48 protein-coding genes, 3 tRNA genes and 1 pseudogene are annotated in these 57671 nt (G+C 49.5%); 34 read left to right on the plus strand and 18 right to left on the minus strand.

The features are described from left to right. Positions 1-203, plus strand: a pseudogene (locus tag ACKFKH_RS17835) (hypothetical protein); the annotation flags it as partial. 86 nt (positions 204-289) lie between these two features. Here the strand turns inward: ACKFKH_RS17835 and ACKFKH_RS17840 are convergent. Both ACKFKH_RS17840 and ACKFKH_RS17845 read right to left on the minus strand, forming a co-directional pair. Beyond that, positions 290-694 (minus strand): GFA family protein, encoded by a 405-nt coding sequence (locus ACKFKH_RS17840; RefSeq protein ID WP_446859674.1) that lies wholly within the window; start codon positions 692-694, stop codon positions 290-292. Between the two features lie 360 nt (positions 695-1054). Continuing rightward, entirely contained in the window at positions 1055-2413 is a 1359-nt protein-coding gene (locus ACKFKH_RS17845) for an NB-ARC domain-containing protein (RefSeq protein ID WP_446859675.1), read from the minus strand. A gap of 735 nt (positions 2414-3148) precedes the next feature. Between ACKFKH_RS17845 and ACKFKH_RS17850 the strand changes: the two genes are divergently transcribed. From ACKFKH_RS17850 to ACKFKH_RS17875, 6 genes are all read left to right on the plus strand, one after another. Next, positions 3149-4063 carry an EboA domain-containing protein gene (locus tag ACKFKH_RS17850; protein WP_446859676.1) on the plus strand — a complete coding sequence of 305 codons (915 nt, stop codon included), beginning with the start codon at positions 3149-3151 and terminating at the stop codon, positions 4061-4063. Positions 4064-4070: 7 nt separating this feature from the next. Continuing rightward, entirely contained in the window at positions 4071-5063 is a 993-nt protein-coding gene (locus ACKFKH_RS17855; protein ID WP_446859677.1) for a TatD family hydrolase, read from the plus strand. A gap of 53 nt (positions 5064-5116) precedes the next feature. Further along, positions 5117-6055 carry a UbiA-like protein EboC gene (eboC, locus tag ACKFKH_RS17860; protein WP_446859678.1) on the plus strand — a complete coding sequence of 313 codons (939 nt, stop codon included), beginning with the start codon at positions 5117-5119 and terminating at the stop codon, positions 6053-6055. Then, positions 6056-7282, plus strand: coding sequence for a 3-dehydroquinate synthase (locus ACKFKH_RS17865; protein ID WP_446859679.1), 1227 nt, complete (start codon positions 6056-6058; stop codon positions 7280-7282). A gap of 8 nt (positions 7283-7290) precedes the next feature. After that, positions 7291-8520: a metabolite traffic protein EboE gene (gene eboE, locus ACKFKH_RS17870; RefSeq protein WP_446859680.1), complete on the plus strand. Its 1230-nt coding sequence runs from the start codon at positions 7291-7293 to the stop codon at positions 8518-8520. Between the two features lie 62 nt (positions 8521-8582). Then, entirely contained in the window at positions 8583-9944 is a 1362-nt protein-coding gene (locus ACKFKH_RS17875) for an alkaline phosphatase family protein (protein WP_446859681.1), read from the plus strand. A 159-nt stretch (positions 9945-10103) separates the two neighbouring features. On the opposite strand, the gene ACKFKH_RS17880 is transcribed toward ACKFKH_RS17875, so the two are convergent. Then, on the minus strand, positions 10104-13256 hold the full coding sequence (locus ACKFKH_RS17880; protein ID WP_446859682.1) for an AAA family ATPase: 3153 nt from the start codon (positions 13254-13256) through the stop codon (positions 10104-10106). Between the two features lie 223 nt (positions 13257-13479). Here ACKFKH_RS17880 and ACKFKH_RS17885 point away from each other — a divergent pair, with 223 nt between their 5' ends. From ACKFKH_RS17885 to ybaK, 7 genes are all read left to right on the plus strand, one after another. Continuing rightward, positions 13480-13986, plus strand: coding sequence for a cyclic nucleotide-binding domain-containing protein (locus ACKFKH_RS17885; RefSeq protein ID WP_446859683.1), 507 nt, complete (start codon positions 13480-13482; stop codon positions 13984-13986). A gap of 432 nt (positions 13987-14418) precedes the next feature. Next, positions 14419-15111 carry a hypothetical protein gene (locus ACKFKH_RS17890; RefSeq protein ID WP_446859684.1) on the plus strand — a complete coding sequence of 231 codons (693 nt, stop codon included), beginning with the start codon at positions 14419-14421 and terminating at the stop codon, positions 15109-15111. A gap of 768 nt (positions 15112-15879) precedes the next feature. Next, entirely contained in the window at positions 15880-16896 is a 1017-nt protein-coding gene (locus ACKFKH_RS17895; RefSeq protein WP_446859685.1) for a cation diffusion facilitator family transporter, read from the plus strand. 61 nt (positions 16897-16957) lie between these two features. Then, positions 16958-17389: a hypothetical protein gene (locus tag ACKFKH_RS17900; RefSeq protein WP_446859686.1), complete on the plus strand. Its 432-nt coding sequence runs from the start codon at positions 16958-16960 to the stop codon at positions 17387-17389. Positions 17390-17453: 64 nt separating this feature from the next. Further along, on the plus strand, positions 17454-17693 hold the full coding sequence (locus ACKFKH_RS17905; RefSeq protein ID WP_446859687.1) for a hypothetical protein: 240 nt from the start codon (positions 17454-17456) through the stop codon (positions 17691-17693). Between the two features lie 263 nt (positions 17694-17956). After that, complete coding sequence (locus ACKFKH_RS17910; protein WP_446859688.1) at positions 17957-19924, plus strand: alkaline phosphatase; 1968 nt, start codon at positions 17957-17959, stop codon at positions 19922-19924. Between the two features lie 368 nt (positions 19925-20292). Beyond that, positions 20293-20769, plus strand: coding sequence for a Cys-tRNA(Pro) deacylase (gene ybaK / locus ACKFKH_RS17915; protein WP_446859689.1), 477 nt, complete (start codon positions 20293-20295; stop codon positions 20767-20769). Positions 20770-20857: 88 nt separating this feature from the next. On the opposite strand, the gene rdgB is transcribed toward ybaK, so the two are convergent. After that, positions 20858-21433: an RdgB/HAM1 family non-canonical purine NTP pyrophosphatase gene (rdgB, locus tag ACKFKH_RS17920; RefSeq protein WP_446859690.1), complete on the minus strand. Its 576-nt coding sequence runs from the start codon at positions 21431-21433 to the stop codon at positions 20858-20860. A 20-nt stretch (positions 21434-21453) separates the two neighbouring features. Next, positions 21454-22146, minus strand: a complete 693-nt coding sequence (locus ACKFKH_RS17925; protein ID WP_446859691.1) for a GDSL-type esterase/lipase family protein — start codon at positions 22144-22146, stop codon at positions 21454-21456. A gap of 728 nt (positions 22147-22874) precedes the next feature. Between ACKFKH_RS17925 and ACKFKH_RS17930 the strand changes: the two genes are divergently transcribed. From ACKFKH_RS17930 to ACKFKH_RS17945, 4 genes are all read left to right on the plus strand, one after another. Continuing rightward, the gene (locus ACKFKH_RS17930; RefSeq protein ID WP_446859692.1) at positions 22875-23120 is read left to right on the plus strand and encodes a DNA-directed RNA polymerase subunit omega; all 246 of its coding nucleotides are present in this window, start codon (positions 22875-22877) and stop codon (positions 23118-23120) included. Between the two features lie 125 nt (positions 23121-23245). Next, a complete protein-coding gene (locus ACKFKH_RS17935; RefSeq protein ID WP_446859693.1) occupies positions 23246-23836 on the plus strand; it encodes a hypothetical protein in 591 nt (196 codons plus the stop codon). After that, positions 23836-24201, plus strand: a complete 366-nt coding sequence (locus ACKFKH_RS17940) for a DUF1818 family protein (protein WP_446859694.1) — start codon at positions 23836-23838, stop codon at positions 24199-24201. The genes ACKFKH_RS17935 and ACKFKH_RS17940 overlap by 1 nt, the downstream gene beginning before the upstream one ends. A 47-nt stretch (positions 24202-24248) precedes the next feature. Further along, positions 24249-24322: transfer RNA gene (locus tag ACKFKH_RS17945), tRNA-Pro, on the plus strand. A gap of 157 nt (positions 24323-24479) precedes the next feature. On the opposite strand, the gene ACKFKH_RS17950 is transcribed toward ACKFKH_RS17945, so the two are convergent. The 8 genes from ACKFKH_RS17950 to rplU form a co-directional block, all read right to left on the minus strand. Continuing rightward, entirely contained in the window at positions 24480-27638 is a 3159-nt protein-coding gene (locus ACKFKH_RS17950; RefSeq protein ID WP_446859695.1) for a beta strand repeat-containing protein, read from the minus strand. After that, positions 27635-31198 (minus strand): TonB-dependent receptor, encoded by a 3564-nt coding sequence (locus ACKFKH_RS17955; RefSeq protein WP_446859696.1) that lies wholly within the window; start codon positions 31196-31198, stop codon positions 27635-27637. The genes ACKFKH_RS17950 and ACKFKH_RS17955 overlap by 4 nt, the downstream gene beginning before the upstream one ends. Beyond that, the gene (locus tag ACKFKH_RS17960; RefSeq protein ID WP_446859697.1) at positions 31195-32643 is read right to left on the minus strand and encodes a hypothetical protein; all 1449 of its coding nucleotides are present in this window, start codon (positions 32641-32643) and stop codon (positions 31195-31197) included. The genes ACKFKH_RS17955 and ACKFKH_RS17960 overlap by 4 nt, the downstream gene beginning before the upstream one ends. A gap of 178 nt (positions 32644-32821) precedes the next feature. Continuing rightward, positions 32822-33385, minus strand: a complete 564-nt coding sequence (locus tag ACKFKH_RS17965) for a hypothetical protein (RefSeq protein WP_446859698.1) — start codon at positions 33383-33385, stop codon at positions 32822-32824. A gap of 89 nt (positions 33386-33474) precedes the next feature. Then, positions 33475-35997 (minus strand): beta strand repeat-containing protein, encoded by a 2523-nt coding sequence (locus tag ACKFKH_RS17970; RefSeq protein WP_446859699.1) that lies wholly within the window; start codon positions 35995-35997, stop codon positions 33475-33477. A gap of 463 nt (positions 35998-36460) precedes the next feature. Next, complete coding sequence (locus tag ACKFKH_RS17975; RefSeq protein WP_446859700.1) at positions 36461-36610, minus strand: hypothetical protein; 150 nt, start codon at positions 36608-36610, stop codon at positions 36461-36463. Between the two features lie 630 nt (positions 36611-37240). After that, the gene (gene rpmA, locus ACKFKH_RS17980; RefSeq protein WP_446859701.1) at positions 37241-37525 is read right to left on the minus strand and encodes a 50S ribosomal protein L27; all 285 of its coding nucleotides are present in this window, start codon (positions 37523-37525) and stop codon (positions 37241-37243) included. Between the two features lie 39 nt (positions 37526-37564). Beyond that, positions 37565-37939, minus strand: coding sequence for a 50S ribosomal protein L21 (gene rplU, locus ACKFKH_RS17985; RefSeq protein ID WP_446859702.1), 375 nt, complete (start codon positions 37937-37939; stop codon positions 37565-37567). 233 nt (positions 37940-38172) lie between these two features. Here rplU and ACKFKH_RS17990 point away from each other — a divergent pair, with 233 nt between their 5' ends. After that, positions 38173-39186, plus strand: a complete 1014-nt coding sequence (locus tag ACKFKH_RS17990) for a hypothetical protein (RefSeq protein WP_446859703.1) — start codon at positions 38173-38175, stop codon at positions 39184-39186. A gap of 1 nt (position 39187) precedes the next feature. Here ACKFKH_RS17990 and ACKFKH_RS17995 read toward each other — a convergent pair whose 3' ends face one another. Then, on the minus strand, positions 39188-39625 hold the full coding sequence (locus tag ACKFKH_RS17995; protein ID WP_446859704.1) for an HHL1-like protein: 438 nt from the start codon (positions 39623-39625) through the stop codon (positions 39188-39190). Between the two features lie 147 nt (positions 39626-39772). Here ACKFKH_RS17995 and ACKFKH_RS18000 point away from each other — a divergent pair, with 147 nt between their 5' ends. The 3 genes from ACKFKH_RS18000 (at position 39773) to bchD (ending at position 43085) form a co-directional block, all read left to right on the plus strand. After that, positions 39773-40435 carry a GIY-YIG nuclease family protein gene (locus tag ACKFKH_RS18000; RefSeq protein WP_446859705.1) on the plus strand — a complete coding sequence of 221 codons (663 nt, stop codon included), beginning with the start codon at positions 39773-39775 and terminating at the stop codon, positions 40433-40435. Between the two features lie 3 nt (positions 40436-40438). Next, positions 40439-40939 (plus strand): MAPEG family protein, encoded by a 501-nt coding sequence (locus ACKFKH_RS18005; protein ID WP_446859706.1) that lies wholly within the window; start codon positions 40439-40441, stop codon positions 40937-40939. Positions 40940-41027: 88 nt separating this feature from the next. After that, entirely contained in the window at positions 41028-43085 is a 2058-nt protein-coding gene (gene bchD, locus ACKFKH_RS18010; RefSeq protein WP_446859707.1) for a magnesium chelatase ATPase subunit D, read from the plus strand. A gap of 108 nt (positions 43086-43193) precedes the next feature. On the opposite strand, the gene ACKFKH_RS18015 is transcribed toward bchD, so the two are convergent. Then, positions 43194-43994, minus strand: a complete 801-nt coding sequence (locus tag ACKFKH_RS18015) for an RNA polymerase sigma factor SigF (RefSeq protein WP_446859708.1) — start codon at positions 43992-43994, stop codon at positions 43194-43196. Positions 43995-44412: 418 nt separating this feature from the next. On the opposite strand from ACKFKH_RS18015, the gene ACKFKH_RS18020 reads away from it, so the two are divergent. From ACKFKH_RS18020 to ACKFKH_RS18040, 5 genes are all read left to right on the plus strand, one after another. Then, positions 44413-44871, plus strand: a complete 459-nt coding sequence (locus tag ACKFKH_RS18020) for a hypothetical protein (RefSeq protein WP_446859709.1) — start codon at positions 44413-44415, stop codon at positions 44869-44871. Positions 44872-45080: 209 nt separating this feature from the next. Continuing rightward, positions 45081-46194, plus strand: a protein-coding gene (prfB, locus tag ACKFKH_RS18025; protein WP_446859710.1) for a peptide chain release factor 2 whose coding sequence is annotated in 2 segments (ribosomal slippage) — positions 45081-45152 and positions 45154-46194 — 1113 coding nt in all. Because the reading frame shifts where the segments join, the coding sequence is not laid out codon by codon here. 421 nt (positions 46195-46615) lie between these two features. Next, a complete protein-coding gene (locus ACKFKH_RS18030; protein ID WP_446859711.1) occupies positions 46616-48874 on the plus strand; it encodes an ATP-binding protein in 2259 nt (752 codons plus the stop codon). 336 nt (positions 48875-49210) lie between these two features. Beyond that, entirely contained in the window at positions 49211-49957 is a 747-nt protein-coding gene (locus tag ACKFKH_RS18035) for a hypothetical protein (RefSeq protein ID WP_446859712.1), read from the plus strand. Between the two features lie 123 nt (positions 49958-50080). After that, positions 50081-50776, plus strand: a complete 696-nt coding sequence (locus ACKFKH_RS18040; RefSeq protein WP_446859713.1) for a DUF4231 domain-containing protein — start codon at positions 50081-50083, stop codon at positions 50774-50776. Between the two features lie 113 nt (positions 50777-50889). Here the strand turns inward: ACKFKH_RS18040 and ACKFKH_RS18045 are convergent, their stop codons facing one another. Continuing rightward, entirely contained in the window at positions 50890-51111 is a 222-nt protein-coding gene (locus ACKFKH_RS18045; RefSeq protein ID WP_446859714.1) for a hypothetical protein, read from the minus strand. A 38-nt stretch (positions 51112-51149) separates the two neighbouring features. On the opposite strand from ACKFKH_RS18045, the gene ACKFKH_RS18050 reads away from it, so the two are divergent. The 3 genes from ACKFKH_RS18050 (at position 51150) to ACKFKH_RS18060 (ending at position 52997) form a co-directional block, all read left to right on the plus strand. After that, positions 51150-52709 carry an NAD(P)H-hydrate dehydratase gene (locus tag ACKFKH_RS18050; RefSeq protein WP_446859715.1) on the plus strand — a complete coding sequence of 520 codons (1560 nt, stop codon included), beginning with the start codon at positions 51150-51152 and terminating at the stop codon, positions 52707-52709. Between the two features lie 65 nt (positions 52710-52774). After that, a tRNA-Tyr gene (locus ACKFKH_RS18055) sits at positions 52775-52856 on the plus strand. 69 nt (positions 52857-52925) lie between these two features. Further along, positions 52926-52997: transfer RNA gene (locus ACKFKH_RS18060), tRNA-Thr, on the plus strand. A 382-nt stretch (positions 52998-53379) separates the two neighbouring features. On the opposite strand, the gene ACKFKH_RS18065 is transcribed toward ACKFKH_RS18060, so the two are convergent. Next, positions 53380-54141, minus strand: a complete 762-nt coding sequence (locus ACKFKH_RS18065; protein ID WP_446859716.1) for a hypothetical protein — start codon at positions 54139-54141, stop codon at positions 53380-53382. Between the two features lie 359 nt (positions 54142-54500). Here ACKFKH_RS18065 and ACKFKH_RS18070 point away from each other — a divergent pair, with 359 nt between their 5' ends. After that, entirely contained in the window at positions 54501-54968 is a 468-nt protein-coding gene (locus tag ACKFKH_RS18070; RefSeq protein ID WP_446859717.1) for a hypothetical protein, read from the plus strand. Between the two features lie 37 nt (positions 54969-55005). Here the strand turns inward: ACKFKH_RS18070 and ACKFKH_RS18075 are convergent, their stop codons facing one another. Beyond that, positions 55006-55869: an EamA family transporter gene (locus ACKFKH_RS18075; protein ID WP_446859718.1), complete on the minus strand. Its 864-nt coding sequence runs from the start codon at positions 55867-55869 to the stop codon at positions 55006-55008. Here ACKFKH_RS18075 and miaE point away from each other — a divergent pair. The 3 genes from miaE to ACKFKH_RS18090 are packed head-to-tail and all read left to right on the plus strand — an operon-like array spanning position 55868 to position 57592. Beyond that, entirely contained in the window at positions 55868-56479 is a 612-nt protein-coding gene (gene miaE / locus ACKFKH_RS18080; RefSeq protein WP_446859719.1) for a tRNA isopentenyl-2-thiomethyl-A-37 hydroxylase MiaE, read from the plus strand. The two genes, ACKFKH_RS18075 and miaE, sit on opposite strands and share 2 nt — an antisense overlap. Beyond that, positions 56479-57093: a hypothetical protein gene (locus ACKFKH_RS18085; protein ID WP_446859720.1), complete on the plus strand. Its 615-nt coding sequence runs from the start codon at positions 56479-56481 to the stop codon at positions 57091-57093. Before miaE ends, ACKFKH_RS18085 begins: the two co-directional genes overlap by 1 nt. 13 nt (positions 57094-57106) lie before the next feature. Continuing rightward, entirely contained in the window at positions 57107-57592 is a 486-nt protein-coding gene (locus ACKFKH_RS18090) for a GNAT family N-acetyltransferase (protein ID WP_446859721.1), read from the plus strand. Positions 57593-57671 lie beyond the last annotated feature (79 nt).

Raw genomic sequence — 57671 nt, forward strand, 5'->3', positions numbered from 1 at the left:
TCATGGGTTCTGTGATCCGCTTAGGGTTGAGCAAATTGTTGCCCTTTGTCAGTCCCCCGATCGCGTTTTCGGTTCGCGATCCTCAATATTCGTACCGAGAGCTGTGGTTGAGCGAGCAGCGCACGTCCCGCATTCTCTCTGGAATGAGTTGGATGGGTTTCATTGGGATTTTGGGAATTGTAGTGCAGCTTCTACAGCGCTGATTTGAGACGGCTAATCGCGATCGCTTTCTACAAAGTAACTAAGATGGTGCATTATGCTGTCACACATCCTACGAGATCAGCGATCGCTATAAATGCCTTACCTCGGCTGGAAGTGCATCCCAGTTGTTGTTACGACCATCAGTGAATCGAACGAGTGCTTCAGCGAGTTCCGCTGGATCGGCATTGTCAAGGACAGACAATTGGACGGTAATGTAGTCTCCGCCAATCTGTTCAAGATGCCCGCGTGCAAATGAGCGCACGCCGCAGTGTTTGCAAAAAAGATGATGTCCAATCTTTGACCCGAACTGGTAGTTACTTAAGTCACTCTCACCGGATAGCAGTCGGAAAGCACTAGGCTTAATGAGGGCGTTCCAATTCCGCGTTTTCGTGCAAATCGAGCAGTTACATTTGTTTGTACCCAAACTCAGGTCGATGTCGGCTTCGAATCGAACCGCGCCGCAATGGCAGCTTCCGATAAAGGTTTTGATCATCACAAGCTCTCAAGAAGTTATCTCTGAAAAGTCTACAGGTTCTAACGGCGCTCTTGTGTAAAACAAGTCCGAATACCGACTCTCTCTGTAGCATCTAACGACAAGTTCAACGGCTGTAGATCAGACGAGAAGACCCTCAACTTTGGGTTCGGAATGCCATGACAAACCACTTCATTGACGCTAGTGCAAATGAAGCCTGTGAATAGGGGATAACTCGGAGGGGCATAACCCTGTTGTTACTGAAGCGCGAACATCTCTTGTTCTGACGCTACCCTTTACTCTAAAGACTGATAGATAAGTTATGGATTGCACCTTACCGATAACCTGAGCGGCATAACAGCAGGGACGTGTAGAACTGCATCATCTTTTTCCGTTTGCCTGCAATTTCAGCAAGGCATGATTTCTAAAATCAATCGTTTGGGCTTGCTCAGTCTCTTGCCAATTCTGTTCGATCGAGTGTCCACTCACATATTCCATGACGATCAGCGGCTGAAGGTATCTTGCTTCTGCCAGCACAGGCTTCGCCTTCTCGATGAGAGAGCGACGCTCCAGTGAAATTAACGCATCCTGTAGGGCAACTAGAGACACAGAGGGTAACAAATTACTTTGTAGCTGTTTTGCAGTCATAGGTTCACGATGGATTGCAAGCCAATACATCACCTGCCGTTCGAGCAAAGTCAAGCGATCGAACTGTGGTTTGAGTAATCGACTAATGTCGTTAAATAACAGCGTCTCTTGAGCGAGAAAAGCCTCAATGTCGCCCCCGAATAAGTCTTTGAGCGGCGTTGCGATCGCCTCTAGCATCAGTGGATTCCCATGATACCGCTCAATTAATTTCTGCATCGACTGTTCTAGACCCTCTAGCCCTTTCGCTGCCAAAATGGTTTGTCCTGCTTCAGCGCATAGCGGCTTTAATCGAAGTAATCGAATCGGGGCTGTAATCCCTTCATGCACGGCAATCTCGGTTGGAATTTCGCGACTGGTCAGCAGGACACAACTCTGATGCTGCACTTTTCCGAGCTGCCAAAACAACTCGCTGTACTCTTCGTACCCAGGTCGGTAAGTGCCTACGAATTCACTGCTTGCTAAGACGGTCTCAATGTTATCCAGGATCAGCAGACAGCGTGACGATCGCAGCTTTTCCAGCAAGGGTCGTAATGCTACATTAAGTCGAGTGGGTTGTTCGGGTACAAGAGTCTGGAGTAATTCGGTTAGAAAATCAGCGAGTGGTGGAGCATGACGCAGCGATCGCCACACCACAATCTCAAATTGATCGGCGAGTTGCTGTGCCAACTGCGTCACCAGCATTGTTTTGCCCATGCCGCCCATGCCTGCGATCGCAATTAATCGGCAACGTTCTTGCGTCACCCACTGTTCCAAAGTCGTGAGTTCACCCTGCCGTCCAAAAAATTGAGACACATCCACCGCTTCACCCCAATGTACTCGCCTAGCGTGTGGGATTTGTCTCTGTTGCAGAATCTGAGTCAGCGTTTCCTGCAAATTTAGCTTTGTGACTTTAGTCCCTAGCGTTTGCGAAAGTAGTTTCCATAGTTCTGCACCGACATCTTTAATATAGCTATGTTCATGATTTGATTCCCGCGCAATTTTTTGATACGACTGCTGATTCCAGGTTCTGCGGAAAATATCAATCTGTAATTCACTGAGAATTGCGGGGGATAACGCTAACTTAATCTTCTCTAAGGCTTCTTCCTGAGTCATATTACCTTCCTAGGAATAGAGCAGGGTTAAAGTACCCTATTAATCAGATGGGCGCGTTGTTAAGCAGGTTATGCAATGACTTTTGAAAAAGAATAAAAACTTTAATCTGGAGCATCAAAAAGGCTAAGAAGTCCTGCAGAATCAACGGTATAGCTCTGCACTTCGTACCCTCGAAGGAAGTATGAAAATCTGCTAACAATGTTCGTGTCTTCTTCGGACGAAGGTTCGGAAACTGTTTGGGAGCTTTATTGCTGCACTTCGTTGTTTGACAATAGACAAATTTAAGCGGCTATAGTATTGCAAGACACTAACCTCTCTTATCAAGAGAGAATTCAATCGAAGTAGCCTTCAACACTCTAATTAGGTAAGTTTCAATTACTACACCATGACTCGCTATGAATTTTGAGGCTGCATTCACAACTGAATAACGCCAAACTGAAACAATAAAGTCGGCTCATCGAATTGGGACTGAGACATTGGGACTGAGACATTGGGACTGAGACAATAACGTAAGTGCGATCGCAGATTCTTAAAGTTAAGATAAAGCACTTTTTGGGCGGTCAAGTCAGGTCAGTACGGACGTGAATTAGGCTGGAGACATAGCCTGACTGCTGATATTCAGGGCGATCAACCCCTTTATTCTCTATGAATTTTTCAACAGTTCTGTTCAAAAATTAGGGATTATTACGGTCATGCCACTAGATTAGCTGGTATCTGAATCAGTTAGGGAAACGTATGGTCGGTCTTTCTACCGAAGGTGCCAGCAAAACTCGAAATCTGCTGCATGGGTGGCTATCTCAGCGCCTAACTTCCGAAGCTTTTGAGGCGCTCAGTTCTACGATCGCACAGTCTCGCCAAAATTTTTCGGAACGCACTTTTTTGACGGCGTTTAGTACCCTTCCCCGTCGAGTTGGCAAACGGGATCTGCTGTTAAACGAGGCGGAACTGCAAACCGCAAGCTTGCTGTGTCCGGGCTGGTCTCCTGGGCAATGGAGTGTGGATCAGGCAGCCCGATCGCTGCTGTTGCTCAGTCTTCCCCAAGCAGAAGAGGGTTTGCTGAGTCCCCTATTAGAAAAGCTTTACCCCACGGCAGGCATTCCAGAAGCGGTCGCCCTTCATCAGACGTTGCCGCTGTTGCCCTATGGCGATCGCTATCAGTATTGGGCATTAGAAGGATTTCGCAGCCACATTACCGCAGTGTTTAATGCGATTGCGCTCTGGAATTCCTATCCGGCTCGACAGTTTGACGAAGCGACGTGGAATCAGTTAGTGCTGAAAGCCATCTTTGTCGGTAGTCCGCTCTATCCGATTTGGGAACTGGACGATCGAGCCAATGCTACCCTGTCGCGAATGTTGATGGACTATGTTCACGAGCGGTGGGCGGCTCATCGAAACGTGACTCCAGAATTGTGGCGGCTGGTTGTTCCCTTTGTGGATGGAACAATGGTTGCCGACTTAAAGCAGGCTCTCTGCACATCCAATCCGGTTCAACAACACGCGATCGGGTTAGCTTGCATTCAATCAGGGCACTCGATCGCGCTTGATCTACTAGCTCCCTACCCTGCACTGGAAGCGCTAGTTCGCTCAGGAACTTTGACCTGGAAAATTATCTACGAAAAGCAACTAGAACAGCAAGCCGCCCTTCGCTAATTTTTCAATGTTCACCCGTTCGTTTAACGGCTCGATCGCTTACCCTCAATCCGGTCATTCTATGTTAGATGCTTCTCAACCTGCGCGCTCTACCCCAATGTGGATTGATCCTCACATTCACATGACTGCCCGCACGACCTACGATTACCTTGTGATGAAGCAGTACGGAGTGGTCGCAGTCATCGAACCCTCGTTTTGGATGGGACAACCGCGCACCAGTGCTGGCACCTTTCAGGACTACTTCAGCAGTTTAGTGGGGTGGGAGCGCTTTCGAGCGGGACAGTTTGGCATCCGACACTATTGCACCATTTCTCTCAATCCCAAAGAAGCTAATAATCCAGCGATCGCCGATGAGGTGATGAACCTACTGCCCTTGTACCTCTGCAAAGAAGGCGTGGTTGCGATCGGGGAGATTGGCTATGACTCAATGACTGCGGCAGAAGATAAGTACTTTCGACTCCAACTAGAAATGGCGAAAGAGTTCGATAAGCTAGTTCTGATTCATACGCCTCATCGCAACAAGAAAGAAGGGACGTTGCAAAGCCTGGAAGTCTGTCTGGAGCATGGTATCAATCCACAGCGCGTCATTGTTGATCACGCTAACGAAGAGACGGTGCAAGACATTCTCGATCGCGGTTTCTGGGCAGCTTTTTCGATCTATCCACATACCAAAATGGGCAATGAGCGAATGACTGAAATTGTTCGCCAGTATGGGTCTGAAAAAATCATTGTAGACAGTGCCGCAGATTGGGGAATTAGTGATCCGTTAGCGGTGCCAAAGACGGCTCAACTGATGATCGAACGCGGAATTTCGGAAGCTCGTGTGCAGGCGGTTTGTTATGACAATGCGCTGGAAGCCTACAGTCAAAGCGGTGAGATGAGTGAAGCGGATTGGCTGAGTCCAGACCCTGTTGATCAACGACAGTTCTATGAGGACAACTCTGTGCTGCGAGGGCAAGAACCGATCGTCGAGGGAGCCGGGTCGATCGTGATTGTTTAAGTCTTTTGCGGTTTAAGTCTTTTGCACAGCATTCAATCAGAGGTGAAGTCGTGATGGCGCAAAACACAGTGAATCGAGTGGTGGCGTATCTTCAAATGATGCGTCCTGCTAATATTGTCACGGCATGGGCCGATATTTTGGCAGGCTATGCGGCAGCAGGTTTAGCGATTCTGTCGGCTGATTGGATGCTTGACCTCGCCACCCTTCAGCCTTTACTTTGGCTGCTACTAGCAACGACGGGATTGTATGGCGGTGGCGTTGTCTTTAACGATGTGTTTGATGCCAAATTGGATGCGGTAGAGCGCCCCGAACGTCCGATTCCCAGTGGTCGCAGTTCGGTGCAGGAGGGTATTGCGTTGGGTGTTGGTTTGTTGGCGATCGGCATCATTGCAGCGGCCCAGGTGTCAGCGTTGAGTGCAGGGATTGCGGGTGCGATCGCATTGGCGGCGTTACTCTACGACTCTGTGAGCAAACATTCCGCCTGGATGGGGTCGCTCAACATGGGATTGTGTCGCGGGGGCAATTTGCTGTTGGGTATCAGTGCAATGCCGACCATTTTACAAGAACGCTGGTTGTTGGCGATCGTTCCCGTTCTATACATTGCGGCGATTACGCTCATTAGTCGCGGTGAAGTTAATGGTGGCAATCGTACCGCTGGAAGTGTTTCTCTGGGTCTTCTAACCCTCGTGGGCGGTGGATTAGTTGGGTTAAATCTGGTGCCCAATTCTGTATTGCAAGGCCATACAGCTCACTTGTGGTCAATGTTGCCGTTCGCCGGATTTTGGGGTGCTTCAGTAGTTCCAGCATTTGTGAAAGCGGCTCGTAATCCTAGTTCAGACTTGATTCGGATTGCAGTGCGATCGGGCGTGATTTCTCTGATTGCCCTGGATAGTGCGATCGCTGCCAGTTTTAGCCACTGGATCTATGGATTTGCCATTTTGAGTCTACTTCCCATTTCTCGATTATTAGCCAAACAGTTCGCGGTGACCTAAATGAATCTCAGCCTGATTAATCCACCCCAATCTTTAGACGCTACTTTGCAGCCGCTACAACAATCTGTGACGGTGCAATTCAACTATGCGGTTCACTTTACGAGTGGGCTTTTTCGGTTACAAAATCCTCTATTTGCTGATGTGTTGCAGAGTGAAAAGCTTGATCACCCTGCGGCGACGATCGTCATTGTCGATAGTGGACTCCTCCCTTCACATCCCTATCTACTAGAACAGATCGTGGCGTATACCGATCGCTACCAGAACCAAGTTAGTCTCAAAGCTAACCCATTGGTGGTAGTTGGGGGAGAAGCGTCTAAGAATGATCCAGCATTAGTCGAACAGATTCAGCAATTGATCAGTGAGGTTGGGCTGTGTCGGCATTCTTATGTAGTGGCGATCGGCGGCGGTGCTGTTCTCGACCTAGTAGGATATGCAGCGGCAACTGCCCATCGCGGTGTGCGCCTGGTGCGGGTGCCAACCACGGTACTGGCTCAAGATGACTCTGGAGTTGGAGTCAAAAACAGCGTGAATGCCTTTGGCAAAAAGAACTTTCTTGGCACCTTCACACCACCTTATGCAGTGATTAACGACTCCGACTTTCTCCTGGCGTTGAGTCAGCGAGACTGGATCTCTGGGATTGTTGAAGCCGTTAAAGTTGCACTCATCAGAGATGTCCAATTTTTTAGATTCATTGAATCGAATGCTCGTGCGCTGGTTAACCGTGATCTGTCTGTAATGCAGCAAGTTATCTATCGATCGTGTCAGCATCACCTACAACACATCGGCGGCTATGGTGATCCGTTTGAGATGGGTTCCTCGCGTCCCCTTGACTTTGGGCATTGGGCAGCGCATCGACTGGAGTACTTGACGCACTATCGCCTGCGGCATGGAGAAGCCGTTGCGATCGGGATTGCGCTCGATAGTACCTATGCCTACTTTGCCGGACTGCTGCCAGCCACCGATTGGACACGAATTCTCAACACGCTGCTGTCGCTAGGATTTGACCTATCTGTTCCCGAACTGGGCGCATTCTCAAACGAGCCAGAACATCCCCAGTCTGTGTTTCGAGGGTTAACTGAATTTCGAGAACATCTGGGTGGAGAGTTGACATTGATGCTACTAACTAGCCTTGGGTCTGGTGTAGAAGTCCATCAAGTCGAGGTATCCGTCTACCAGCAAGCGATCGCTTATCTGACAACATTGAGTGAGAAGCAAGTCAGCCAATAGGAAAATTTATGCTAGTTGATCAGCAGTTCCATCTTACTTACTGTACCAACATTCATCCTGGTGAAACCTGGGCAGAAGTTTGGGCTAATCTTCAGGACTACTTGCCTCGACTCAAACAAGCGATCGCTCCAGATCAGCCGTTTGGTGTTGGTTTACGGTTGGCAGATGTCGCGAGTCGAGAATTGTTGCAGGGCGATCGCTTGTCCCAATTCAAGTCCTGGTTGGCAGCAGAAGATCTTTATGTCTTCACGCTAAATGGCTTTCCCTATGGCAGTTTCCATCATCAGGTCGTCAAAGATCAGGTCTATGCGCCTGACTGGACGGTGAGCGATCGACTAGAGTACACCCAGCGGCTAGTGCAGATTCTCGCGGAGTTGTTGCCACCTGGAATAGAAGGCAGCATTTCTACTTTGCCTCTCTCTTACAAACCCTGGTTCCTGGACAAGCCAGAGCAGAAGGAGCAGGCGTTTCGGTCAAGTACAATAGCGCTTTCGCGGCTAGTCGTTGATCTGTTCAAACTCTATGCTGAGACGGGTAAGCTAATTCATCTCGGACTAGAACCAGAGCCAGATGGACTATTGGAAAACACCCAAGAAGTGATTGATTTCTTTGATCGCTGGCTGCGTCCCCTCGGTAGTGCTGCCCTAAAGCAACAGTTGGGAATTGCCCGCGATGAAGCCGTTGAGCATCTTTGCAACCACATTCGGGTTTGCTATGACACCTGCCATTTTGCCGTGGAATATGAGGAACCTGCGATCGCTCTGTGTCAACTACAAACCGCTGGAATTAAAATCAGCAAAGTTCAACTGAGTTCAGCCGTGAGAATTCCCATTCCCGTTGAACTAACAGAACGTCAAGCGATCGCCCTACGGCTCTCCTCGTTTGTCGAATCAACCTACCTACATCAGGTGATTGCCCGCCAGCAGGATGGCACCCTCAAACAGTATCGCGACCTGGAGCAAGCCTTCCCGGACTTCCTGACCACCACTGCAACCGAATGGCGTACTCATTTCCATGTCCCAATCTTTCTGCAAGACTATCCACTATTGCGATCGACCCAACCCCACCTCACCGAAACATTAAACTATCTGCAAACCTCTCCCATCTGTTCACATCTCGAAATCGAAACCTACACCTGGGACGTGTTGCCCGCGGACATCAAGCTTGATCTATCTGTCTCGATCCAACGAGAATACAACTGGGTTTTACAGCAACTAAAGACTGCGATCGCCGCCTAGTAAAGTTCACTAGAAGTACATTAACCCTTTCCTCCCTCCTCCCTCCTCCCTCCTCCTCCCTCATGAAAAGAACCGCCGTCCTGAATGTCGTTGGACTAACTCCAACCTGCCTGGGTGCCAACATGCCGAAATTAACAGCCTGGGCAGACCGGGGACAGCGATCGTCCATCACGCCGATTTTGCCTGCTGTAACCTGTAGTGTTCAGGCGACTTATCTCACAGGCAAGCATCCCAGCGAACATGGCATCGTGGCAAATGGCTGGTACTTTCGAGACGAGTGTGAGGTCAAGTTTTGGCGGCAGTCTAATCAACTGGTGCAGGCTCCCAAAGTCTGGGACATGGCTAGAGAACTCGATCCGACTTTCACCTGCGCTAATTTGTTCTGGTGGTACAACATGTACTCCTCGGTTGATTATGCAGTCACGCCGCGCCCTATGTATCCCGCTGATGGACGCAAACTGCCTGACATTCACACTCATCCAGCCGCGCTTCGCCCCAAACTTCAGACTGAACTCGGACAATTTCCCTTGTTCAAATTTTGGGGCCCGGCGACCACGATCGACTCCTCCCAGTGGATTGCAAATTCAGCAAAATGGATTGAGACAAACTTTAGTCCCACACTTTCGCTCGTCTATCTGCCTCATCTGGATTACTGCGCTCAAAAAATGGGATCGAGTCCAGCCCAAGATCTGCAAGAAATCGATGCCGTTGTGGGTGATTTGATTGAATTTTACGAGGCACGAGACATCCAGCCGATCGTTCTCTCTGAGTATGGCATTACGCCCGTGTCTCAACCCGTACACCTCAATCGAGTGTTGCGATCGGCAGGACTGCTGCAAATTCGAGAAGAGTTGGGTCTAGAACTCCTCGATGCGGGTGCTAGTCAAGCGTTTGCGGTTGCAGATCATCAAATAGCTCATGTGTATGTCAACAATCCAGCAGTGCTATCTCAGGTCAAGACGCTACTAGAGCAAACACCCGGAGTCGAACGAGTCTTGGATGAAGCAGGCAAACGAGACGATCACCTTGACCATGCGCGATCGGGCGAGTTAGTGGTCATTGCGAAACCAGAGGCATGGTTTACCTATTACTATTGGCTGGACGACCATAAAGCGCCTGACTTTGCTCGCACCGTGGATATTCATCGCAAACCAGGCTATGACCCGGTAGAACTATTCATTGACCCACAGATTCGGTTCCCAAAACTCAAGGTTGCCAAAACGTTATTCCAGCGCAAATTGGGGATGCGATCGTTGATGGATCTGACACCGCTAGAGGCAGAATTAGTGCGCGGATCGCATGGGCATTTACCGAATTCTGTCAGCGATCGCCCCCTGGTGATGACACAAAGTAACCTACTACAAGACTCTTCAATATCATCTCTTGAGATTTGTGCCCTTATCTTAAACCACTTATTAGCTTGACTTGAAACACAACGCTTTCAGGAGAGCCGTTTCAACCGAATTCTCACCACTCAAATAGGATTGCTATATCAATGAGAACATAATGAGAACATAATGAGAACATAGAAAAAGATCCTAAATGAGTTCTATAGCGTGTCCATAGCTCTATTGTATTTCTATTTAAACGCACAACATAATTTGAGAGCCTTCTTGAGTTTTGGTGACTTCAATTCGAGCTTGAAAGGCTTCTTTGAAATAAGGCATGTGAGTCACGGTGAGAATGCAGGCAAAATCGGGCGCGATCGCATTAATGGCCGCCACCAAGCGATCGCAACCTTCCTGATCCTGAGTGCCAAACCCCTCATCTACAATTAGCATTTGTAACGCGGTGCCCGATCGCTGAGACAACAATCTCGCCAACGCCAATCGGATTGCAAAATTCACACGAAACGCTTCGCCACCGGAATACGTTTCATAAGCACGAGTCCCACGGGTATCGGCGATCAGAATATCTAGCGTCTCAGAGAGTTTTGAAGGTTGAGACTTGGTGGAATTGCGCCCGCGCTGAGTGACAAATTGGACATGAAGCTGATTGGCACTCAACCGAGAGAGAATTTGATTCGTCGTCGCTTCAAGCTGCGGCAGCACGTTCTCGATCATGAGTGCTTGAATTCCATTTTTGCCGAATGCTTGAGCTAACTCTTGATACACTCGCGTTTGTTGTCTGGAGATTTGTAATTGAGATTTGAGTTCTAAATTCTGTGTACTCAGTTGTTCTTGCTGCTGTTGTTGTTGTTGGAGACGACCCAATCGAGACAACTGACCATCCAGTTCTTGACGCTGTTGTAAAAGATGTTGTTCTAGCGTTTGGATTTGGATTGCACAGTCGGGCATCTGTTCTAGACAGTGAATCAATTCTCGCATTTGTTGACTGACGATTTGTAGCTCATTCAGCCGAGCCTGAAGGGTTTGATCTAGCTCATGGAGCCGTCGATCGACTTGAGGAAATTGCTGCTGTGCCTGACAGAGTTCTTGATAGCGGAGTTGCCAGGGTTGTGCCTGACGCAAGGCTTGACGCAAAGCATCGTGCTGTTCTAAGTGATAGCCGATCGCGGCAATCTGACGATCGTACTCGCTCAGTCCAAAAGCTGTCTCTTGATTGATCCGCTCCATCTGTTGCTCAAGGTCTGCAAGCTGTGATTTGAGTTCGGGTTGACGCGCCTCGATTTGAGCCTGTCGCCGCTTTGCCTGCTTGACTTCTGCCTGTTTGATTTCTGCCCAACGCCAGCGATCGATGGCTCCCCGCGCCAGGGCGTGATCTTTTTCGTCATAGTTGATTTGTTGAAGACTGCGATCGAGTAGCTGCAATTCTTCTTGAAACTCGGTGGCATAGTCACCTAATTTAAGTTTCGCTTCAAGCTGTGCGGCCTCAGCGTTGAGTTGTTCCCAACTTTTTTGCACATCGGCCGTCACTTGAAGCTGTTCCTGTAGCTGTCCACGTCGTTCTAAAATAGTGCCGTACTGCGTCAGCTTCTCTTCTAGCTCGCGATACTCTCCCCGCAAAACCTGAATCTCTCGCTCAGAGACGGCCAGTTGCTCTCGAATCACCCAAATTTGATCGAGAACTTCTTGCTGTTGCTGCTGATGTTTTTCTAAAACGAGATTCCAGTGATGCTCATCCAGGGGACGATCGCACAGCGGACAAGGGGGATAGGACTCTTGAATCTTAGGTCTGTTTTGAAGGGTGACTGAACTTTTTTCTAAGCCAGCCTTCTGATCTTCTCGAAGATTCAAGGCTGAAAACTCATAGCTCTCTCCGCCACACACGCCTTGCCTCAACATGCGAATCTTTTGATCGAGTTCGGCAAGTTGAGCTTCGTGATCGCGCTGGTGGGCCTGCAACCGTTCCATAAAGCTGCGTCGCTCTAATCCTTTCTCACGGACTTGTTCTTGATAAAGTCTGATTTTTTGCAGTTCTTCAATGCGAGTGGCGATCTCGACGGCCGCTTTCTGAAGTTTAGGCTGACGTTGTTGCTGAGTTTGGAGTTGATAGGCTGAAGAACGAACTTCATCCAAACGGGCACTCAAGCGAGTGGAAGCACGATCGACCTGACTTTGTAGCTGTTGTCTTCGCTGAATTAGAGGTGCTGCTTGCAGTTGCAGTTGATCTAATTGACTGAGATAAAGTCTTGCCTGGCGCAACTGTTCCATTCCCGCTTCGATATCGGCCGCCTTGCTCAACGTCCGCTGAATTTCTTGCGTTTGTTGAATGAGAGCAGCGTCTTGAGCCTGGATTTGCTGTTGACGATTGTGTAATTCGCTGAGTTTTTCAGTTTGCTGCTGCTGATATTTTTGGCGTTTGGCTTGAGCAATTTGATGAGACTGAAACTTGGCAGCTAGAATTTCCTCTTGCGATTGCAGCATTTGCCATTGCTGATACCCCAAAACAATCTGATTTTGTTGACCAAGAAGTGTCTCCAGCGTTTTTTTCTGGTGATCAGTCTGAGAAAATTCCTGTTGCAGACGTTGACAATCTTGGCTGAGATTGCGTTGTTGCTGTTGTTGCCAGGTTAGTTGTTGCTGCCAGGTTTGGCGTTGTTGTTGTCTTGCTTTTAGCGTTTGCAATTGGGCTGTTTTAGCAATCTGCTGCTGTTGCCTGTGAGCTAGATTGAGTTCTAACTCGGCGCATTCTTGAGCGATCGTTTCTCGTCGTTGTAGCTGTGATTCATTGGTTGCCAGATTTCTCTCTAGCAGTTCCATTTGTCCTTTGAACTGGCGCGATTTATCTTTGGCTTGCTCTGCCAACTGATCGTATCGCTGTAGCTTGAGCAAGTCAGCGAGAATCTGCTTGCGCTCTGCCGGACGACGCAACATAAACTCATCGGCGCGTCCCTGTCTTAAATAAGCAGAGTTGACAAAGGTTTCATAATCAAGCTTCAAATGCTCCAAAATTAGCTGCTGAGTGGCGCGGATGCCTTTTTCGGTGAGCGATCGAAAGCGCGTTTGTTCCAATTCTGACCGATTTTCTCCTTGAGCAATTTGAAACTCCAACACGACACCCTGTCCCCGTTGGCGCGTCCGAATCACTCGATAAGTCTGCTGGTGAATGCTAAAAATAAAATCAACTTGCGCTTCCTTAGTGCCGATATGAATCACATCATCTTCGAGCGCAACGCGACTTTCCCCCCAAATCACCCAAGAAATGGCTTCTAACAATGACGACTTGCCCGCCCCATTTGACCCACAAACGCAAGCCGTGTGCAGCCCTCTAAAATCAAGCGTGGCCGCACGATAGCTCAAAAAATTCTTGAGAGTTAGCTGTTGAGGAATCATGACAATGCGATCGCGGGCAGCCGTTAAATCTGTTGCTCAAATCAACACGTCAGCCATAAGGCGGAGCGTAATTCAGTACAAATGCACGAAAGTACAGTCGCACTGTATTGTAGTCTAATCGCTAGAAGGGCTAATCTGTAAAGGATTTTCGATCAAACATGGGCTAACTGCCAAACTTCAGGGTGATTTGGGGCTTGATGCACACTCGCACTTACCAAAAATCATGAAAAAAGTCTTATTCATCCTGAGTGAGTTGATTGATGCTGATATTGATTGGATTGTGTCGATCGGAACCCGCCAATCCATTTCTCCCAAAACGGTTTTGATCCAGGAAGGGCAGCCTGTCAACACGCTCTACATTTTGCTAGAAGGCGAGTTATCGGTCTCAACGGGGGCGCTCGGAGGCCGCGAAATTGCCCGTCTCGGTCAGGGCGAAATCGTCGGTGAAATGTCGTTTGTCGATTCTCGTCCGCCGTCTGCCACGGTGAGAGCCGCCCAAGCTTCACAAGTCTTTGCAATTCCTCAAGTTGATCTCGCTGAGAAACTCAATCTCGATGTCGGGTTTGCTTCTCGGTTTTATCGGGCGATGGCCATGTTTTTGTCTAATCGGTTGCGATCGACGGTCGGCCAATTAGGAGATGTTGGAGAATCTGCATCCGAAGTCAGCGAGATTAACCAAACAGCCCAGGCTCGATTAGCGATGCTGCTCAAACGCCTGCGAGAAAAGTGACGAAAAGCAGCCGTTTCTAGCTGAATAGATGCTCTCAAGTAATTAAAACCGCAGTGATTCAAACAAACTGTGGACTCATTCAACAGACTGTCTTTTTAGCGTTAATGCAATGATTTTTTTCGCTTCGGTGTTCAGCGCCTCTGCCCCCAATCCCTCATTCTGACGGACTTTAAAGCAATTCCGGTTTCAAAGTCCCTGACTCGTGAGGGATTTAGGAGGCTGCCCGGATTAATCACCGTAGCAAAAGATTTCATCGAATCTATGTCTTTTTCCATGTCTTTTTCCATGTCTTTTGAGGAGGATCACCTTAGAGAGATAGCTTACGATCGCTCACTCAGTCCAAAGGTAGGTTTTGTGAGTTCAGGAACCTTGTTAAAAATTCTCTAGTCAATAAAGACATCGCTACTAGAACACGACCTGAAGGACAGACCCATGTTGAACTTAAAGAAATTTCAAGCAAGTACCGCGCTCGCACTGACTTTGGGCGTGACTTCGACGAGCATCGCCCCCATGATCATGATGGGAGACGCTAACGCCAATCAAGCACCCCAAAAAGTTGCACAACTCTTCCCGTCTCAGCGCACTTCACCCAGCTATGGTGTGAGAATCCCTGCGGGTGCCAGCTTCCCCGTAGTCTATGACAAAGCCGAAAGAATTGTAATCGCGCCAGCCGAAACAGTGCCCATGACGCTGACGATCGCCCGCAACATTCGATCGTCTTCTGGAACGCTACTCATCCCCGCTGGAAGCCAGGTTGAAGGTGAATTTCGACCCGCAGACAACAACAACTCCCAATTTGTCGCCAGAACGCTAATTTTGACCGATGGCACACGCTTGCCGATCGATGCTCGTTCTGATGTTCTCAGCCGCAAAGAAAACATTCGCCAGGGTGTCGATACCGGAGCGATTTTGAAGGGAGCGGCGATCGGGTCAGGTGCGGCAGCAATCATCTCAGGAGTGACGGGTAAAAAACGCATCACGCTGGGTAGAGTTTTAATTGGGACGGGGGCCGGTGCCCTGGGCGGACTGCTACTCGGACGCAAAAACAATGAAGTCGTCGTCGTCGAGCCTCGCACCGATAATCTCTCTCTAACACTCAATTCTTCACTGGCGTTGAATCGCTAGGACTATTGAATTTTAGGCGTTGCTGAATCAGGGGATGAATTGCCCCAAAGCGGCGGGAAACCCAAGGTTCAAAGTCCCCCATTTTTGGGAGATTTAGGGGGCGAAAAGATGGACACTTCTCACAGAGTCATCCCTCCAATCAGCAACGCCGAATTTTAGATGCTGGAGGTTAGACTGCCGACATTGGACTGAAGACCGAAGATAAAAACTTCAAAGCTAAAAGTCTAACGTTCAAAGTTTGGAGTCCAAAATCTTTTACGATCGTGGCCGATTCCAGTTGGGATTTGCCACGATTTTTAGTAGTGACATTCATCCTCTAGCATAAGTTTTAATCTTCTAACACAAGTTAGACTTTGAACGAGAAGTCTGGTTTTAAAGTCTCCCAGAATTGGCCGCTTGAGAGGCAGAAGACTTGAACACCGCCGAACGTTTCTTGGCTACAGTGCTCAGAGTCCAAATTTTTCTTTTGCGATCGTGGCCGATTCCAGTTGGGATTTGTCACGATTTTCAATAGCAATCATTCATCCTTTACTCAACGTTAACGTTCGCTTACTGACTCATTAATTACAAAGCTGATAACCTGTTCACAGATTCATTAAAAAACAACTTTTCTCAAGGCTTCCACCTATAGAGTTTTGAATCGCCTGGGCGTTCACATTCATGATGCAAATTTTTTTAAGTCATGTATGAAAACAATCCAGTAAGCTGATTTCAAACTTTTTTAATTCCGTTCATTGTTAATCCTTCCCTTGTACTCAATTAATCTGAATGACGATCGCCCTTAAGCCACAGTCTACCAACCTTCCTAAATTGCGTCCTTGCTTCTGTGGTCTACTGCATTCAAACGATTCATCTGGTCAAAAGATGCAGGTGATTTCAATTGCGTTAGTCCTTTTAGCCAGCCTGTTTGCAACTGAATTAGCGATCGGCACCTGGAGCCATAGCCTCTCTTTACTGGCTGATGCGGGGCACCTTTTAGCCGATGTAACCGCCCTGAGCATGACTCTGGGAGCCGTCTGGTTAGCACAGCGTCCTGCGAGCGATCGCGCCACTTTTGGACACCAACGAGTTGAGATTCTCGCCGCCTTACTCAATGGCTTGGGACTGCTGGCGATCGCTGCCTTTGTCACCTGGGAAAGTTGGGAACGATTTAACTTACCGCAGACCGTTTTGGGCTTGCCGATGCTGCTGGGAGCCGGGATTGGGTTACTGGTCAACAGCTTGAATATTCTTTTGCTCTATCAGCGCAGTCAAGATGATCTCAATCTCAAAGCCGCTTTTTTGCATGTGGTGGCGGATGCGGCTAGTTCGGTGGGCGTGATTGTGGCGAGTTTGACGATCTACTTCTGGCATTGGATGTGGATGGACACGACGGCTAGTTTGATGGTCGCTGCTCTGACGAGTTTGAGTGCCTTACCGTTGATTAAGCAAAGTCTGGAAATTCTTCTAGAATACGCGCCCGCGTCGATCGATCCCACCGAAATCGAAGCCACTTTGCTGACCTTTGAATCCGTCCAACAAGTCGAAGCGCTGCGGATCTGGAGCATTACGGCCGATCAGGTGGCGCTGGTGGCTCAGATTCGAGTTGAGAAAGCCTTGGAGAGTGGAGAACGCGATCGCTTACTACAAAAGATACAAACTCACCTCCAAAAAACCTATCAAATTCAGGAGACCATTCTCCAACTTAAGGGAGATGAAACACAAGCTGAAACGGGCTTCCATCCATTGCTTCATCAAAGCTTAACAGAGCATGTCTTCAGGAAAACACGGAGTTCATCAAGTTAGAGATTACTCTATTGACAGAACCTCTGAAACCCTGCTCATCTATTCATCCCAAAGACAAATTATGGGTTTACGTCTGCAAAATTGGGTGATTTCAGCCCTCTTGATTGGGTCACTGGCGGCTCCCGCTCGTGCCGAAAGCCGTCAAATTGAACGCTTACTCAACGCGGAAAGCGGCGATTTTGCAACCTTGATGAAGCAGGCAGACACGATCGCCACCGACCTGATCAATCAAAGCTTTGCCGATCCGACAACGACCAAAGTCTCGCTCAAAGTCCTGGGAGAACGGGAAGGTCAGATCGCCCCGCTGCTGTCTGTCAGCGTCTCTCGGCAGGATTGGCAAACCCGTTCAAGCGTTCAGCAATGGGCGCGTTATTTTGGAGGATCTACCACATTACTCGGCTTTGATCGATCGCCCGATACCACTCAAGTCGCTGCGTTTACGCCCCCGGTTCCGGTATCAGAAAACGAGCCAAACTTTTACGACAATCGATGAGCCGTTCTTTCTAGTTTCTGTTTAGCGTTCGTTTTAGTGTTTACCTTAAATTCAGGATCTTTGCATGATGCGTTTACCGTTCCATAAATCTGTGCGTTGGCTGACTCTCTTTCTGGCGGGTTTTTGCGTAGCACTCATCACAGCCGTGTGGTCTTTGCCTCAAGTCGCAACGGCGACCTCTTCGATTTACCCGCAAGGGGTTGAGCCTTCCGTCCACACTGCACAGCCCCAATTTTCTGCCCCAGTCAACCAGTTTGCTCAAGAAGTCATTGACAGCCATCGGGCCCCTAACTTCTATCAGTAGAAGACAGGCGTAGTAAAAAATCTGGCGTTGCTGAATCAGGGGATGAATTGCCCCAAGCGGCGGGAACCCCAAGGTTCAAAGTCCCTCACTCGTGGGGGATTTAGGGGGCGAAAAGATGGACACTTCCCACAGAGTCATCCCTCCAATCAGCAACGCCAAAAATTTCTGTCACCCCTTCTCAAATCCAACCGGGATTCGCTCCAAGCTGAGTTCCACAGATTTTTTGTGCCAAAAAGCCGGACTTTGTTGCAAAGGAATAAACCATGATTCGTTTTTTTGACAGCATCACCCTACTCCTTGTGGGTAGCTCGAAGCGATCGTTTTCTCTCTTTCTCGCCTGCCTTTTCTGTCTCCTAAATGTCACCTTTTCTCCCCTCAGCACACCTCCTGCCCTTGCCCAAGGAAACGGAGTCAATGTCATCATCATGATCGGTGATGGGATGGGCTGGAACATGGCACGGGCGGCGGCAGCGGCGAAAACGGGCACCCTTTACAAAGCAGGAAAGGGGCAAGGGCTGAACTTTCAAAAGCTAAAGGGCTACACCTACACGACGACCTATGGAACGACGATCGACGCGACTAATGCCACCACAGGCGCAGTCACATCTTCAACGGGCAACTCGGCGCTAGATAACTCCAATCCGATTACGGGTCAGAGTCCCATTCGTCCAGGGTTCCAATTTAATCCGGCAATCAACCCCGGCACCCCCGTTCGCGACTTGACCGCCACCGCCAACCAACCCTGCCGCAACGGAGGCGACCCCGGAAAAGGCAACATTGTCGGCTACGAAATCGCCAAAGGCGGCCCAACTCCCTGGATTCCTCTGTCTCCGGCGGTTCCTCAAGGCACCGATCCTGAGTACATCAAGTGCAGCTATCCTGACTCGGCCAACACTGCTTCGACCTTGTACACCGGGGTTAAGAGCTACAACAACGCCATGTCAGTCGATATCTACGAGCAAGCCGACAAAACCATTCTGCAAACCGCACGAGAATTGGGCAAATCGACTGGACTGGTTACTTCAGTTCCGATTACCCATGCGACTCCTGGTGCGGCTGCTTCAAGTGTTAACCGTCGCAACAAATACGATGCTGACTTCCCGGCTTTAGACAACATTTTGCAAGAAGCGCTGCGTGAAGACCAGGGTTACCTGCCCACTGTTTTGCTGGGAGGTGGGCACCCGCTCGACTTTCTCAACACCACGGCAGCCAGCACTGTCACTCCCAAGGGCTTTGAATACATCAAGCAGTCTACCTATGAAGAACTGCGCGACAAGCCGACTAATAATCGCTATGGCTACACCTTTGTCGAACGGGATACCAGAGTTACCACAACAACCCGATCGGGCCAAATTAGACTGGGTGGCAAAACCTTGCTCGAAACGGCGAAGAAGCTTGATCCCAATCAGGGCGATCGTCTCTTAGGTTTGTTTGGGGCCCGTGGTCAAGATGGCAATATTCCCACGCTGTCCGCTAATGGTGACTACAGCTTAACGGGGTTGTCTAACTTCTCGGTTTACTCGACGGCTGCGGCTCCGACCAATGCGACGGGAACCCCAGTTAATAACGGCACTCAGATTCCCAAACCTGATACAGTGCGTCCTTTGGCAACGGCGATCGCTGAAACCAATGAGCAGTTCATTGCGAAAGAAGTCCGGGCAAATCCGACGCTGGCCCAAATGACGAGAGCCGCTTTAGAAGTGTTGGGTAAGGACAAAGATGGTTTTTGGCTGATGGTTGAAGGCGGCGACATTGATTGGGCTGCCCACGACAACAATCTAGATAACCTAATTGGGACGATGACTTCTTTTGACAATGCGGTGAAAGAAGTAACCAACTGGGTGAGCAAAAACGGCGGCTGGAAGAAAAACGTTCTGATTGTCACGGCTGACCACGACCACTATCTGACACTCAACGACAACTATGCTGAATTGGTCAAAGCCAACGGTGCAGAAGCGTTGACCTTCAATAAAAACACGCCAGCCGAAGCGGGTCACTTCTGGGGTTCTGATCCGGCTATCAAGTATGGCTGGGGCAACCACAGCAACCGATTGGTGCCTGTTTACTTCCAGGGCGACACCTTCAAGCTGCTCGATTATGTTGGAAGCAATGTTGAGTTTGTAGACAGACCACCGGGAGGCACTGCTAAGACTTACCAGATTCCTGGTGTACCGGGGGCAGTTGATCAGTCACACATCTATAAAGCAATGTTAGCTGCATTAAAGTCCTAGTTACGATGTGATTCACAGTCTGGATACCTTCTAGAAGCCCGATCGCACTGAGTCGATCGGGCTTTTTTTGCACCGACCACAAGGACTCTGGACTAGAGACAGGGCAAGTTTCAAATCCGGCATTGCTAAATCGTGGGCTGAACTGCCCCAAAGCGGCGGGAACCCCAATGTTCAAAGTCCCCCAATTTTGGGGGATTTAGGGGGCGAAAAGATGGACACTTCCCACAGAGTCATCCCTCCAATCAGCAACGCCAAAAATCCAACGTCTAAAGTCCAAAGTCTGCCCTAAAAATCATCCTTCCAAACCAATTTTTGAAACTGCTAAAGTGCTCGTATTGAGCAAGCCTTTGAAACAATTGAGAAACCGGATGAAGACAAACGCCGTCCGTATTTTGGACAACCTTGGCATCGATTACGACCTGCGAGACTACGACGTTGACCCCGATGATCTAGCCGCCGAAAGCGTCGCTCAAAAAATCGGATTGCCCCCCGAACAAGTGTTTAAAACATTGGTAGCTAGAGGCGATCGCACCGGAATTCTCTTAGCCGTCATTCCAGGCAACACCCAACTGGATCTCAAAGCACTGGCGCAACTGTCGGGCGATCGTAAAGTAGAAACCGTCTCACTTAAGGAAGTCCAACCTCTTACAGGCTACATTCGCGGCGGCGTGACGGCACTGGCTTGCAAAAAAGACTATCCCGTTTACGTAGACGAACTCATTGAAATTTTTGATCTCGTTTCTATCTCTGCTGGAGTCCGAGGAACACAAATTTTGTTACATCCTAGTGATTATCTTCGCGCTGTCAAAGCAGTTGTCGGCATGATTTCACAAGACAAACTTTGAGGCGAGAATCTTATCTTAAAGTTCGCCAGAATTGGGGGCAGAAGGACAGAACACCAAAGCGCAAAAACTCGTCGAATTCACGTTAATGCTAAGGCTTAATCTTCGCCAGTTCAGGCAACAAGATCTCGAACGCTCTGCCCCGGTGACTGACTTCATGTTTCACTTCGGGCGGCATTTCTGAAAATGTCATTCCTTGCTCAGGCACATAAAAAATCGGATCATACCCAAAACCGCCTTCTCCGAGCGGCTGCGTCAAAATTTCACCCGGACAAATGCCTTCCGCTTGCAGGGCGATCGTGCCATCCGGTCGAGCCAATGCGATCGCACAGACAAACTGAGCCTTGCGATCGGAGCGATTGCCCAATTCTCTCAGCAGTCGGTCAATTCGATTGGCATCAGTCGTTCCATAGCGTGCAGAATACAATCCGGGTGCCCCATTCAGCGCATCGACGGCTAAACCAGAATCATCAGCGATCGACCATTCCCCCAACGCCTTGGCAACCTGAGACGCTTTGAGCGCAGCATTTTCAGCAAAGGTTGTCCCCGTTTCTTCAATATCCAACTCATCTGGCTTGAGCATCAATTCCCAATCCAGCCCGACCAGATACGCCTGCATTTCCCGCAGCTTGCCAGGATTGCCCGTCGCTACCACTAATTTCGTCATATTCAACCCCAAAACCCCAATCACCCAATCCAAGCCCGCAGCGCCTGCCAACCTAAAAGATCTTGCAGCAGCGTTTGATAGCCCATTACGTTAGGATGCAGCCCATCTTCGGTCAACTGCGTCTGACACCAATCCATCCCTCGCGACATCCACAGATCAAACAAGTCGAGATAAGGAATCTGTCGCTTTTCGCAGGCCAGCCGCGTGGCTTCTTTGTAGCGATGTTGATCAGCATGATTGTAGTAGAGACAGTTGAGAAACGGCATTTTGGCTTGATTGACAGGCACCATGCCTACAAAGATCACTGGGCAGAGGCGTTGGGAGCGATCGAGCAAATCAGCGATCCCCATCTCAAAGCCCTCAAACTCCGTCAAGTTTTTGCCATCCAGTCTGGCTAATCGAGGAGAATCATTTACGCCCACCGAGAGAATAATCAAATCTGGAACTCGATTCCGCAGTTCGCCTCGATTGTGAAACTCAGCTTCAAGCCGTCGCGCCACCTGCCGAACGCCATCTCCCCGCACTCCCAAATTGTAAAGCGCATGATTGGGGCCACCCGGAGTCATCCACTGTCTGCGAAGTCGCTCAACCCAGCCGCCCCCCACCGGATCACCAAATCCATAAACCAGACTATCTCCTAGCGCTAACAGCCTCAGCGACGGGGGAGTGGGACGAGCATCTAATCCAACAGAGGGCGGGTCGATCGTTTGCATGAAACCGTGTAATCTTGGGTGGGTCTACGCTATTAATAGAAGGGGGCTAGACTGAAAATTTAGCATCCTAAGACGAAGATTTTCAAATCTTTACACAACCCTATCTCAAAACGGCATCATTCGCGATCCGTTGACAGACTTACCAAGATTTTGCGGAAAGCCCCTCGCCTTTAGGCAGGGAATGCAGAGCAACGGCGCTATCGCGCCAATCTCTTACGGCAATGAACGAAGAAACTCTCGCACGATGTCCGTTTTTGTGCGCTTTGCCTTCTTCGCGTAACGCTCAAGCTTTTTCATTTCTTCCTCCTAGATCCTAATGTTTAATTGTTTTCCAGTCATTTTTGTATAGCAATGCGCTATCCTGATTCTAGTGGAAAGGGTAATCAACCACTCTAAAAACCCAGTTGCCGAAAGGCTCAACGCTGCACCTTGAAAATTGAATCGATGCGGTTCTACTGCATTTTTCTAGACTCCCCCTTGCAGTAGGTAAAAGATTCAGAGGAGCTAGACAAACAGCATCTTGAAGCATTATTTGTTTCAAAAAACCTAAACAGGACTTGCGAAAGCAAATAGGGTAGGGCATACCCGAATTAACGCTTGGGGAGAATCCCACCTCTGGGCTAGAGACTGCAAGGAATCTAGTTTAAGTGGTTTCGTTGAGCCAAGAATCCCCGTGCGTTTACGTCGGGGAGTGTCAAGCTCTCGACCACTTACCCAAGACAACATTTATGGCAAAATCTGGCTCCTTACACAAGCGTCCTACCTTTGACACAACTCAACTGATGCGCCGCGCCGATGAGTTGATTAACGCTGCCTCCAACCGCTACCGGATCACTGTCCAGGTTGCCAATCGCGCCAAACGCCGCCGTTTTGAAGATTTTGATAGCGGAGACGACCCCATGATGAAGCCAGTGATGCGGGCGATCGTTGAGATGTCAGACGAGCTAACCCAACCCGAAATCATTGGTGAGTAGCGCATTTTGAGGAGATCGGGGGTGTTTGGCGCATCCCTATCTTCTCCTTCAACGCTGTCATTTTTTCTTGGGGCAACCTTTCTCTTCAAATTCGTCAACAGATTCAACGGACAAGATCGATCCTCATGAGCAAGCAATTTGATAAGCGACGCATAAGACGATTTGGGCTGGCTGTGGGCACGATCGGGCTGATTGGCTTGCTGGCTGGAGGCACGATTGCTGCCGAACCTTCTACGCCCACGACGACGAGATCCAGAGTCCAAGATGCCTGGTCAAAGGTTTATCAGCAGCTACCAGACCTACCGCTCGAAAATCAATATATCAATCGCGAGACGGGCAAAGTCGATCCAAACAACACCCTTGTCAGTCGCATGGTGCGCTATCACCAATATATAAAAGGCCGTCCCCTTGTCTATCGTCTCGACTGGAAGCTGACGCTGGGCGATTATCTGGGCATTAATGAGCCGATGCTGGAATCGAGCTATCCAGGCTTTGACAATTTGCGAAAAAATCCATTGGAGAGCGATCGGGCTGCCATTAGTCGCCTCACTCGGAGACAGCGAAATGCTCTGGTTCAGGCGCTAGTCAACGTTTTTAATCCGTCCGCCAGTCAACCGATCACGCCCTCTGTTGCCAAACCAGTTGCCAAACCCCAACCGACCCCGACTCCGGCCGCTTCGCCTCAGACAGGGGGTGCCCGGTTACTGTTGCCCTGATGGGACGGTTACTCAAAAGTGGCGCTGGCTGGCGGCTGGGATGGGATGCAGACGCTCCAGAATTTCGGGGACTGATCGGAGGAGACGACTGGGCGATCGAGCTAACAGAGTCCGAACTGTCTGATGTCATCCGATTAGCCGACCAACTGAGCCGCACCATGCTTCAAATGGCAGGAGAACTAATGGACGAAGAAACGCTCGCCTGTGAAGCCGAAAGCGACCTCCTGTGGCTCGAAGCAGAAGGCTATCCTCACGCCTACAGTCTGCGTCTGATTTTGCGGTCTGGGCGGCGTGGTGAAGGCTTTTGGACTGAGGCCGTGGTTCCAAAATTACTGGAGGCGCTGCAAACTCTGCAAGTTTTCTGAAGATTTGGTCGAACAGGGCGCATTATGTTATGCTGGTTAAGCAAATTCGGGGCGTAGCGCAGCTTGGTAGCGCACCACTTTGGGGTAGTGGGGGTCGCACGTTCAAATCGTGTCGCTCCGATCAGATAGAGGCCAGTCATTGTACTGGCCTTTGTCGTTTTTGGATCAGGGTTGCGCGCTCAAGCAATAGTTGGTAGCTGGGGTATGTCGCCGTCGGTCGCCCCTTGCAACCTTCCACCAATTGCTACCGTTGTACCAAAACATTCACTTTTAGTCGCTTAATCGACCTTAGCTCGGAATCGAAAGAAGCCATAAGAGGTTGACGGCGTACTGGTTGCGTTGGTGACGGTTCCGACTTGGATTCGGACTGCACCGCGCCCACTGTTGATGCCCGTACAATCAACAGGGAATGTAGCCGTGTAAAACCCACTTCCTGGGCCAGCACCAGAACCTTCAGTAACAGCAGTGGTAGTCCCGCCAAAGTTAAGTTGGATCGTTCCAGGAACTAAGGTTTGTTTAGCGGGCACAAAGTCACAAAGGTTGACATTGTTTGCATTGATCGTGCTGTCGGATAAAAAGTAAATGGTGTACTCCACTTCGTCTTTGGGAGCAGGGGCACCTGGATTCGGGGTCGGGATTTGTGTGCCGTTAATAGCTCCTAGAAGGTAAGTGTTGCTGCCGCCCGGCCAATTTACACCAGGGTTATCGTTATTGTCGGTGGCTAAGTTGTTGTATCCCCCGATCGCAGTCACAGTCGCGCTACCCTCCTTTTTGATACCCGTAATTCGTTTGACCAGACGCAGCCGAGGGCGAATCGGAGTTACCGTCGGATCGTTAGGGGCCGGAGTGCCAGGGTCGTTACTGGGCGCATTGGCAAAACCCGTACTAGAGACAACTGCCTGGTTTAAGAGTTGAGTTGTTCCTGCTGGCAATGGGTCATTAATTTTAACGCGGAATTTAACAGTGGTTGTATTGTTGGCAGCCGTCGTTCCTAAACTCCCACCTGCCGAACTCGTTGCCCCTGTACCTAATCGGAAAACAATCTGAGAGCCATTAATCTCAGCTTGATCGTCTGTGACCGCATCGGTTTTGCTTCCCGTATTTGCTCCAGCAGTAATTTGTAAGGAACTAGGAACATAAGCGGTGTTGGTGGGAAGCGGATCACTCAAAATCACGTTATTGACTGAGGTGGTAGTGCTAGTATTTCTGACCGCCACCGTGTACTCCAAAATATCACCGGGTGTCGTGCCGCTTGAGTTGTCGCTATCTGCCGCTAGAGCGACTGTCTTATCGACTTGCAGAGGGCTAACGGGTACGATCGTCACATCTTCTGCTGTATTTGCAGGTGATGTACCGTTGTATGTCGAAGTGACTGCGGCGCTGCCTGTCGGCGCACTGGTGACATTTGCGCTTGTATTGCTGTACTGTGCGGCTGCCGTAGCACTGTTGTTGTAAGTTCCAGAAGTGGTGCCGTTGGCAATGTTAACGGTGAACGTAATAGCAACGTTGCCGCCTGGTGGAATCTTGAACCCTGACCAGGAGGGCTGAGAAGCAGTTCCTCCGGTTGTCACGGTTGCTGGGCCGGTCGCTCCTCCTGAATAAACGGGAGTCACCGTGGCTGAACTGTTGGTAAACCCAGTGGGCAACCCTGAATCCGCAATCACGACGTTCTCAGCGGTCGATCGATTTGTTCCCGTGGGATTGCTGGCAGTAATGGTGTAGGTTGCTGTTCCGGGTGCGACCATCGGCCCGGGAGTTGAGGTTGACTTAGCGGCAGAGATGATACAGCTTGCCCCTGAAATGCTTGTTGTGGCATCTGCGGGAGTCACTGAAATTGGAGCAGTCACTCCATCCCCTGCGGTTGCTCCCCCAAAGTTGGTGGCATCATTGTTAGTCGTTCCGGCTGCCCCCCCGCTCACATTCGTGGTTGCGCCAGGGCTAAAGAGAACGACCCCACCAGAACCACCCCCACCGGGCCCATGAGGAGCGCCGCCCCCTGTGTTAGTGCCCCCTCTGCCACCGCTTACATTAATACTGAGACCAGTTGAACTTCCCGTTTGCGAAATAACGAGAACACTACCCCCCGCTCCGCCCCCACCACTTGCGTCATTGGCAGGAATGGGCGCTGGAGTGGCACCTTTGGCACTGATCGTTCCTGTCCCAGCGATCGTTCCTGTCCGCAGCAGAACCATTCCCCCCCCAGGGGCACCACTACTGGCTAATCCAGCGCCAGGAGTCCCAGTCCCGTTGTTTGTGGTACCAGCCCCGCCACCCCCACCCAAAATCAACCGACGGGCAGATGCTACTGAGAAAGGGGCACCTCCTGCGCCCCCGTAGGGCAAGACGCTATTCCAAGTTCTGCCACCTCTACCACCTGAACCGCCATTGCTACCGCCACCGCCGCCAGCGTTTTCATCGTTAGCGCTGGGTCTCCCGTCTGTACCGCCGCCGCCAGCGTTTCCGGGGGCACCACGACCATAGCTTCCATTGGGATAGCCTTCTTGCGTGTTAGTGATTAAGGCATTCGTAGTGGTGTTAAATAGGTATCTGGGTGTCCCGGCGACTCCCTCCCCCTTAGAGGCGTTGTTGTTGATAGTAGAAAGGGAAACAACATCTGTGTTTGCGCCAGCGCCTCCTCCCAACTGACGACCGCCGCCGCCTCGAAAGCCTTGCCCATCTACATTAATTTGGCCTGCACCTGTAAAGTTCGTGCTACCCACCACATCGATCGCTACCACACCGCCCGTTGATCCATTCCAGGGAGTTGCTGTGATCGTGCCACTCACGGTCAGGTTTGCATACTGTGGCACTCGAACTACCTGAAATCGCTTTTGCCCCTGGCTACTTCCACCCGTATTATCAGCATTCACATAGCTATTTACTAGAGAAGAACTGAGGATAATTGTGCCGCCGCTAGTTGCAACAGTGTTAGTTGCCACAACGTACTCAAAGTTTCCGGCAGTGAAGTTGGTCGCCGTGTTGCCATTGACAGTGCCATCTGTTGGAAAGTTTGGCAGCCCTGTCGAGCCATTGTTGCTAGAGTCACCATCCCCATAGGCACCCGTATTGGTACTATTAATCTCTGCACCTTGCATTTGGATGACTAGTAGCAAGTCACCTGGCTGAATCGGGCTGCTAAATCCTGATGATGTTCCTACGGTAATGCTATTGGTTCCAGCACTCGCAGTGACTCCAGCCGCACCAGGATAGTAAGTGTTGGCTACACTCGACCCCACAGTTGGACTCCCATCTTTACCGGGAACTGCGCAGATGGTGCCACCGCCCCCTATTTTGTCCGCCCTTGCGGGGGAGGTAAAGAACCAGAGATTTTGTGATACGAGCAAAACGGTAGCCGCATAGAGGGGACTAATGCTACGCAGTGATCGCGCCCAGAACGGCGATCGTTCAACATAAGGAGAGATTAAATTACGCTTCATGGGGTGGCACCTTGGACACTGGGGGGACTAACCGGAGCAGTTGAAAGGGTAGCTTCTGGTTTGGGCTGGTTGGCTGGAGTCGGTTTCTGTAAGCCAAAGCCGCTAAATAGTTCGTTGAGTTTGATGGTTAGCCCCAGGTAAGGGCCGCCTGCCGATCGACTGCCATCAAAGTCGCGATCGTTAACTCGACCAAAGCTATATCCTGCTGCCAGTCTAAGATTGGGTGTGAGATAGTAGCCTGCCTCTAGCAAAAAGCCTGTTTCACTAAATCCAGCACTGGGCTGAGTAATCCAACGGGCTTCTCCAACAAGATCCCAGCTATAACCCAAACGATAAGTGGCTCTGAGTTGGGCGAGAGAAACCGTGCTAGTGCCTACCAGATCGCTGGCAAGAGTCGTAGAGCTACGACGCATGGCGTACTTCCCGTAGAATTCCCAGCGCCAATTAGGGGCATACAGACCTTCTAAAGCGATCGTGTGATCTTCGGAGCCAGTGCCACTCCCAAATAAAATTGTGTCAGGAATCGTCGAGGGGTTTTTGCGGTACTCGTAGCGAAACAGAGCATTGAACTTGTCGTCATTGGGATTGCGGTAAGCTAGCCCTACTTTCAGGTTTGCGGTATTTCCTAGTCCAATCAGCGTTTGGTTCGCCGCGTTGGCTTGCTGGTAGCGGACTAGTGCTGTAAGTGAGGGAGAAATCTTTCCGGTTGCCGCCGCCGAAATCACTGTATTGCTGCCGCCCGAAGAAGTCCGACGCTCGTAGCGGGCACTCGCCTGAAAGTCTTTGCTGCCCGTATATTCCAGCCCTACGCTGTAGTTACTTCCTCCCTGCAAGCCGATCGCTGAAGCACTCTGACCGACCGCAAAGGGTTGAGCAAACTGTGTCCCAACTCCAGTAGTACCAAAGAAGCCACCAAACAGATGTTCATAAGCCAGATTCATTCTCAAACCAGGGGCGATCGTCAGTCCTTGATTGATTCCAATCGCGCCTTGGGTTGTCCAGCTACTTGCTCCGCCGATAATGCCATATCGAGCCGATAGGGTCGTGTCTGAGCCAAACTTATACTCACCGCGAATCCCCAGGTTGGTGATTGATTGTCCAGCGAGTTGTCCCCTGGTATAGAACTGTTGACTCAAGCCCAAATTAACCCCTGGCATGAGCGCCCAATCTAAGCCAACGGCAGTGCGATCGGAGTAGACTGCATCGGTATTAGCAGACAGTGTAGTTTCGTTGAGCGCCTGGAAAGTCAGGTTCTTTGCCAGAGGCATTGTAAAGCGCGATCGCAGCTGATCTGAGGAGCCACTCGATTCGGGAGCAAGGCGATCGTCTCGCTGGCGATGGAGTAGATCAACATTCAGATCGGCACTCCCAAAACGTTGTTGAACTCCGACAGCGATCGTGGTTAGTGAATTGTCAACCTGTGTTCCTGGAATCGCTTCTGTCCTGGGAGCAAACAGATCTTGAAAGGTATCAATCTGTCGCGGTGCAACGCCTATATTGTCTTCGCGATCGTACTGCACTCGTAACTTCGTAGTTGGCGAAACACTGCCCGTGACTTCCGCTCCGTAGCGGGTCTGACCCGGAACAAAGCTCATTGTTGCATCGTTGGCAAAGCCAGTATCTGTTTTGCGGTAGTAGGCCCGCGCATCAATGCTGTTAGTAATCTTGGCGTTGGCTTCGATGCGGTAAGCTGAACCACTCACTAGACCAAGAACATCCGATCGATTGCTAGAGTGAGCATATTCTGCAATCACACTGCCGTTGGCAAACGAGAATAGTGCATCGGTGCCATATAGTTCAAAATCACGAACGCCTTGATTTTCTCTCAGATAAGTTGCGCCAATCCAGCTTTCTTGTCCGGGTGTGTTTGAGAAGTGATAGCGAGCGCGACCTGCATAGATATTGCTCTTGTCGCCCTGCTGATTTTCGTACTGGTAGGTTGTAACAATCCGACGAACAAGAACCTGCCCCGCTTGATCAACATCCGTTCTCAAAATTGGTTGTTTGAATAACAGCGTGCCGCGATCGTAATCAATGTCGTAGTCTGTCCCCCGTACCAGTGGCTTGCGTTCTAGTACAGTGCCCGGACGGTTCAACTCTTCGACTTCTAGAAAGACATTTTCACTGCCGCCAATCACCAACCGTCGAGATAAGAAGTAGAAGCCACTTGTCCCATCAGGCGCGATCGTATCTCGCTGAAAGCCTTGCACATTGTTGCCGTAGAAAGCACTGAGTTGTAGCTTGCCAATGTTGTAGTTGCCCTTAAAGCCATGAAGCTGACGGCTAGTTGCGCTAAACTGCTGCGATCGAGTTGCAAACTCCTCGGTGTTGTAATCGCCCCACATAAAGGAATCAATGCCGTTTGAGGTGGGGGAAGTGCGTTCAATTTTGAAGTACACACTGTCTGTTGAGGGAGTCAGAATATCAACCTTTGAGCTATCACCATAGACAGGATAGTTCTGATCACAGAACTGCTGGTCTCGAAATAATCTGGACGTTCCATCACAGGTTTCATTAAGGGCACGATCGCTGTTGTATGCACCAGTAACTAACCAGTCTCCTACTCGTCCCGTCGCAAACACTGCCCCGCTCGTCGATAAGCCATAACGATTGTCTCCATCGGGCGGCAAAAAGTCTCGAAAGCCGCGATAAAAATCAGTGCCCCGTCTGCCCAACCGTAAGTTAATTGAACCTGTGACGATCGACGATCTCAAATCAGTTTCAAACTGCACTTGAGTAAAGGCTTCTAAGTCCTCTAGTTTTGCTTGAATTCGTACCGTTTGGGCTTGAATACTTGATCGCAGGGTGGCTCTAAACTCTCCTTGAATGGCTTTGACTTGATAGCCGGGTTGATCAGGACTGACATCAGGTTCGACAAATTCGCCTGCGGTGGGTTTGAGGGTCACGATCGCGTCTCGATTCGAGCGGTTGCCTTGTGCGTCGAGCAGTTGTCCCAAAAGGGTGATGGTTGATCGTCCGTCTGCGGGCACGCGAGTTTCTGCGGTCTTCAGAGTTAGTTGTTTTGCAGTTCCTCGCACTTGTACTTGTATGGATGCAGTTTGTTCAACCTGACTATTGGCAAATAATTGAACTGCGATGGTATTGTCGCCATCCTGCAACGGAACACCATACCAGGTTTGAGTGATTTGTTTAGTCGCTTTGTCGGTTTCGGTGCGTCCGATGAGCGAAGAACTCACGACATTACCGTTAACTCTAAGTTCAACTTTCTGATCGCTTGGAAACTTGAGAATGACTGATGTGGCTGGTACATCTACGATCGCATTGGGCAGTGGTGAAACAATGCTAATTCCTGAAACAGTTGTCTGAGTGGGAGCCGCAGGAACGGGAGTAGACTGAGCAATCAAAGACTGCGTTGGAATGATTCCAGTCGAAGGTTGTGCAGAAGCTTTAATGCTCGGCTGAGTAGACAACAAGGCTGTTTCTACAGGAGTTGCAATGGCACGATGACATAAAGTTGCCAATAGTACCAGGCTGATCGTTTCAGCCGTAATGCCCAGCGTCTTCAAACAAGCAGTGAGATATTTGTAATTACGATTCATGGTTTGCCTGCCTCCGAAGCTGCGGGCGTGACGGCGAAATTCATGCGGACTAGACCACTCGGTTCGAGACGCACCAGACGCGATTGGCTGTTGCGCTCTTTGAAGTAAAGATTGGGAGCAAAGGTGTAGCCAGGAACGCTGCTCAGATCCAAAACACCTGTGCGATGTCCAGCTAGAACGTTGGCGACAGAAAACAGTCCATTGACATCGGTTGTGATTCGAGTACCGTCATCCAAAAAGACGACTGCGTTAGGAATTCCAGGTTCACCAGGTTGCTGTTCGCCGTCAAAGTTTTTGTCTTCAAAGACTCGTCCGATGATGGTTCCGCAATCTGAGACAATGCCAGGACGAATCCGAATTCGATACTTGGAGGGGCCATCTCTGAGAATCGCATTGGTGTCGGATCGACGAACGCTAACACTTGCGATATTTTCACCTGATCCACGAACAGCGTCGGGACTGAGTTGAACTGCATAAGCAACATTCAAAACTCCATCTGGAGAAATGCTGCCGTCAAACTTAAAGGTGATATTTGAGCCATTGTGCGTTGCAGTAACCGGAACAACAATGCCACCAATCTCACCGCGAACACTTCTGGGTAAGAAAGAGAACCCGATCGGTAACACATCGGTAATCTCCATTTGATTTGCGGCTACTGTATTCAAGTTCCGCACGCTCAATCGGTAGATCACGGTATCTCCGGGTTCGGCGGCGGCGCGATCGGCAGTCTTGATAATCTGAACGGGCTGCGCGACTCCCACACAAATCGGCTGATCCAATAGACTCACAGCAGACAAAACTAGCCCCGTCCCGGCTGCATCATTAACTGGAACGGTCGTCGAAAAAGAAGCTGGATCGCCGTCCAAACTGATGCCTCGACCATCTAGAGCAGTCGCCGTATAAGACACTGTGTTCGCAATGTCATCTTGTGCAGTAATCACCACTCGAATTTGGCGTTGGCTATAGCGTCTCGACCCAGCAGGCGGATTGACAATTAGAATGTATCGTTTCCCGACTTCTAGTTGACCTGTGCTGCGATTGAGAAAGAAGTTAAAGCCGCCTTTTGGCTCATCATTCGCTAGAAAGAAAGGATTATTGTTTTGAACATTGGGTTGTAAGCCTGTAAAGCTGGTTCCTGTCCCTGTTCTGGGGATCGAAACAAGCGCGATCGGGGTATCATCTGCACTCGCGTCATATAGCCCCACACTAAACCCTGCATAGTCTGGTAAGACTTCTCCACCACAGCCACGAATGCGCCCAAAGGGATCAACTAGCTCTTGTTTGAGTTGATTAGTAATGCCTTCAACCGTGTTTTTAGCAGCATCCTGAAACGAATAGGAAGCTGTGTTGAGGATGGTTGTTTTTGCGTCAGCGATCGACTGAAACAGCAGACTGGCTAAAAGAAACGCCGCCAGTGGACGACATCGTTTGTGGTGAAAAAACATGGGAAGCCAAACCGGGTATAAAACAGATGCGATGATTAGCTAACACAATGACCAGAAGGACTGTTGATGCTTGTTTTCTGGTAGAAAGAATTGATTGAGAACGCTTATTTTCTTATTGAGCATTGGACGATCGCGCTACAACCAAAAATCGTCCAACACTCAATTCTTAGCCCAGCTACTAGCGAACTTTGACTTGATAAGCAGCCGCCACGCTTGCATTGGGAGAGAGATCTTGAGCGATCGACCAGCGCACGTGAGTGTAAGCCGTAGCTGGAGCAGGACGCTCTTCGACCTTGCCGCCGGGCAGCGTCACTTTGACCATTGGACGCACCACAAAAGTCTTGCCTTGATCAATGCTGTAGGTGGCTGTAATCCCTTGAGCAACCGTCGCTGTGCTTAGTTCATAAACGGTTCCTTTGGGGACTGGCTGTGTAATCACAAAGTTCTTAGCTTCGCGAGTCCCTTCATTTTCGCCTGTCACCGTAAAGCGAAACACATCCCCTGACTTGGCTTTGACTTTACCATCGACAGGTCGCCAGCTTGTCATTTCTTTGCCCTGAGCATCTTTTTTGACAACCTTCTGATCCGCCACCAGATTCAAATTGACCTTGGGTTGACGGAGTACGTTTTGAGCGATCGTCGAACCTGCGTTAAAGATCTGAGCGATCGCAGGCGAACCATTAATCGGCAATACCGAAACTACTAGCGCCGCACTTGCACTAAATAACCAATACTTCTTCATGACCAATCCTGTTGTAAACACTCGCTTGAACAATGAAATGGTGGAAGGGATTACCTCTCAGATGTTTGAAAAGAACAATCCCCCCAGACTTACTTGATCTTTCGCTGGAAGATAAATGTCCCTGCCGCAGCACCCGGAGGAACACTTAAAACTGTGTTTCGGTACTCTTGAATGTCTGCCGGAGTGCCACTCGTCGTGACCGCGATCGTTCCATTCACATCGACTGCGGAACCAACCCCACCCGTTGTTGGAAAGGCTGGATCGATCGTGATGCCAAACCAATTGCTCGTATTGTTGGCGGTCGGTACTCCACTTTCAACAATCACCAGGTTGTTTGCAGGCAAAGTGACGTTATTGGTGCCCCCGCTGGTTGAGATGTTTCTGTAAGTAATGCGGTATTCAATGATTCTGCCGGGAGTGGCTGCTGCACTCAGATCTGATTGCACAGTGGTGAAGCTTCCTGCTGCCCCCGATACAGCAGCACCGTTGGCCTCTAGGATTCGAGCTTCTTTGACCAGGCTTACATAGTTGGTGTAGAGACGATCGATGGTAATGTTGCTCGGATCATTCACCGGACTACCATCATTATTCGTATCCACAAAAGCAGTGATCGGAACTGGGAACCCAGTCAGTTGAGGAGCCGATGGTAGGTCAACGATCGCCTGATAAGGAGCCGTGCCTCCTCCTGGAACCGTGATTCTCACGGGAACTGTCGCACTCGTACCGCCCGTACCTGATTCAAAGATGAAACCGCCTGCTGAGGTGTAGTTGTAGGTTGCGCTGGTGCCCGTCGCTGGATCAGTAATCGTCACCTTGGTATTATCAGGCAGGGCTGTCGTTGTTGCAGGCGGAGTTGGCAATAATGAAATCGCTTGAGAACTGCCGCTTGTGTTTTGCACCGTGTTGTTGAAGGTGAATGGATCGGCATCGATCGACTGGTTGGGCGGCGTGTTAGGAGGAATGACGATCGACCTGTTAGTAAAGTCATCATTGGTATCTGTTGGCCCAATCGCAGCAGGTTGACCAGTTGGGCCATTTAGGGGAGTCGCGGCGATCGTAAACACAGTGTCTTCACCGCCTAAAAGTTTGGTGCCTGCGTTGGTTCCTGTATCAGGGCCCTGGTTGGTGTTGCCTGTGTTGGACGGATCGCTACCTGCACCCGGATCAGTTCCATCCGCAGTTGGATTAGCGACCCCATCTGTAATGCCGCCATCGTTTGCGCCTGCGCCTCCCGAAGTCGAATCGGGATTGTTTCCGACTAACCCGTTGTTGGTCGTCTGGTCACCTGACTCGTCGTAAACAATCTGGGTAGCCGTTCCAGGGGCGATGGTTCCCGGTTGAGATTGCCCAAAGACCTGTGCCATGTTAGCCACCTGACCGCCTGTGAAGCCTGCGATCGGTGTCATTGTGAAGGTAAAGCCAGAAATCGTATTGCCTACACCAGTCGTCCCTTTTGAAAGCGGCGTGGTGGTTGTGTCGTAGATGAAGCCGATCCGAGTAATGGCGGCTCCTGCGGTTGGGCGAGTTGTACTCCATCTTGCACTCAAGGCGCTTGTCGTCAGCGGATCTTGGGTGTAAACGGGAGTCCAGCTTGGCGGAGCGGTAATGGAGGCCGTCGTACCTAGTTGTAACCCCGTCGGAATTGCATCAGAGACGAGAACGTAAGGAGTCGCGGTGCTGTTGTTGACGTTGAGTAGCGTGCCATAAAGGTCAGAAGCAACCAGTCCAGTAGGGAGCGGCGTTGGGTTATCAACCTTCAGAGATAGTCGATAGGTCAGCGTGTCATCTGTGAGGTTGTTGGGTGTGCTGTTGTTGCTGTAGCCCCCGATCGCTTTGAGAACGGCCGCAAACGCCTGCAATCTGGCTGCCACAGTGATTGTGCTACTGGTTGCCATTGCTTCTCGCGTTCCATTTGTAGGAGGCGTTGCATTGGTTTCGCCCCCCACTCCATTAGCGTTATCAACCGTGAAGATGTCTGCTGCGCTGATGTTGCCTGTGCGATCGGTGTTCTGTCCATTAACAGGAGTTGTGTTACCCAATGACACAGTTAATAAGCTGCCTGCGGTTGCGGAGGCGAGTACCTGAATGGGAACGCGAATGGTGACGGTTCCGGTGGTGCCTGTACCAGGGTTGGCTGGAATCGTTGGATTTGCCAGCAAGTTAGCGGTCGAATCTCCCCCATTCGGCACATTGACCGGAGTTCCTAGCGGGGTGCCGTTGACAGCAATAATTTGAATCTGTCCGTTTTGAGCAAAGGCTGTGGTGTTAGAGAGCGTGGCGGTGCCAGGAATAGAGAATTGAGTCGGGTCGTTACCGGTGTTGGTGACCACGAAATCAACAAATAGCGTATCGCCTGCGTTGGGATTAGGAACACTGGGGGTTTGAGCCGTTAGTGTAATGCCAGCAATTTCTGAAACCTCGATCGTCACTTCGTTAGAAGTCGTATTGTAGGTTGTCGTTCCGTCTGAATATGTCCCAGTTGCAGTGTTTTTGATGGCGGTTCCGGCGGCTGTGCTTTGCGCCAGAGTGGGAAAAACGAATTGAAAAGTGCTTCCGATCGCCAGAGTTGCTGCTAGGAGATGTCGAAAGCGAGAAGGCGGACAGGTGTTCATTTCGGGTAGCTTTGGGTAGTAACAAGCGAACAAGAGAGACGCTGCTGCTGAATGAATAACAACAGGTTTTGTAGATTCAACCTGTGAGAGTTGAGGTTCAGATTCTAATAGGCGTTAGAAGCGGAATTTTGCTCAAAAAATGATTCCTCAAATCCACAGGTGGTGTGAAAATACTGATTGAGAGAATCTTGTCTTTTGGGATTAAGATTATGCTTCCCTAATCCTTTGAGAGTCGAACATCAGGTTATAAACTCTCTAATTTTCTGCTGCATTTATGTAGGGGTGATATTCTACATTAAGGCTTAGTAACCAACAGTAACTATTAATGAAGATAACTATTCTCAGCCCATATCTCTTGAGATAAGTAACCAAGAAAACAAAGCTAAAAACCTCAAGTTTCTAGGCTCTCTAACTCAATAAAGTAAGCTAGAAATACAAGTTATCTACTTGATAGCGAGGCTACTTAAGCAAACGGCTTCTCAGGAAAGATAAAGGCGGCAAAAGCTTCAGCGTGTTGACTAATTGGTTTGAAAGCTTCACCAGAATAGAGGGTCGCGATCGCGCCACAAGTCAACATCAAGGGCAACAACTGAGAGCAATTTTGATCGACCAATTTGTACGAATCCTGTCAAGCGAGCTTTAGCCGCGATCGTTAAGCTTGTACACTTTTACAATCAGGCTTGTTCTTGTAAGGTAAGCAAAGATTGTGACAGTCTTGTGAAAACCAGGCAGATCGGTAAAAGATTTAAGGCGTGCCGAACAATCGCTCAGACCGTTCAAACAGTTCACCAGACGTACAAACACAATGATGGCGCACAATGATGGCGGTTGAATAAATCTAAGTTTTAACCTTTTGAATCTAACGCCGATAAATTAGACTAGCGCTGGTGAAGACTTGTCCCCAAAAAATTAAAGAACTCGTTGGCACTGCCCACGGTTGTTAAGTGAATAGATTTAAGTGAACGTCAGTTCGATGAGAGTAACTCGCTTCGTTTCACTCGGCTTCAGCCCCCTAAATCTCCCACAAGTGAGGGACTTTGAACGAGAAATATTGTCTCAAAGTTCCCCGAAATTGGGGGGTTGGGGGGCAGAAGTGCTGAATAATGAAGCGAGAAAACTCCATCGAATTCACGTTAAGTGATTACATTCGACTAGCGTTCCCTGTAGATTTCATCTAAAAAAACTGCCAATAAAAAAGGGCACGACTCGATCGCGCCCCATCTCTAAAATTTCGTCCAGTTGGTTAGCTTTCAACCCCAGCGGTTTCTGCGACCGGAGCGGGATAAACGCTGACTTTTTTGCGACCCTTCGCATAAGGCTCAAACGTGACGATGCCGCCAATCAGAGAGAAAAGCGTGTCATCGCTGCCGCGTCCTACATTGTTGCCGGGGTGAATCTTGGTGCCGCGCTGACGAACCAGAATGTTTCCAGCTTTGACGACTTGCCCGCCGTAGCGTTTAACCCCAAGACGTTGAGCGTTAGAGTCGCGTCCGTTGCGTGTACTGCCTGTCCCTTTCTTGTGAGCCATGATTCCCTCAAAATTTTACTTAAGTTTTCAGTCTAGCCTTTAGCTCTCACTAACCGCTTCGGGGTCTTGTGCAGCTTCTCTCGAAGCAATGACAGCACCATTGATGCTAATCGAGTCGATCATCACACGAGTCAGTTCTTGACGGTGACCTTGCTTTTTGCGAGTTTTCTTTTTGGGCTGCATCTTGTAGACGATGATTTTGCGTCCCCGAAAGTGTCTCAGCACCGTCGCTTGAATCGTCACGCCCTCGACCAGGGGTTGACCCACGCTGATCTCGCCTTCGTTTCTGACAAAGAGAACTTGGTCGATCGTAATCTGTGCATTTTCTTCGGTGGCAAGGCGATCGACATCATAGAACCGGCCGGGTTCCACGCGCATCTGTTTGCCGCCTGCTTCAATAATTGCGTAAGCCATGAGTCTTGTCCTAAAAAGTTGCCGTACAGGTAGCCTGAAAGTTTTGGGTTAAGCCGTCACTTTCTTACAGGCTTTTGATTGCCCGACCTGATCCGAGCAGGAATGAACAGCCAGTCTACCATTTTGCCGAATTTAATGGAATTCTGTCAACTAGAGTTAAAAAATTCTATAAAGAATGACGAGATACACTAGTAGGTGAAGCCACTTAATGAAGCCACTGCGCCAAAAAGTCTATGTCGAAGCAGCCAGAGGTTGTGAAACAGAGCGATTTACTCAATCAGTTTGTGCTCGATCGCCGATCGCTACAAGAACTCGGACAGATTGAAGTGCTGTGGATGTATCCCAAAGTGCATCGAGTGTTGGGGTTCATCTGTAAGTCGGGCTTATTGGGACGCAAAAAGACGGCGTTTAATCTGGATCAGTTGGATACGATCGGCGCAAATGGCGTTTTGGTCAATTCACAACCTGTCGAGACGGATGTCGAAAAAGTTCGGCAATTGGAGTCACTCGTCAACTGTGAAGTTTGGACGGATGCAGGCAATAAAGCAGGAAAAGTTGTTGATTATTTGTTTGATTTAGAAACAGGAGTAATCGAACATTACCTATTTATCTCAAGCAGCGTGACCGGAAGCATTTATAAACTGCCGCCCAACTATATTTTGAGCTTGGGTAATCGTCGAGTGTTGGTGTCAGAAGCAGCGGTACGATCGTTCGCTATCTACCAGGAAGGCCTTCAGGAAAAGCTTTACAAGGCGGCTGACTTTTTCAAAGAAGAAAAAACTCAAGTTACACAAGAATTCAAATCTCTCTTTCAGCAGGCTAAAGAACGGGCGCAAATCTTCAACGAACAACTCAAAGAAAAGGCCGAACTTTTAGCCGAACAAGCTAAAGAAACGGGGCAGGTTTTTGTTGAGCAGGTGAGAGAACGAACTCACGAAGTTGCTGAGATTTGGGACGATTGGGAAAATGAGCCGATCGCTCGTCCCGCTTCTGCTGAACCCGATCCTTTAGAAGATTGGGACGACGAGGATTTCAGCGAACCTGTTGAAAAGGCGGTTGAAGTTCAGCCAAATACAGAAATCATCCAAAAATCTGCTGCCGAAGCTGAACCGTTTGATGGTTGGGACGATGACGATTTTATAGAACCCACGATCGACGTTTCTGCAAAGCCGATCGCGGATCAAAAACTCATCGCCTCCTCAAATCAGCCTCCTGAAGATCCCGAAGATGACGATCCCTGGATTTAAACTATTTGCGTTTGAAGATCGAAGTCATGCGATCGCCCACCATTGCTAGCGCATTCTGCAAGCCAATTCCAGCTTGTTGACCTTTTGAGGGGCGCACTGCCAACTCGATTTCGTCGTCCTTAAATTCCTTAAGCCGATAGCCGTACTCCAGCATATTCTGGCTCTTCTTGAGAATGGGAAACAGCCGAAACGCGCCCTTCTGAAGTTCTTCCTCGTTGTCAAAAATGGCGGCGTGAATCTGGTTAGTGCGCTTGACGGCGATCGCGCCCACAGGGAACCAATTTTTCTTGCCCTCAACCCGAATATAAATCTCATATTCAGGCGTGCCATCGGTCTTGAACTGATCGTATAGCTGCGAAGCTTCAGCCCGTTTTGCTGCACCTTTTGAAGGTTTTTTGGGCTGCGGCTTAGGTTTGCCAAATCCGGTAGGGTCTGCCATAGGATGAGTCCGAATATGAGTGGTTAGTAACAAAAGTTTACGGCATTTTTGAACCACTGCAATAGTCATGATCCCCGTTCTTTAGCCGCACGGTGTTAGAGAATGAGTTACAGAATAAGAAAGCGCAGACATTTGAGGCAAAAACCGATGGAAACTGAGAACCCGATCGCTTCGAGTTACCCGCAAGGGGTCGCTCTGGAGCATCAAAACGTCCCTCAAGCCCACGAGGGACTGCACAGCTTTCTGTACGGCTCTGACGACGAACACTCAACTACCAGCGCTCCCAATCTCGAAAGTCAGGGCGACGAAATTATGGCGATTGCGGATTGGTCAACTCAAGCAGCAAATTCCAAAATTGCGGGCGTGTATGCGGTGTTTGATGACGATCGCACCCTGCAATATGTCGGCTATTCCCGCAACGTTCAGCTTTCTCTCAATTCACATGTCACTCAGATTGGTGAAAAAAATTGTGCCTTCCTGAGATTGAAAACCTTCAAATTTCCTAAGCGCGAGGAAATGGAGCAACTGCGAGACACCTGGATTGCCGAATCGGGCAGCATTCCCCCAGGCAATCAAGAAGGCGGTTGGGCTGCCACGGTCGGAGAAGCGGCAAAACTGGCCATGACCACTGCCGAACGAGATGCTTACGAAGAGAAAAAACTAAAACTTCGCAAAGCGATGGCAGACCAGAATCTCACTCAGGAGAAAGTCACGGAAACGGAAAGCGATCGCCGCCAAAAGTTAGAATCTGCTGTTCACAATGACGACTGGAGTGGAGTTATCCAACAATCTCAAAAAGGAGAAGTGTAAGCAATGATTCCGATTTCAACTCTGTTTATTGGTTTGAACGGATTGGTTGCCCTGGCGCTCTCCTACATCGTCGTCATGGAGCGAACCAGCACCAGAGTTTGGCATGGTGAATCTCAAAAAGATACAACCACTCAGCCCGATTATTTAGAGAATCCCGGTCAGTGGGCAGCGTTCGTTGAGCAGATGGCTCAGAAAACAGTCGTCACCAAGTCGATCGACGATGGACTTCTCCAGCGAAAGGTTCGCGCTCATGCCAATTTCATAGAATATGTGCCGATCGCACTCCTCTTCCTCATCGCCCTGGAATTCATGAAAGCCGCACCCTGGCTGATCTGGATGCTTGGAGGAATTCTGACGATCACGCGAATTGTTTACGCTTGGGGAGTTATTCAAACCTACGGCCCTTCACCGGGACGAGCAATCGGTTTTTTTGGAACCTGGTTTGTTTACATCATCGGGAGTCTGGCTTGCCTCTACTATAGTTTTAGAGGGCTTTGGTTTTAGAAGGCTTTGGTTTTAGAGGACTTTAACGCTTTCTATCAGTGCCAGCCCCTTGATAAGCTGATTTTTGAATCATCATTCACCAGATTACATGCCCGCACTTGACACTCCTATTACAGCGTTTCCTTTGGCGGCGGTCGTTGGTCAAGAAGCCATCAAGCTGGCCTTGCTTTTGACGGCGATCGATCCCGGTTTAGGCGGTGTGGTGATCGCTGGACGCAGAGGCACAGCCAAATCGGTGATGGCACGGGCGATTCATGCACTGTTGCCGCCGATCGAGGTGGTCACAGATTCGATCAGCAATTGTGATCCGAATGCTCCGGGCGAATGGGACGATCGCACCCTGGAGCAGTTTGGAAATGTCGATCGTCCAGACTTGCCGACTCAAATTATTCGTGCGCCCTTTGTTCAGATTCCCCTCGGCACGACAGAAGATCGCTTGATTGGTTCTGTTGATGTCAGTCAGTCGATCCGACAAGGGGAAACCGTTTTTCAACCGGGACTACTAGCAGAAGCAAATCGCGGTGTTCTTTACATTGACGAAATTAATCTACTCGACGACCAAATCTCAAATTTATTACTCAGTGCATTAACCGATGGACGCAATCAAATCGAGCGCGAAGGCATCAGTTTTCAGCATCCTTGTAAGCCTCTACTGATTGCTACTTACAACCCCGAAGAAGGATCACTGAGAGAACATTTACTGGATCGGATCGCGATCGCCCTCTCCGCCGACATGGTTTTGGGACTGGACGATCGGGTTCAGGCGGTCGATCAAGCCACTCAATATGCAAACTCGCCTCAAGAATTTCTCAAAGAATACAGTGAAGACCTGGACTCTCTCAAAACGCAGATCATTCTGGCGAGAGAATGGTTAAAGGATGTCCGCATTTCCACTGACCAGATCAACTACTTGGTGAATGAGGCGATTCGAGGCGGCGTTCAGGGGCATCGAGCCGAACTGTTTGCGCTGAGAGTGGCTAAGGCTCATGCTGCTCTGGACGGGCGAACTGAGGTGAATGCTGAAGATCTGCGTCGGGCGGTTGAATTGGTAATTGTGCCGCGATCGACGATCGTTCAGGCTCCACCCGAAGAGAACCCACCTCCGCCTCCGCCCCCACCGCCCCAAAATCAGGACGAGCCGGAAGACGAAACCGATCAAGAGCAGGACGAGCCGGAAGACGAAAAAGAAGAAGACGAACCACAGGAACAAGAGCCACCCAACATTCCAGAAGAGTTTATCTTTGATCCAGAAGGTGTCATTCTCGATCCAGAAGTCCTCTATTTTGCTCAAATGGCGACCCGCCAGGGCAAATCTGGGAGCCGATCGGTGATCTTCTCGGACGATCGCGGCCGCTACATTAAGCCGATGTTGCCCAAAGGCAAAGTGCGCCGAATTGCCGTTGATGCCACCTTACGATCGGCTGCTCCATACCAAAAATCACGTCGTCAGCGATCGAGCGAACAATCTCCATCCAGCCTTTCTCGCAAGCGGGTCTTTGTTGAAGAAAGCGATATTCGTCAAAAACGACTCGCCCGAAAAGCAGGTGCCTTGATCGTTTTCGTCGTCGATGCTTCTGGGTCAATGGCGCTCAACCGAATGCAGTCTGCCAAAGGTGCCGTCTTGCGACTCTTAACTGAGGCTTACCAAAATCGCGATCAGGTCGCACTCATTCCCTTTCGAGGCGAACAGGCTGAAGTGTTGTTGCCGCCCACGAGGTCGATCGAAGCCGCCAAACGTCGATTAGACCGAATGCCCTGTGGCGGAGGTTCCCCATTGGCGCATGGACTGACTCAAGCCGTTCGGGTGGGGGTCAACGCTCAACAATCAGGCGATATTGGTCAAGTCGTCATCGTCGCAATTACAGACGGCCGCGGCAATGTATCGCTGGCTCGATCGCTCGGCGAAACCCTTCCCGAAGGCGAAAAACCCGACATCAAAGGCGAACTCTTAGATATTGCCTCTCGAATTCGAGCGATCGGCTTTCAGCTACTCGTAATCGACACCGAGAACAAATTCATTTCCACTGGTTTTGCCAAAGAATTAGCGAAACAATCTGGCGGTAAGTATTATCACTTGCCTAAAGCCAACGATCAGGCAATTGCTTCCATGACCCGTAATGCGATCGCGGACATGAAAACGCGCTAACAAATCCTGAGTTCTCAATCCAGGCTCAAAATTGCCAACAGAAAACGCCGAACTGAAGGTAACTCAATCCGGCGTATCCGAGATGATGGGGGTAATCTTAGCAGCGAGTTAGGGGTCGGTTTGTAAGACTTGAGGTTGCAGCAGTCCAACCATCTGTTGAATGCCGCGATGAATGCGACGGGTCACTGTCATGGGGCTGACTCCAATTTGTTCGGCGACCTCCTTGCGAGAGAGGTCATGAAGAAAAACATATTCGATCGCTTGCCTCGTCTTATCTTCCAGTTGATTTAGGGCACGTTGCAATTGCTGGCGATCTTCTTCTAAGTGCTGAAGAGCTTGATAACGAGAGTCAGGCAGCGTGTCGCCCAAGGTCATTGGAGAGTCCAACTGTTGGCAGATCGTAGCGTCGAGACTCAGAGGCAGACGGTTTCTTGCAGCCAGTTTGCTCTCGCGCCATTCATTTACGCCGACGCCCAACTCTAGTGCGATTTCTTCATCCGTCGGTTGACGACCATACGCTTCCGTCAGACTTTCGCGAACTCGTTGGCCTTCCTTGTTGAGTTGTTGCCAACGCCGGGGAATCTTAACAGTACCTGCACGATCGCGCAGAAAATGCAGCATCTCACCACGAATGTAGGGCACCGCAAACGAACTAAACGCACATCCTTGGTGAGGGTTAAACCGCTCAATGGCGCGAATCAAACCGAGATAACCAATTTGCTCAAGGTCTTCGTAGGGTTCGGCACACTGGTGGCTGACTCGATGAGCGATTTTTCTAACCAGACCTGCGTTGAGTTGCACCAACTGGTTACGGACACGGACGGATGGTTTTTGGTGGTATGAAACAAGGAGTTCCATGCCGCGAGAACGAAGAGAAGATTGAGTAGCCATCATCTTTTGCAAGGTCATCTTTTCATATCAGCGTTGAGCCTATTTTCTATAGGTAGACCGATAGAAACCATCGTCGATCTACGGTAGTAATCAAAATTCTTCCTTAAGACAGTCGGCAAAAACACGTAAGGTTCTCTGCAACCGTGGGGGAGCATTCCTAACTTTTTCCGTCTGTGATTTGGATCATAGATTTTTCATATATTTGGCAAATTGAGTCCCGTAATTCTACGGTTTTAGTCAGTAGAAGAAAGTCTGAAAGCTTCTTCCTGAACGCCTTCTGCATTTTTGAGTTTGAGTCTTTACCTGCATTCTTTTTGAGGCGCGTCCTTCTCTTGAATGATTCCTGAAGTTGCTCTACGGACAGAGGGAAAACCGCGATCGTTTCCGTAATCTAGCAAGTGTGAACTTTTCAACATTTACGAAAAAGGAACGAGCAATGGCAACTCAAAATAAGAGCAAAGGTAACCACGACGATTCTCAAATGGAAGAAGAAATGGAGCCTAAAGCTGCTCAAAAAGAAGTTGACTCTGATGCAGGTGACGAAACTCCAGATCCGGATTCTCTCGTCGAAATTCTGCATGGTGACGTAACTGAAATTGAACCCAGCGACGCGATCGGTCAGATCGATCTGTGGGTTAATTTCCTCAAAGGTCACAAAGAAGAAAACATTAAAGAACTCTCCAGTAGCCTTAAGGAACTCAAAAAGCTCCTGAAGGGCAAAAAGTCTGAAGCGAGTGAAATTGCCGAAGTTCTCAGCCAACTGGGCGAGCAAACCAACGCGATCGGAGACGAAGCAGAACGCGGAGTCAAAGGCCCACTGCACAAAGTCGGCAAGGCATTGATTCAAGCGGCTGGCAAAATTGAGAAAATGGCCGAAAAAGCTGAATCGAAGTAAGAACTGACCTGATTTCTAAAATCTCAGGGTTAGACCTCTTGGGGGAGTCGAAGCGATCGATTTTCTTGAGGGGTCTAGTTTTATTTCCGTGAATTCACGAGCGGTGCAGGATTCGAGTGCGATCGTGGTGAATCAAATCCATCTGTCCGTAAGAGACGACCCATGACTCGCTACAATTGTGAAGGTTGTCTGAGGAAATTACGATCGCTATGGATACCGTAGAACTAAAGCGCAACGTCGAATTGCTCACTGATCGCCTGGGTAAAACTCAGGAGTATCTTTGACGTTCCTGCTTTGACCGCAAAAATTCAAGATCTAGAGCAAATCGCTTCTCAGCCCGAATTTTGGGACAATCAAGCGATCGCTCAAAAAACTCTGCAAGAACTTAACGATTACAAGTCTCATCTTCAGCAATTTGACCAGTGGAAGACGCTTTTAGATGATGCTGAGGCGATTTTAGAACTGCTGTCTCTGGAGATGGACGACTCGCTGCTAGAAGAAGGGGAGGCAAAAACGGCCCAACTGCATCGAGAGCTTGACCAGTGGGAGCTACAGCAAATGTTGTCGGGCACCTACGACGCAAAAGGCGCACTGCTAACCATTAACGCCGGAGCGGGTGGAACGGATGCTCAAGATTGGGCAGAAATGCTGCTGAGAATGTATACGCGCTGGGCAGAAGCTCACGGCTACAAAGTGCATCTAATCGAAAGCTCAGAAGGGGAAGAAGCAGGCATTAAGTCAGCGACTTTGGAAATTGATGGGCGCTACGCTTACGGCTATCTCAAGTCAGAGAAGGGCACTCATCGCCTAGTGCGGATCTCACCATTTAACGCTAACGACAAGCGGCAAACGAGCTTTGCTGGGGTGGAGGTGATGCCGATGATCGATACGTCCGTGCAGTTAGACATTCCCGATAAGGATCTGGAGATTACGACCTCTCGTGCCGGGGGTAAAGGCGGACAAAACGTCAACAAAGTCGAGACGGCTGTGCGAATTACTCACTTGCCCACAGGTCTGGCAGTGCGTTGTACTGAGGAGCGATCGCAGCTACAAAACAAAGAAAAAGCGCTAGCCATTCTCAAAGCCAAACTGCTGATTGTGGCTCAAGAACAACGCGCCAAAGAGATCGCCGACATTCGAGGTGACATCGTAGAAGCAGCCTGGGGCAACCAGATTCGTAACTATGTGTTTCATCCCTATCAGTTGGTCAAAGATCTGCGAACTTCGGTAGAAACAACCGCAATTCAGGACGTGATGAACGGGGAGTTAGACTTTTTGATTGAGGCTTATCTACGCCAAGAAAATCAACTAGTTGAGGCTTGATTATTCAATAAAACTGCGATTTACAGAAGGCAGGAGAGCGACCATTTGAACAGTCATAAAAACGGCAGTTTCTCTCCGCTTTACTAACTCACTAAACTCAGGAAAAAGAGGGTGTGGGTTAATATTATCAAGCAAATTTCATGACAGCTTCTTTGATTCAAGGCGATCGCAAATGCTCTAAAAATTAGTGCTGGCGAAATATTTCACCTTTTCTACAGACTTTAGATGGTTCTTTGCACATCAGTTTGTACATCAGAGAGATAGAGCGTCGTGTCATAGAATCTTCAGGGTTTAGAATTGAGCAAATTTAAGAAAAGCTTCAAAGTCATTGCTGTATGTCCCTTCTTAATTAAGGCATTGTGTAGATAGGGATAGCACCCCTTTTTTGTCATCACTATCGCAGACACTTCTTCCTGCCCAGATGCGGAATACACCAGGCACCGAAACCCAGAGTTTTTATCGAACTCTTCCGTGGAGTGTTTTTCACCAAATCGGGGGACTGCTAAAGCAAACCAATCACCCAGGGGCGATCGTACTCACTGAGTCCGTCTTGCCAGTTTTTAACCTGCGGGTAACTGAGCAGTTTGTTTTAGTGATTTCCCAGACTTTTTGTGCCCTGCTGCAAGGAGAAAGGATTGATTTAGAAGACGCTGCCGATCAAAAGTCTGGCAATGAGGTAGAAACGCTGTGTCAGATGGGCTTGACGTTTGAGCCAGACACGATCGCCGCCTTTTTGACCCGTCTGGAGACTTTGCTGCCTGCTCCAATTTTGCAGCGAGTGCGATCGACCCGATCTTCAATCCAGCCTAACGACCCCGCCGTTCAGAGTGCCTTTACCTTGCAGCTTATCGAACTTTTGGCACCCCCGGCGACTCACACATCTTCCGCAGAAGTTGCCCTCAGACAGCAGGTTGAGCGAGAAAAACTGATCAACAAGGTGACGGCGCTGATTCGGCAAAGTCTAGAATTGCCTGTGGTATTAGAGACTGCCGTTCAACAGGTGCGCCAATTTCTTAAGGCCGATCGCCTGATTATCTATCAGTTCAATATCCCTGCACCGTCCTGTCTATTGGAGTTTGAGTCAGATCAGCCCAGCCTTTGGGCAGAGGTTGCCAATCTGGATAGAATTACTTACGAAGCTAGAAAAAATGATTCCATTCCCTCGATTCTGCATCAGATGGAAGACTCGCACAGCGTTAGGCCGCGAGAAGTGGATGGAGAAATCACTTGGGCAGACGATCGTCCCCTGTCCTTCGCTCATCTAGAACAGGTGGAAGCAGAATTAGTCACGCCGATCGTGGTTCGAGATGAAGTATGGGGACTCTTGATCGCCCATCAGTGTGGTGCGCCGCGTCACTGGCAAGATAGCGAAAAGGCCTTTTTGCAACGAATTGCAGAACATCTAGCGATCGCCATCTACCAGGCAAAACTCTACACCCAAGTCACTCAGCAAAAAGCCACGCTAGAACAGCAAGTTGTCGATCGCACTCAAGAACTGCGGGATACTTTGGTCGCCGCCCAATCGGCCAGTCGAGCAAAAACAGAATTTTTGGCAACTATGAGCCATGAGCTACGCAGTCCCTTAACGACGATCATTGGCATGGCTTCAACGCTATTGCGCTATCAGTTGCACACTCACAAAAAAGGGGCACTCACCCTCCACAAGCAGCAAGAATATTTACAGACCATTCAGGGACGCGGAGAACACCTCCTGGCCTTAATTAACGACATTTTAGACCTCTCTCAAGTGGAGACAGGCAAAACGATTTTGAAGGTGAGCGAGTTTTCGCTGTTTGAGTTGGCGCAACAGACCCTCAATTTGCTGAAAGAAAAAGCCGATCGCAGCCACATTCAATTAACTCTGGATTGGCGAGTGGAGGCGATCGCCGAAACCGCCCTCTTTAAAGCAGACTGTCATCGCGTCAAGCAAATCTTGGTCAACCTGCTCAGTAATGCCATCAAGTTTACGCTAGCGGGCGGACTGGTGACACTGAGGATCTGGCTCAATGACGACACCGCAGTTTTGCAAGTCGAAGACACGGGAATTGGCATTCCTGACCACCAGGTTCCGCTGTTGTTTCAAAAATTTCAGCAGCTAGATGCTTCCTATCACCGCAAGTATGAAGGAACGGGATTAGGGTTAGCCTTGACCAAACAACTGGTCGAACTGCATGGGGGCAAAATTGAAGTTACTTCAGCCGTCGGCGTTGGGTCAAAATTTACGGTATATCTTCCCACTCAAAGCTTGTCTGCCCTCGATCGCGCCAAACAAAAACGTCTAGCGGCGGCTTTGCATCCTCGAATTCTCTTGATCGAAAGTCACGAAGAAACCGCTACCTTGATCTGTGACTTGCTGACCGCCGCAAATTATCAGGTCGTGTGGACGATCGAGGGCACCACGGCTCTGCGTCAGATCGAAATGCTGCAACCGATCGCCGTAATTGTCGATTCTCAGCTATTGGGAATGGATGGCTGTAAGGTGATCCGCCATCTGAGACAAGACCCAAACACTCACAACTTCAGAGTTTTGGCGCTGATCACAGAAGCCGATGCTCACGAGCCGATTCAATGTCTCGAAGCCGGAGCCAATGACTATCTGGTCAAACCGATTAGCCAACCGGAGCATTTGATTGATAAGGTGACAGCATTGGTGATGGAAAGGTCAGAAAGGGAACTCTGAGAAGGGGCGTTTTGGGGTTTAACTGTTTTGGGGTTTAACGATTGAGTGTGCAGTGGGTCTACCGTTTGCACTACGTGAGAAAGATCTTAAATTCAACCTGAACTCAAGAACAAAACAACGAAGCAAAAACCTCTCATCGAATTCACGTTTAGATCCAGGAAGATCCCCTACATTTGAGGGTTCTTGAACTGACCACCGTAAAATGTTTGCAGAAGATACTTGTAAACAACCCGGCTGACCCGTTCGATCTTTGAACGGAGGAACAGAAGCCTGGATCAGTCCTTCGCTTCCGCCTTCTCTACTCCATTTTTAACTTTTGGCGGTAACATTCTGTTCATGGAAAAACCTTTCACTGTTACGTTCTCCAACCAAGTCGCAGCCGTTATTCATGTCAATTTCTTTGGTCAGCTATCGGCATCTTTGCGATCGCTGGGGTTCGATCGTCGTTCTCGTCCTGTGTTGGTGGTGATTGGTGGAGCAAGTAAGCTGAGTCAAGCTGACTACTCTCAGGTGCAGCGCTTGTTTTGGGATGTACTGGCTCCGATCGCTCAAAAGTGGCAAGCCTGTGTGGTGGATGGGGGCACAGATGCTGGAGTGATGCGGCTGATGGGGGAAGCGAGAACGGCGATCGCGGGGTCTTTTCCGCTGATTGGGGTGGCCCCAGAAGAACTGGCCACTCTACCCAAACAGACTCCCACCTCTGAGGAAGCCACCCCTTTAGAGCCGTCTCATACTCACTTTCTGCTGGTGCCCGGTTCGCAGTGGGGCGACGAATCGTTGTGGATTGCAAAAGTTGCTAGTGAGTTAGCGGGCGGTGCGCCTTCGGTGACGGTTTTGATCAATGGGGGAGAAGTGACCTGGAAGGATGCGCTACAAAACGTAGAGGCGGGTCGGTTAGTAATCGTTGTCGCTGGGAGTGGACGCACCGCAGATCAGTTGGCAGCCGGACTGCGCGGAGAACCCACAGACGATCGGGCCCACGCTTTGATCGAGTCGGGTCTGGTACAAGCCGTCAATCTGAGCGAGGGGACAGACGCGCTAACCAGCATTTTAGATGAGATTTTTGCAGGGGAAGCGGGGTAGATCGAGAAATTTCTCTAACGCTCACCCTTGGATCAAATAGAAAATTAAAAGTGAAAAATTAAAAATGATCCGGTTTGTCCGGTTTAATGAAAAAAAGTCACCGTCATAGGGGCAGGAGTATCTATGTCTGAGGGCGATCGCGAAATTCCTCTTTCGGTAGGAGGCTCGACTTCTCCAGGAACCTCAAATCGGAAACAGAAGTTTAACTATAACGATCATCTAAAGCAGGAATTTGGCAAACTCATTGACCTGGTGGAGTTGCCCCCGTTGCAAAAAGAGTTTTTGCGATCGCGCTGGCTCGATCAGGTTCTCTGGATGGAAGGTCGGGCCGCAAGCGCACGCAATTGGCACCGTCGGCTACGGCTGATCACCATTATCGGCGGCGTGATTATTCCTGCGTTTGTCAGTTTGAGCAGTTTTAATCTGGATGCGCTGCAACAGGTGACGCAACCGACTCAAACGCCAGCCAACACCAATAATCATTACCGCGTCTTCTTTGGGGTGTCGGCGTTTGTCCTCAGTCAGGTGGTGGCGATCAGTGCGGCATCTGAGCAGTTTTTTAATAATGGCGATCGCTGGCGGCACTATCGGCGATCAGTAGAATCGCTTAAAACTCAAGGCTGGCAGTTTTTTCAGCTAACCGGCCCCTACGCGACTTACAGCAAAACGGGTTCCCATAAGGACGCATTTACTTTATTTGCGGGTCAGGTCGAAGAAATTTTGCAGCGCGATGTAGAAGTCTACTCGACTCAAGTGGTGCAAGAGAAAAAGAAGGATGATGACAAAGACCAATCAGAAAATAACGAGTCATCAGAATGAATCTACTCGACCAGATAACGAACGGTTATTAACCCCTTTGCATCAGTTGGAGCCATTGCAGCCAGACCCTCAAGACTCAAAGGGCAAGAAAACACTAACCATTAAGCGGGATTCTATTTCTTAACAAGCTCTGTACCTCGCGCCTCACACTCTAAAACTTGATAGCTTAAAACAACGTGAATTCGACAAAGGTTTTCCGCTTCGTTACTCAACGCTTCTGCCCCCCAACCCCCCAATTCTGGGGGACTTTCGGGCAAGATTTCTCGTTCAAAGTCCCCCAGAATTGGGGGATTTAGGGGGCTGCCTGGATCTATAACCGCAGCGAAAGATTCCATCGAATTCACGTTAAAAAAACCGCAGCAGGAGTTTTGTTGTGATTGACAGGCTAGAACACATTCAACGCATCGTAGTGACAGCGGATCAGATGCGATCGATCGAATCTCGACTCTTCGCCGCCGGAATGCCCGTCGCTGCCCTCATGGAAAAAGTTGCAGGGCGAATCACCGATCGCATTGTTATGCTCTACCCTCGATCGACTCATTCACGGGTGGGCGTTTTGGTTGGGCCGGGACACAATGGCGGAGATGCGCTGGTTGTCGCTCGCGAATTGCACTTTAGAGGCTACCAGGTCGCAATTTGTTCTCCGATTTCTCACCTCAAAGACCTGACCGCCCATCACTACACCTATGTCAAAAGCCTGGGTGTGTCCTGCCATTCTGAGATTGAGCCGCTGCAAACTTCAGATCTGCTGATTGACGGCTTGTTTGGCTTTGGGCTAGAACGCTGCCTCACTGATCCGATCGCGCCCCTGATTGAGCAAGTGAATCGTTGGAAGCTCCCGATCGTCAGCATCGACCTCCCTTCTGGACTGCACACCGACACCGGAAAAACTTTGGGAACCGCCATTCGAGCTACTCACACGCTTTGTCTGGGACTGTGGAAACAAGGTCTACTGCAAGATTGGAGCTTAGAGCAGGTCGGTCAAGCAGAATTAATCGATTTCGATCTGCCCCTGACAGATATTTTTGCTGTATTGGGCGATTCTCCTTCCATTCAACGTGGAACCGCTAACTGGGCACTCTCGATGTTGCCCCTCTCACGCCCCCCTTCTACCCACAAATACAAAATGGGGCATCTTCTGCTAATCTGTGGCTCTCAAAAATATGCAGGAGGTGCACTGCTGGCAGGATTGGGCGCACGATCGAGCGGTGTAGGAATGCTGACGATCGCCGTTCCTCAATCGCTCAAACCGATGCTCTCCTCCCACCTTCCTGACGCTCTAGTTGTGGGCTGTCCAGAAACGCCAGAAGGTGCGATCGCCACCCTTCCCTCATCCCTTCTTCCTTTCTCCTCCTTTCAAGCGATCGCCTGTGGCCCCGGTCTGACGCTAGAAGCCAGCGCGGTCGTTCAGCAAGTCCTCGAAAGTAACTGTCCTCTTGTTCTGGATGCCGACGGGCTAAATAGTTTGGCCGCTCAAGGCACCATTCCCACCCTTCAAAACCGTCAGGCTCCAACGATTCTCACGCCTCACTTGGGGGAATTTAAACGACTTTTTCCTGACCTGGACTCTACGACCTGTCGCGTGGCTGCCGTCCAATTAGCCGCAAAACAAACGGGCGCGATCGTGCTACTCAAGGGGGCAAGAGTGACGATCGCAGACGCTCAAGGGCAAACGAGAATTAATCCAAACAGTACGCCTGCCCTGGCGAGAGGAGGCAGTGGTGATGTGCTGACGGGACTTTTAGGCGGATTGCTGGCGCAGCAGATGTCTATCCTAAGAGAAACATCGATCGTCGATCTGGTTCAGACAGCGGCCTGGTGGCACGCTCAAGCTGGGATTTTGGCGGCTCAAACCCGCACCGAACTGGGTGTAGATGCCCACACGCTGACTCAGTTTTTGATCCCGGCATTGAGGGCAATTGTGAAGTCATAGAATTTTCGATTTCTGTTGCTGACTTTACACAGGGGTGTGCTACTATTTATATCCGTGGGATAAATGGGTCGATGCCCGAGTGGTTAATGGGGGCGGACTGTAAATCCGCTGGCTACGCCTACGCTGGTTCAAATCCAGCTCGGCCCATCTCACAGTAAACTTGATATAGTAAAGAGAAAAGTTAGAGTTTTTCCTCTACTATATTAATTGTTCATTGCCCGTGTGGCTCAGTGGTAGAGCACACCCTTGGTAAGGGTGAGGTCATGAGTTCAATCCTCATCACGGGCTTCAGTTTAGAAATCTCAGGTTCTGATCAATCTAAGAGATCGAGGTTCTCTAGTGTCGAACTCTCAGAACTGCTAAAGAGACTTGAGTTCGATAAGTTTTTGGCTTCGTTGCCTAGCGATTCTGTCCCCCAACACCCCAATTCTGGGTAAGGCTGATTCATAGTCGTGAGAGAAACCTTGTGACCTTCATCAGTTCGTTTGAGCCTGATCTGGGACAAAACGAAGGCCTAGAGCTTCTAGATTTTCTCTAGTTACAATGAATCGGCCCTACCAATTCTGAGGGACTTTAACACTAGATTTTTGGCTCAAAGTCCCTCACTCCTGAGAGATTTAGGGAACTGCTCGGAGTGACAACCGTAGCGAAAGATTTTATCGAATTCACGTCACTGACAGCGATCGGCAGTTGCTCTAACCACAGAACCCAGGTTTGAGGCAAATTCTGCTGTGTAGTTAAAGGGCGATGAGCCAGAACAAGTCATGCGAGAGCGATTGGCGCGACGAGGCGAGAAGAAAGAGTCTGCATTCACGACTAGATTGCTTCCCTTGAGGGATAACCCTTTGACGACAAGCGAGTTGCTCTTACCACTGGAGAGTAGCGCAGACAAAAAGGTGGCGTTAGAAATGGTTCCTGTCGCTGGATTGATGCGCGTTAGCACTGCGATTTTTGCACCGCCACCTGATCCATAGTTCGTTAGCCAACCGCTGCCTGCAAAGCGCCGAAAATCTTGGCTGGGAGTCCCTTGTGTTCCGGTAGAACTAAAGACCCCATATAAGACGCTTCCCCCATCCCAGATCAGCCCATAGCCTGTGCCATCATCGTTTGTCACTTCATAGTCAGATTTGCACCAGGTGCGTCTGCCGTTGTCAAATCGAATCATGCGCGGATCTTTGTTGACACTCGAAACTTGCTGATAGCCAATGTAAATACTGCTTGTCCCGATCGTCACCGAGGCTCCGCCTTTAGCTTTGATGGTGGCTTCAGTGTCGCTACAAGAAAAGGTGACGGCTCGTTTGACTGAGGCAACGGGTGCGGCTTGAGCGGGGGTAAGTAGACTTCCTCCTAATAAGCTTGTGAGCAGCAGGGTGGTGGTGAGCAATGTGGAATGAGATCGATTGCTCAACAAAGACAGAAATCTTTTCGTCATCTAGAGTATCTCCAACAAAATTGGTTTAATGTCTTGGGTGGCCGTTTCTGAGCGATCGTCAAAAACGAGGCAGACTACACCAATCTCTTCTAGATTTAAGCGATGAAACAGGTCGAATTAACCCGCTTTTTGCTTAAATGCACGCTATGAATGACCCCTGATAAGCAGTTCAGTTTGTTTGACAAACCGATTGCACTCTAACTCAGAAGCTTAATCGAACTGGTGCGAGTTTTTACTGAAGTTTCAAAATTTCCTTGAGAGTTTGGATCTTCTCAAGTGACTTTTCTGGCTTTGAGCAGAAGTTTCCGGTTTGTAGCTGAAAATTTTGAAGGACTAATGAAGATGACATTGAGAAGTTTATGCCAAACCTTATTTACGGGCTAATTGCAGGGGGAATTGCGCTCAGTCCGATCGCTGTCCAAAATTCTGTGTTGGCGAAAGCTTCAGGGCAACGGTTAGATGCCAATTTGCCGATTTGTTATCTGCGAACGGCGCGTCAAAAAGTAGTAAATCTGAGCCGTTTGTGTAATGTGCCTCAGATAAAATCTAAACCACAGATGACGGTATTAAACTTTGAGAAACAGGGCGATCGTCTAATTGGACAAGTCCGAAATGATACTGGAAAAACAGTGCGGTATGCGATCGTCAACTACACAATTACGCCAGAAGGTTCTCCATCTTCATCTGTTTCTCGCTTTGTATATGTCACACCAGAATCTCTAAAACCGGGACAGGTTGGCACATTTGAAGGAACGCTAAATGAGTCGGGTAACGTAGCAGTTGGAACGGTGGAATGGGAAGGTGAACAAAAGCAAGCAAGAAATTGATAAAGAACCTAGTTACTAACAATCTTGCTGAGAATCGCTACAGCAACGTCATGACGATTACGCCTGTGACCATGATAGCTGCACCCACTAATCGTTCTTGTAGTCCTGATTCTTTCAATAGAAAATGTCCAAATAAAACACTGATCAAGGCGCTCATTCGCTTGATGGCAATGACTTGAGTGACCAGCGTGTAAGTAACGGCAATCATTTGGAAGCTAATCGCCAAAGCGTGAAATAGCCCGATCGTCGCCAGCACTTTAACATTGGGAAGAATCTGATCAAAATGGCGGCGCGACTTGTAGAGCACGATCGGAAAGATGCCGATCGCTAAAAATAAATACAGGGCGGTTGACCAAAACAACGGAGAAGAATTCACTACGCCTACTTTGTCGAAATTGGAGGTGATACTCCAGATGAATGCGACCGTTAACATCAGACGACTACCTTTTTCTCGCAAAATGGCCCGCAACGGAGCAAAATATCCTCGACTGCGTTCTCTCAGATTTAATACATACGAGCCGACTACAATCATAAAAACGCCAATCCCGTCAGCAACGCTAGGCGACTCGTGAACAATCAGCGGCGATGTAACCAAAAGAAACAGCGGTGTCAACGTCACGATCGGAACCGTCAATGACAAATCTGATGCTTTAATCGCTTTAATATATAGCGTAAAAGAAATCACATTAAGACTGCCTCCGATCAGTAATGCAATCCAAAACTGAGCATTGAGTGTCGGAATTTTAGTCAACAATAATAATGGGATGAGGAACAGGGCTGAGAATACGATCGAGACCCAGGTCACAATATATTCGTCAATTTTTCTCAATCCGTATTTGCTAGAGACATCTTTCAAAGACTCAAAGAAAGCCGTTAAAATTGCAAATGCCAACCAAATCATGACGATTCCTGTGAGTTCCTCAACCCTGACTGCGATCAAATTTTTGCATCAGCCCACGTCTGCCGCATGGCTAGAACAGGCCTTGGGAAACCTTAACACCGTTTTGCTGGATCATTCTCACTGCGAACGAAAAGCAGCAGGCGTAGCGCTCAATCTGATGTTTCGCTATCCGTCGAGTGCAAAATTGGTTCGATCGTTGACGGCGATCGCTCAAGAAGAATTGCAGCACTTTGAGCAGGTCAATCAGATTTTAGAACGGCGTGGCATTCCGTTAGCGCCTCTGGCTCCTCCCCCTTATGGGGCTGGGTTAAATAAGCAAATTCGGCGGAATGAACCCGATCGCCTCCTCGATTCCCTGTTAGTGTCTGCGCTGATCGAGGCTCGTAGTCACGAACGGTTGGGTTTGTTGGGCGCACACTGTCCCGATGCTGAACTGGCTCGATTTTATCGGGGACTCATGGCTTCTGAGGCGCGTCACTATGGCATTTATTGGTCATTGGCAGATGAGTATTTTGAGCGATTGCTTCTCACCGATCGTCTCCAATCCCTTGCCCAGGTTGAAAGTGACTTATTATCTACGCTGCACCCAGAACCCCGAATTCATAGCTAATGAGTAAAATTCCGATTCTTCAGCCAGATCAGTCCTATACGTTTAGAAGCTATTTTGAGATGCCGTTTGAGCCGGACGACATTCTGGCAGAATTTGGTTTTTCATTAGTCAGAGCCTCTCTAATGCTTCCGCAGTTTGTGGCGGGACTCGATCGCTTACAAGATCTCAAACTCCGAATCGAAGAGAGCTTACCTTTAGTTAGGCTGACCAGCGAAGCTGCTCGTAGAGAATTGCTGATCGCACCGATTTTGATTGATGTAATTCACTACACACGCGCTCAACTGAGGATTGAGTATCCCTTAAACGTTACAGAACAACTCAAAGGAACCCTGGACTACTATTTGCAAGCTGCCCAAAAACTTTTAGTGATCGAGGCAAAAAATGCTGACTTGACCAGGGGGTTTACCCAATTAGCAGTCGAGTTAATCGCGCTTGATCGTTGGACTGATTCAGAACAATCAGTTTTTTATGGAGCCGTCTCCACGGGTGACATCTGGCAGTTTGGATCGCTCGATCGAGCCTCAAAACAAATCCATCAAGACTTAAATTTATATCGAGTGCCCGCAGATTTAGAAGCACTCCTCCGCATTCTGGTTGGAATTTTGAGCGCTTAACCTACAGAAACTTGTGAACATTCAATATCGTGATTTTCTGATTCGCTCTTGGCAAAGGGCCGATCGCTCCACCGCCGCTGAGATGATTGGTGCTGTGTTGGCTGACTATGGGTTGAGTTGGGAGCCGCTAGGAGCCGATCGCGATGTCTTAGAAGTTGAGCAATGTTATGAGGCGATCGGGGGCGAGTTTTGGGTGATTGAGCGCTCAGGAGAGCTAGTGGGAACGGCGGCTTACTATCCCATCTCGCGAGGCAAAAAAGCGGTCGAAATTCGCAAAATGTATTTGTTGCCAGAGGCGAGAGGGCAGGGATTGGGAAAGTTTTTGTTGCAGCAGTTAGAACAGGCGATCGCGCTTCGTCACTTTGAGCAAATCTGGATCGAAACTGCCAGCGTTTTGAAGGAGGCTGTCCAACTCTACGAAACCAGTGGCTACCAACCGACAACGGGTGTTGAAACTGCGCGGTGCGATCGCGTTTACGTCAAGTTTCTCAAGTCCTAATCTCAAGTCCTGATTTCAATGCCTAACAGTTGATTGGCTTGTTGAACTACGCGCTAAATCAACGTGAATTCGACAGAGT

Source organism: Phormidesmis sp. 146-20, from assembly GCF_052939475.1.

What these genes read in the sequence shown, in the direction of transcription:
- ACKFKH_RS18070 (WP_446859717.1), top strand. Translation starts at nt 54,501, where the DNA reads ATGCCAAACCTTATTTACGGGCTAATTGCAGGGGGAATTGCGCTCAGT.
- ACKFKH_RS17905 (WP_446859687.1), top strand. Translation starts at nt 17,454, where the DNA reads ATGATGCGTTTACCGTTCCATAAATCTGTGCGTTGGCTGACTCTCTTT.
- bchD (WP_446859707.1), top strand. Translation starts at nt 41,028, where the DNA reads ATGCCCGCACTTGACACTCCTATTACAGCGTTTCCTTTGGCGGCGGTC.
- ACKFKH_RS17935 (WP_446859693.1), top strand. Translation starts at nt 23,246, where the DNA reads ATGAGCAAGCAATTTGATAAGCGACGCATAAGACGATTTGGGCTGGCT.
- eboC (WP_446859678.1), top strand. Translation starts at nt 5,117, where the DNA reads ATGGCGCAAAACACAGTGAATCGAGTGGTGGCGTATCTTCAAATGATG.
- ACKFKH_RS18030 (WP_446859711.1), top strand. Translation starts at nt 46,616, where the DNA reads ATGCGGAATACACCAGGCACCGAAACCCAGAGTTTTTATCGAACTCTT.
- ACKFKH_RS17875 (WP_446859681.1), top strand. Translation starts at nt 8,583, where the DNA reads ATGAAAAGAACCGCCGTCCTGAATGTCGTTGGACTAACTCCAACCTGC.
- ACKFKH_RS17855 (WP_446859677.1), top strand. Translation starts at nt 4,071, where the DNA reads ATGTTCACCCGTTCGTTTAACGGCTCGATCGCTTACCCTCAATCCGGT.
- ACKFKH_RS17950 (WP_446859695.1), bottom strand. Translation starts at nt 27,638, where the DNA reads ATGAAGCGTAATTTAATCTCTCCTTATGTTGAACGATCGCCGTTCTGG.
- miaE (WP_446859719.1), top strand. Translation starts at nt 55,868, where the DNA reads ATGACGATTCCTGTGAGTTCCTCAACCCTGACTGCGATCAAATTTTTG.
- ACKFKH_RS18015 (WP_446859708.1), bottom strand. Translation starts at nt 43,994, where the DNA reads ATGACCTTGCAAAAGATGATGGCTACTCAATCTTCTCTTCGTTCTCGC.
- ACKFKH_RS17990 (WP_446859703.1), top strand. Translation starts at nt 38,173, where the DNA reads ATGTCGAAGCAGCCAGAGGTTGTGAAACAGAGCGATTTACTCAATCAG.
- ACKFKH_RS17895 (WP_446859685.1), top strand. Translation starts at nt 15,880, where the DNA reads ATGACGATCGCCCTTAAGCCACAGTCTACCAACCTTCCTAAATTGCGT.
- rdgB (WP_446859690.1), bottom strand. Translation starts at nt 21,433, where the DNA reads ATGACGAAATTAGTGGTAGCGACGGGCAATCCTGGCAAGCTGCGGGAA.
- ACKFKH_RS18000 (WP_446859705.1), top strand. Translation starts at nt 39,773, where the DNA reads ATGGAAACTGAGAACCCGATCGCTTCGAGTTACCCGCAAGGGGTCGCT.
- ACKFKH_RS17925 (WP_446859691.1), bottom strand. Translation starts at nt 22,146, where the DNA reads ATGCAAACGATCGACCCGCCCTCTGTTGGATTAGATGCTCGTCCCACT.
- ACKFKH_RS17910 (WP_446859688.1), top strand. Translation starts at nt 17,957, where the DNA reads ATGATTCGTTTTTTTGACAGCATCACCCTACTCCTTGTGGGTAGCTCG.
- ACKFKH_RS17850 (WP_446859676.1), top strand. Translation starts at nt 3,149, where the DNA reads ATGGTCGGTCTTTCTACCGAAGGTGCCAGCAAAACTCGAAATCTGCTG.
- ACKFKH_RS17965 (WP_446859698.1), bottom strand. Translation starts at nt 33,385, where the DNA reads ATGAAGAAGTATTGGTTATTTAGTGCAAGTGCGGCGCTAGTAGTTTCG.
- ACKFKH_RS17900 (WP_446859686.1), top strand. Translation starts at nt 16,958, where the DNA reads ATGGGTTTACGTCTGCAAAATTGGGTGATTTCAGCCCTCTTGATTGGG.
- ACKFKH_RS17970 (WP_446859699.1), bottom strand. Translation starts at nt 35,997, where the DNA reads ATGAACACCTGTCCGCCTTCTCGCTTTCGACATCTCCTAGCAGCAACT.
- ACKFKH_RS18085 (WP_446859720.1), top strand. Translation starts at nt 56,479, where the DNA reads ATGAGTAAAATTCCGATTCTTCAGCCAGATCAGTCCTATACGTTTAGA.
- ACKFKH_RS18075 (WP_446859718.1), bottom strand. Translation starts at nt 55,869, where the DNA reads ATGATTTGGTTGGCATTTGCAATTTTAACGGCTTTCTTTGAGTCTTTG.
- ACKFKH_RS17960 (WP_446859697.1), bottom strand. Translation starts at nt 32,643, where the DNA reads ATGTTTTTTCACCACAAACGATGTCGTCCACTGGCGGCGTTTCTTTTA.
- ACKFKH_RS18065 (WP_446859716.1), bottom strand. Translation starts at nt 54,141, where the DNA reads ATGACGAAAAGATTTCTGTCTTTGTTGAGCAATCGATCTCATTCCACA.
- ACKFKH_RS18040 (WP_446859713.1), top strand. Translation starts at nt 50,081, where the DNA reads ATGTCTGAGGGCGATCGCGAAATTCCTCTTTCGGTAGGAGGCTCGACT.
- ACKFKH_RS17865 (WP_446859679.1), top strand. Translation starts at nt 6,056, where the DNA reads ATGAATCTCAGCCTGATTAATCCACCCCAATCTTTAGACGCTACTTTG.
- ACKFKH_RS17940 (WP_446859694.1), top strand. Translation starts at nt 23,836, where the DNA reads ATGGGACGGTTACTCAAAAGTGGCGCTGGCTGGCGGCTGGGATGGGAT.
- eboE (WP_446859680.1), top strand. Translation starts at nt 7,291, where the DNA reads ATGCTAGTTGATCAGCAGTTCCATCTTACTTACTGTACCAACATTCAT.
- ACKFKH_RS17880 (WP_446859682.1), bottom strand. Translation starts at nt 13,256, where the DNA reads ATGATTCCTCAACAGCTAACTCTCAAGAATTTTTTGAGCTATCGTGCG.
- ACKFKH_RS17930 (WP_446859692.1), top strand. Translation starts at nt 22,875, where the DNA reads ATGGCAAAATCTGGCTCCTTACACAAGCGTCCTACCTTTGACACAACT.
- rpmA (WP_446859701.1), bottom strand. Translation starts at nt 37,525, where the DNA reads ATGGCTCACAAGAAAGGGACAGGCAGTACACGCAACGGACGCGACTCT.
- ACKFKH_RS17885 (WP_446859683.1), top strand. Translation starts at nt 13,480, where the DNA reads ATGAAAAAAGTCTTATTCATCCTGAGTGAGTTGATTGATGCTGATATT.
- ybaK (WP_446859689.1), top strand. Translation starts at nt 20,293, where the DNA reads ATGAAGACAAACGCCGTCCGTATTTTGGACAACCTTGGCATCGATTAC.
- ACKFKH_RS17955 (WP_446859696.1), bottom strand. Translation starts at nt 31,198, where the DNA reads ATGAATCGTAATTACAAATATCTCACTGCTTGTTTGAAGACGCTGGGC.
- rplU (WP_446859702.1), bottom strand. Translation starts at nt 37,939, where the DNA reads ATGGCTTACGCAATTATTGAAGCAGGCGGCAAACAGATGCGCGTGGAA.
- ACKFKH_RS17845 (WP_446859675.1), bottom strand. Translation starts at nt 2,413, where the DNA reads ATGACTCAGGAAGAAGCCTTAGAGAAGATTAAGTTAGCGTTATCCCCC.
- ACKFKH_RS18035 (WP_446859712.1), top strand. Translation starts at nt 49,211, where the DNA reads ATGGAAAAACCTTTCACTGTTACGTTCTCCAACCAAGTCGCAGCCGTT.
- ACKFKH_RS18005 (WP_446859706.1), top strand. Translation starts at nt 40,439, where the DNA reads ATGATTCCGATTTCAACTCTGTTTATTGGTTTGAACGGATTGGTTGCC.
- ACKFKH_RS18020 (WP_446859709.1), top strand. Translation starts at nt 44,413, where the DNA reads ATGGCAACTCAAAATAAGAGCAAAGGTAACCACGACGATTCTCAAATG.
- ACKFKH_RS18045 (WP_446859714.1), bottom strand. Translation starts at nt 51,111, where the DNA reads ATGGAATCTTTCGCTGCGGTTATAGATCCAGGCAGCCCCCTAAATCCC.
- ACKFKH_RS17890 (WP_446859684.1), top strand. Translation starts at nt 14,419, where the DNA reads ATGTTGAACTTAAAGAAATTTCAAGCAAGTACCGCGCTCGCACTGACT.
- ACKFKH_RS17995 (WP_446859704.1), bottom strand. Translation starts at nt 39,625, where the DNA reads ATGGCAGACCCTACCGGATTTGGCAAACCTAAGCCGCAGCCCAAAAAA.
- ACKFKH_RS17840 (WP_446859674.1), bottom strand. Translation starts at nt 694, where the DNA reads ATGATCAAAACCTTTATCGGAAGCTGCCATTGCGGCGCGGTTCGATTC.